34 protein-coding genes, 1 tRNA gene and 1 pseudogene (1 of these 36 only partly in view) are annotated in these 41,902 nt (G+C 47.6%); 20 read left to right on the top strand and 16 right to left on the bottom strand.

From position 1 onward, the window contains the following. From H6F88_RS31435 to H6F88_RS31405, 7 genes and pseudogenes are all read left to right on the top strand, one after another. A pseudogene (locus H6F88_RS31435) lies at window positions 1–144 on the top strand (photosystem II protein D2); the annotation flags it as partial. Window positions 145–681: 537 nt separating this feature from the next. Beyond that, the gene (locus H6F88_RS31430; protein WP_190646751.1) at window positions 682–963 is read left to right on the top strand and encodes a 4a-hydroxytetrahydrobiopterin dehydratase; all 282 of its coding nucleotides are present in this window, start codon (window positions 682–684) and stop codon (window positions 961–963) included. Window positions 964–1,029: 66 nt separating this feature from the next. Continuing rightward, complete coding sequence (locus H6F88_RS31425) at window positions 1,030–1,290, top strand: hypothetical protein (RefSeq protein WP_190646750.1); 261 nt, start codon at window positions 1,030–1,032, stop codon at window positions 1,288–1,290. A gap of 64 nt (window positions 1,291–1,354) precedes the next feature. Beyond that, on the top strand, window positions 1,355–3,034 hold the full coding sequence (locus tag H6F88_RS31420) for an iron uptake porin (RefSeq protein ID WP_199333878.1): 1,680 nt from the start codon (window positions 1,355–1,357) through the stop codon (window positions 3,032–3,034). A 285-nt stretch (window positions 3,035–3,319) separates the two neighbouring features. After that, the gene (locus tag H6F88_RS31415) at window positions 3,320–3,757 is read left to right on the top strand and encodes an Rrf2 family transcriptional regulator (protein ID WP_190646749.1); all 438 of its coding nucleotides are present in this window, start codon (window positions 3,320–3,322) and stop codon (window positions 3,755–3,757) included. Between the two features lie 68 nt (window positions 3,758–3,825). Continuing rightward, window positions 3,826–4,788 carry a cysteine synthase A gene (cysK, locus tag H6F88_RS31410; RefSeq protein WP_190646748.1) on the top strand — a complete coding sequence of 321 codons (963 nt, stop codon included), beginning with the start codon at window positions 3,826–3,828 and terminating at the stop codon, window positions 4,786–4,788. Window positions 4,789–4,915: 127 nt separating this feature from the next. Continuing rightward, entirely contained in the window at window positions 4,916–5,647 is a 732-nt protein-coding gene (locus H6F88_RS31405; RefSeq protein ID WP_190646747.1) for a J domain-containing protein, read from the top strand. A gap of 12 nt (window positions 5,648–5,659) precedes the next feature. Here H6F88_RS31405 and mnmE read toward each other — a convergent pair whose 3' ends face one another. Genes mnmE through H6F88_RS31390 form a run of 3 tightly spaced genes read right to left on the bottom strand, consistent with a single transcriptional unit; the run spans window position 5,660 to window position 8,522 of the window. Further along, window positions 5,660–7,042: a tRNA uridine-5-carboxymethylaminomethyl(34) synthesis GTPase MnmE gene (gene mnmE, locus H6F88_RS31400; RefSeq protein ID WP_190646764.1), complete on the bottom strand. Its 1,383-nt coding sequence runs from the start codon at window positions 7,040–7,042 to the stop codon at window positions 5,660–5,662. Between the two features lie 36 nt (window positions 7,043–7,078). Beyond that, window positions 7,079–7,741 (bottom strand): phosphoribosylglycinamide formyltransferase, encoded by a 663-nt coding sequence (gene purN / locus H6F88_RS31395; RefSeq protein WP_190646746.1) that lies wholly within the window; start codon window positions 7,739–7,741, stop codon window positions 7,079–7,081. Between the two features lie 46 nt (window positions 7,742–7,787). Beyond that, window positions 7,788–8,522 (bottom strand): hypothetical protein, encoded by a 735-nt coding sequence (locus H6F88_RS31390; RefSeq protein ID WP_242042526.1) that lies wholly within the window; start codon window positions 8,520–8,522, stop codon window positions 7,788–7,790. Window positions 8,523–8,835: 313 nt separating this feature from the next. Between H6F88_RS31390 and rnhA the strand changes: the two genes are divergently transcribed. Next, window positions 8,836–9,843, top strand: coding sequence for a ribonuclease HI (gene rnhA, locus H6F88_RS31385; RefSeq protein WP_190646745.1), 1,008 nt, complete (start codon window positions 8,836–8,838; stop codon window positions 9,841–9,843). 372 nt (window positions 9,844–10,215) lie between these two features. Continuing rightward, a complete protein-coding gene (gene dnaA / locus H6F88_RS31380; protein WP_190646744.1) occupies window positions 10,216–11,613 on the top strand; it encodes a chromosomal replication initiator protein DnaA in 1,398 nt (465 codons plus the stop codon). A 271-nt stretch (window positions 11,614–11,884) separates the two neighbouring features. On the opposite strand, the gene H6F88_RS31375 is transcribed toward dnaA, so the two are convergent. The 3 genes from H6F88_RS31375 to H6F88_RS31365 form a co-directional block, all read right to left on the bottom strand. Then, window positions 11,885–12,442: a hypothetical protein gene (locus H6F88_RS31375; protein ID WP_190646743.1), complete on the bottom strand. Its 558-nt coding sequence runs from the start codon at window positions 12,440–12,442 to the stop codon at window positions 11,885–11,887. 89 nt (window positions 12,443–12,531) lie between these two features. After that, window positions 12,532–13,452 carry a hypothetical protein gene (locus H6F88_RS31370; RefSeq protein ID WP_190646742.1) on the bottom strand — a complete coding sequence of 307 codons (921 nt, stop codon included), beginning with the start codon at window positions 13,450–13,452 and terminating at the stop codon, window positions 12,532–12,534. Window positions 13,453–13,585: 133 nt separating this feature from the next. Further along, on the bottom strand, window positions 13,586–14,968 hold the full coding sequence (locus tag H6F88_RS31365) for a hypothetical protein (RefSeq protein WP_190646741.1): 1,383 nt from the start codon (window positions 14,966–14,968) through the stop codon (window positions 13,586–13,588). Between the two features lie 231 nt (window positions 14,969–15,199). On the opposite strand from H6F88_RS31365, the gene H6F88_RS31360 reads away from it, so the two are divergent. Together H6F88_RS31360 and H6F88_RS31355 are read left to right on the top strand one after the other, a co-directional pair. Continuing rightward, the gene (locus H6F88_RS31360; protein ID WP_190646740.1) at window positions 15,200–15,817 is read left to right on the top strand and encodes a hypothetical protein; all 618 of its coding nucleotides are present in this window, start codon (window positions 15,200–15,202) and stop codon (window positions 15,815–15,817) included. Between the two features lie 171 nt (window positions 15,818–15,988). After that, window positions 15,989–18,547 carry a zinc metalloprotease HtpX gene (locus tag H6F88_RS31355; protein WP_190646739.1) on the top strand — a complete coding sequence of 853 codons (2,559 nt, stop codon included), beginning with the start codon at window positions 15,989–15,991 and terminating at the stop codon, window positions 18,545–18,547. Here the strand turns inward: H6F88_RS31355 and H6F88_RS31350 are convergent, their stop codons facing one another. Together H6F88_RS31350 and H6F88_RS31345 are read right to left on the bottom strand one after the other, a co-directional pair. After that, window positions 18,548–19,468: a DMT family transporter gene (locus H6F88_RS31350; protein WP_199333877.1), complete on the bottom strand. Its 921-nt coding sequence runs from the start codon at window positions 19,466–19,468 to the stop codon at window positions 18,548–18,550. It lies immediately after the preceding gene. Between the two features lie 16 nt (window positions 19,469–19,484). Continuing rightward, window positions 19,485–19,557, bottom strand: a tRNA-Gln gene (locus tag H6F88_RS31345). A 163-nt stretch (window positions 19,558–19,720) separates the two neighbouring features. Here H6F88_RS31345 and H6F88_RS31340 point away from each other — a divergent pair. Continuing rightward, on the top strand, window positions 19,721–20,368 hold the full coding sequence (locus tag H6F88_RS31340) for a hypothetical protein (RefSeq protein ID WP_190646737.1): 648 nt from the start codon (window positions 19,721–19,723) through the stop codon (window positions 20,366–20,368). A gap of 107 nt (window positions 20,369–20,475) precedes the next feature. On the opposite strand, the gene H6F88_RS31335 is transcribed toward H6F88_RS31340, so the two are convergent. Next, window positions 20,476–21,342, bottom strand: a complete 867-nt coding sequence (locus tag H6F88_RS31335; protein ID WP_190646736.1) for an aldose epimerase — start codon at window positions 21,340–21,342, stop codon at window positions 20,476–20,478. Window positions 21,343–21,434: 92 nt separating this feature from the next. After that, window positions 21,435–23,627, bottom strand: coding sequence for a CapA family protein (locus tag H6F88_RS31330; protein WP_190646735.1), 2,193 nt, complete (start codon window positions 23,625–23,627; stop codon window positions 21,435–21,437). Between the two features lie 505 nt (window positions 23,628–24,132). Between H6F88_RS31330 and H6F88_RS31325 the strand changes: the two genes are divergently transcribed. The 3 genes from H6F88_RS31325 to H6F88_RS31315 all read left to right on the top strand — a co-directional run bounded on the left by H6F88_RS31325 (window position 24,133) and on the right by H6F88_RS31315 (window position 27,032). Then, window positions 24,133–24,339: a hypothetical protein gene (locus H6F88_RS31325; RefSeq protein WP_190646734.1), complete on the top strand. Its 207-nt coding sequence runs from the start codon at window positions 24,133–24,135 to the stop codon at window positions 24,337–24,339. 341 nt (window positions 24,340–24,680) lie between these two features. Next, the gene (locus H6F88_RS31320) at window positions 24,681–26,036 is read left to right on the top strand and encodes a pentapeptide repeat-containing protein (RefSeq protein ID WP_190646733.1); all 1,356 of its coding nucleotides are present in this window, start codon (window positions 24,681–24,683) and stop codon (window positions 26,034–26,036) included. A gap of 12 nt (window positions 26,037–26,048) precedes the next feature. After that, the gene (locus H6F88_RS31315; RefSeq protein WP_190646732.1) at window positions 26,049–27,032 is read left to right on the top strand and encodes a glycosyltransferase family 2 protein; all 984 of its coding nucleotides are present in this window, start codon (window positions 26,049–26,051) and stop codon (window positions 27,030–27,032) included. Here H6F88_RS31315 and H6F88_RS31310 read toward each other — a convergent pair. The 4 genes from H6F88_RS31310 to H6F88_RS31295 form a co-directional block, all read right to left on the bottom strand. Next, window positions 27,016–28,287, bottom strand: coding sequence for a glycosyltransferase (locus H6F88_RS31310; protein WP_190646731.1), 1,272 nt, complete (start codon window positions 28,285–28,287; stop codon window positions 27,016–27,018). The genes H6F88_RS31315 and H6F88_RS31310 overlap by 17 nt on opposite strands. Window positions 28,288–28,307: 20 nt before the next feature. Continuing rightward, window positions 28,308–30,005: a glycosyltransferase family 39 protein gene (locus tag H6F88_RS31305; RefSeq protein ID WP_190646730.1), complete on the bottom strand. Its 1,698-nt coding sequence runs from the start codon at window positions 30,003–30,005 to the stop codon at window positions 28,308–28,310. Then, complete coding sequence (locus H6F88_RS31300) at window positions 30,006–31,670, bottom strand: hypothetical protein (protein WP_199333875.1); 1,665 nt, start codon at window positions 31,668–31,670, stop codon at window positions 30,006–30,008. A 315-nt stretch (window positions 31,671–31,985) separates the two neighbouring features. Further along, the gene (locus tag H6F88_RS31295; protein ID WP_190646729.1) at window positions 31,986–32,993 is read right to left on the bottom strand and encodes a Gfo/Idh/MocA family oxidoreductase; all 1,008 of its coding nucleotides are present in this window, start codon (window positions 32,991–32,993) and stop codon (window positions 31,986–31,988) included. A 525-nt stretch (window positions 32,994–33,518) separates the two neighbouring features. Here H6F88_RS31295 and H6F88_RS31290 point away from each other — a divergent pair. Then, complete coding sequence (locus H6F88_RS31290; protein WP_190646728.1) at window positions 33,519–33,818, top strand: ferredoxin; 300 nt, start codon at window positions 33,519–33,521, stop codon at window positions 33,816–33,818. Between the two features lie 268 nt (window positions 33,819–34,086). On the opposite strand, the gene H6F88_RS31285 is transcribed toward H6F88_RS31290, so the two are convergent. Continuing rightward, entirely contained in the window at window positions 34,087–35,955 is a 1,869-nt protein-coding gene (locus H6F88_RS31285) for a SpoIID/LytB domain-containing protein (RefSeq protein WP_347277768.1), read from the bottom strand. A 312-nt stretch (window positions 35,956–36,267) separates the two neighbouring features. Between H6F88_RS31285 and H6F88_RS31280 the strand changes: the two genes are divergently transcribed. From H6F88_RS31280 to H6F88_RS31265, 4 genes are all read left to right on the top strand, one after another. Further along, window positions 36,268–37,773 carry a GTP-binding protein gene (locus H6F88_RS31280; RefSeq protein WP_190646727.1) on the top strand — a complete coding sequence of 502 codons (1,506 nt, stop codon included), beginning with the start codon at window positions 36,268–36,270 and terminating at the stop codon, window positions 37,771–37,773. A 485-nt stretch (window positions 37,774–38,258) separates the two neighbouring features. Beyond that, a complete protein-coding gene (locus tag H6F88_RS31275) occupies window positions 38,259–38,396 on the top strand; it encodes a hypothetical protein (protein WP_190646726.1) in 138 nt (45 codons plus the stop codon). Window positions 38,397–38,691: 295 nt separating this feature from the next. Next, window positions 38,692–39,948, top strand: a complete 1,257-nt coding sequence (gene sigC, locus H6F88_RS31270; RefSeq protein WP_190646725.1) for an RNA polymerase sigma factor SigC — start codon at window positions 38,692–38,694, stop codon at window positions 39,946–39,948. 354 nt (window positions 39,949–40,302) lie between these two features. Next, the gene (locus H6F88_RS31265; protein ID WP_190646724.1) at window positions 40,303–40,758 is read left to right on the top strand and encodes a transcriptional repressor; all 456 of its coding nucleotides are present in this window, start codon (window positions 40,303–40,305) and stop codon (window positions 40,756–40,758) included. An 8-nt stretch (window positions 40,759–40,766) separates the two neighbouring features. Here the strand turns inward: H6F88_RS31265 and H6F88_RS31260 are convergent, their stop codons facing one another. Beyond that, window positions 40,767–41,902: the 3' portion of a peptidoglycan-binding protein gene (locus tag H6F88_RS31260; protein ID WP_190646723.1), read on the bottom strand. Its footprint extends 52 nt past the window's final position; only the last 1,136 of its 1,188 coding nucleotides appear in the window; its start codon lies beyond the right edge, outside the window; it ends in the stop codon at window positions 40,767–40,769.

Genomic DNA, 41,902 nt, shown 5'->3' with positions numbered 1-41,902 from the left:
GCAGAAGACCCTGAGTTTGAGACGTTCTACACCAAGAACATTCTGCTCAACGAGGGCATCCGCGCTTGGATGGCTCCTCAAGACCAGCCTCATGAACACTTCACTTTCCCTGAAGAAGTTCTGCCTCGCGGTAACGCGCTGTAGGTTTGTTTACTTGACCAAAACTTAGACAGTCTCTTCTTTTAAGAGTTCGGTCTTTCATCAACTAAAAAGCTCCTGTCTCCGGGCAGGAGCTTTTTTTTAGGAATTTCAGTTTTCAATCACCACACATTCGGGTGGATGTGTTACATTAGCATTCAGGTGGATAACACCCAGAGCGAAATGCTCTGCCTCTTGAAAATAAACCGTTTAGGGACAAGGAGGTGATGCCCATGCAAGATAGTAGTAAAACCATGGGTCATCAGGTTGGATATAGCTGGCTGTGCGCCGGGGCTGCTCTCTAGTAGTTAATCTTAGTTTCCCTTGGAGCTAAGTCCTCTAGGAGATGCTGGGTTGGCATAGAGTTCCTCCCGGCAGTCTAGTTTCAATCTGAAGACCCGCTACACCGCTCTCACCATAATGGCTTAGTAACTTTTAGTTATTTGCCTCCCGGTGAGAGCGGATAGTTTTTTAAAGGGCAAAATTTTATTGAATCTGATTTATTCAAAAACTCAGCAGAAATTAGAAATGGAGCTAGGAACTATGGCTCAATTGCTTAACGAAACTGAAATTCAGGAGCGCTTGGCTCAATTGTCGGGCTGGACACTAGAGGGCAAAGAAATTCAGCGAGTTCGTAAATTCAATGATTTTGTAGAAGCGATTGCCTTTGTCAATCGGCTTGTTGACCCCGCCGAGACTGCAGGCCACCACCCCGATCTAGCCATTTCCTACAACAAAGTGACCGTTTCCCTAACCAACCATGATGCAGGAGGGTTAACAGAGAAGGATTTTGCAATGGCGAAGACGATTGATGGTATTGAGTAGAGCCGCTGTTGAATAGATTTAGCTCTTTGTAGAAACCCTGTTGCTGAAGCTTCAATGGGAGCGAGCATGACAACTGCTCCTGGTAAATTTGGCGAAAAGCTGCTTACACTGGGATACTTCTACTTAGAAGATTGTGGCACTCCTTGCAGCCCTCAAATTTACCAATCCGAGTGTTCTCGGTGTGAATCCAACCAGCTACTGACCAAAAGCTTATCCCTCACACCAAATCAAATTGTGCCCGCTGCATTGTCAAATCTTGCTCTAGAGCAAGAACTTCTAAAGTCTTTGCAATATGTGCTGGAAAATGTAGAATTTTGCAAAACATAATGCTATCTTTTTGAGTGGGCTGTAATAGATTACAAAGTCCCTCTTGAACATAGGTGTGAGGATCATGATTAGCAAAATTTTGTGGAAATCATTGCTGGTTACGCCAGCTCTGCTAGGTACTGCTTTAGCTGTTTCGACTCCAGCGATCTCAGCTGAGACTGCAGCTCCCGAATCTGAAGCTCTAAGCGCAGAGGTTCTTGCTGTTGAGTCAGAAGCTTCTGTTGTTGAAGTAGCTGAGCTTGAGCCAGTTGTTGAACCAATTGCTGAAGTTGAAGCTCCGATTGAGCTATCTCAAGTTCCAGTTGAGCAACCTGTGCCTGCTGCTGCGCCTGCTAACACAACGACCTCTGTTGATTCCCTTGAGCAAATCATGGAATACAGCAACGAGGGCAACGTCAACAGCATCAACCAGGTTACGTCTATTTCTCAACTTTCAGACGTTCAACCCACCGACTGGGCATTCCAAGCTCTCCAGTCTCTAGTTGAGCGCTACGGTGTAATCGCGGGTTATCCCGATGGCACCTATCGCGGTAACCGTGCCATGACTCGTTACGAGTTTGCTGCCGGTCTAAACGCTGCTCTTGACCGCGTCAACGAATTAATTGCTGCTGGTTTGGCTGAAGCCGTAACTCGGGAAGACTTGGCTACTCTGCAACGCTTGCAGGAAGAGTTTGCAGCTGAGCTAGCGACCCTGCGTGGACGAGTTGATGCACTCGAAGCCCGTACCGCTGAGTTGGAAGCAAACCAATTCTCCACAACCACTAAGCTTCGTGGTGAGACCATCTTCGCTGTTGCTGGTGTGATTGACGAAGATGAAGCGTTTGACGATCAAATTACCTTCGGCTACCGGGCTCGCCTCAACTTTGATACCAGCTTCACGGGTGAAGACCGTTTGCGAACTCGCTTCCAAGTTCGCAACATTCAGAACTTTGATTCTGATCCGGTTGGCTTCTCGTTCAGTGGTGACTCCGAAGGCGATTTCGAGCTGGATGACCTGGCTTACACCTTCCCCTTGGGTGAGCGCGTTGAGATTGCGATCGCAGCTAATGGCTACGATGTAGATGACTTCGTTGCTAGCACCATCAGCCCACTGGACAGCAGTGGTCAGGGTTCTATCTCTGACTTTGGCTTCCCTCGTCAGTATGCTTTCAACGCAGGTGGCGGTGCAGGCGCAGGTGCCATCATCCAGTTGACCGACAACTTGTCCCTGGATGGAGGCTACGTAGCTGATGATGCCGCTAACCCTGATGCTGGTGCTGGACTGTTCAACGGTCCTTACAGCGCAATCGGTCAGTTGACATGGTTATCTGATGCTTTTGATGCAGCTGTCACCTACGTTCACTCTTACAGTCCTGACTTCGGTGCTGATAACGCAGCTGCTAACACTTACGGTGGTCAGGTTAACTTCAGGCTCATCCCTGGTGTCGAAATTGGTGGTGGTATTGCTTACACCGACATTGCTGGTGTTCCCGGCGATGCTGAGTCTTGGAGCTACCAAGGAACTCTTGCTTTCCCTGACCTGGGTGGAGAAGGCAACTTGCTTGGAATTTTAGCTGGCGTACCCACTTACACTGCTGTTCCTGGCACCGATATCGAAACCAGTTTCTTGGCTGAAGCTTTCTATCGTTATCGCTTGACCGACAACATCTCTATCACTCCTGGTGTGATCTGGATTGAAGATCCCTTTGGAGATGATAGTGACAGCACTATCATCGGTGCACTTAGAACTACCTTCACCTTCTAAATTTTGGGATGATTTAGTTCTATAAAGGGGGCGAGAGGCAATGCTTCTCGCCCCCTTATTTAATTCTTAAGTCTTGTCTTCGTAGTCCCCTCAGGGAGCACGAATTGTTAAAGTCTCAACTTTGAAGAGAAACGTTATTACAGTCATAAATTGCGCGGGCAATTGTTGTAAACCTGCAAAACCCCATTGGAGAACCGGGGTATACTGGAGATAGCTCTATGAGATAACCATCATGAGCTAACCATCATGAGCTAACAGTAATGATCCCCTTCCTAAAGATTGCCTGTGGAACTTTCGTGTAAAAGTGAATACGCTATCCTTGCACTACTGGAACTCGCAGCGCACTATGATAGCGGAGAGCCGCTGCAAATTCGGCAGATCGCGGCTGAGCAAAACATTCCTGACCGTTATTTAGAACAACTCCTTGCAACAATGAGACGTTCTGGTCTAGTGCGTAGTCAGCGTGGTGCCAGAGGTGGCTATATCCTTGCTAGAGAGCCTTGGAAAATTAGCTTGCTGGACATAGTTGAGTCAATTGAAGGTTTAGATTCTCAGCCTCCTGAACCCAAAGAGGGCACAAAATCAGTAGAGGGTATGGTGATTTGGGAGGTTTGGAAAGAGGCTTGTCTGGCCGCTGAGACAGTGCTCCAAAAGCACACCCTTCAAGACTTAGCTGAAAAGCGGGATTCCAGACAACAGCTCGACTTGATGTATTACATCTAAGTCGGGGACATCCTAAAAGCCATTAAGCATTTGAAGCCAGTATTCAAAATTTATCAATATCTAAAGCCATGCGTATTGCTCACGATGTTACTCGTTTGGTTGGTCGAACGCCGCTTGTACAGCTAAATCGAATTCCGCAAGCAGAGGGCTGTAAAGCACAGATTGTTGTCAAGTTAGAGGGAATGAACCCTTCTTCCTCAGTCAAAGACCGAATTGGGGTCAACATGATTGAGGTAGCTGAGCGAGAAGGGTTGATTACCCCTGGGAAGACAGTTTTGGTAGAGCCAACTTCTGGTAATACCGGAATTGCTCTAGCAATGGCAGCAGCGGCAAAGGGTTATCGGTTAATTTTAACGATGCCTGAAACGATGAGTTCGGAGCGGCGAGCGATGCTGCGAGCTTATGGGGCAGAGCTAGAGCTAACTCCTGGTATTGAGGGAATGGGTGGGTGTATTCAGCGGGCTCAGCAAATTGTGGATAGGCTACCTGATGCCTATATGCTGCAACAGTTTCGTAATCCTGCTAATCCCCAAATTCACCGTGAAACGACTGCTATGGAGATTTGGGAAGATACAGACGGACTGGTTGATTTTTTAATTGCAGGGATTGGTACAGGCGGTACCCTCACGGGTGTGGCAGAAGCGCTGAAACCCCGCAGACCTGGTTTTAAGGCGATCGCCGTAGAGCCTGCTAGCAGCCCAGTTCTCTCGGGTGGCAAACCTGGCCCTCACAAGATCCAAGGCATTGGTGCAGGGTTTGTGCCTGAAGTTTTGAGAGTCGATTTAATCGATGAAGTAATTACGATACCGGATGAGGAGGCGATCGCCTATGGTCGTCGGCTTGCCCGTGAAGAGGGGTTACTTTCAGGAATTTCTAGCGGTGCGGCTCTGGCTGCTGCGATTCAGATAGCTCGTCGTCCTGAGAATGAGGGACGGCTGATCGTGATGGTGCAGCCCAGCTTTGGCGAACGATATCTCAGCACACCCCTCTTTCAAGACCCAGAACTTACTGCTGCTATGGTCATGAACTAACGAAGACAAGCTAAATAGAACTTGGCTATGAGGGAGTGAAAGTAAAGCAAAACTCTACTTTCACTCCCTTAAAAATTGAGCTAATGACCGTCAGTTTTGCTGACGGTCAAATGTTTACAATGGGCTTATGGCGCATTCTAATCACTACGAAATCCTGGATATTGATCCAGCGGCGAGTCAAGCAGAAATTAAGCAAGCCTATCGTCGCCTGGCTAAGCAGTTTCACCCCGACAGTAACCGTGAGATTGTAAACAATGATCGAATTACACGGATTAATGCTGCATACGAAATTTTGGGCGATCCGCAGCGGCGGCAGTCCTATGACCGAGAGCTAAGCTTTTCGAGGCAGATGAGAAGTGCTGGTGCCTATGGCGGGACAAACTCCCCATCCTGGCACAATCGTCAACAGCGCACGGCTGCCGCGCAAAATCAGTATCGACAGCGGCAAACCGGACGAGACACAGACGAACAGCTTCAGCAGTGGCTCAACCAGGTTTATCAGCCCGTTAATCGAATGATTAGTCACATTCTGAACCCCTTGAAAGAGCAGATTGATGAGCTCTCGGCTGATCCCTTTGATGATGAACTGCTTGAAAACTTTCAGACCTATCTAGATGACTGTCGAGATTATCTGCAAAAAGCTCAGCGTTCTTTTCGCTCAATGCCAAACCCGTCGAATGTAGCAGGCGTGGCAGCTCATCTTTACTATTGTCTAAATCAGGTCGGAGATGGCATTGATGAACTAGAGCGTTTTACCTCTAGCTATGACGAACATTATCTGCATACAGGGCAAGAGCTGTTTCGGATTGCTAAAGGGTTGCGACGAGAGGCGCAAGCGGCATTAGGAGATCTGATGTAAGGTTAGTAGAAACTATTTGCCGATGCAGAAGCGGCTAAAGATGCGATCGAGGACAGATTCGGTGACTTCTTCACCTGTAATTTCACCCAGGGCTTGAATTGTGCTGCGAAGATCAATCGTCCAAAAGTCTAGGGGAAGTTGTTCAGCGATCGTTGTTTGTACTTGCTGAAGTGCGGCTTTTACTCTAGTGAGGGCAGCAGTTTGACGCTGGTTGATCGCTAGATCTAAGTTGCTTGCGGTTAGGTTTTTGGTTTTTACTGTTTCTAGAATTGCCTGTTCTAAAGCGTCAATGCCCTGGCTGTGAGCCGCTGCGGTTTTGACGACGGAAGCTACCTGGGGTAGTGGCGGCAAAGATACAGACGCTGCCAAATCAATCTTGTTGACTACGAGAATTAAGGGGCGATGCTGCACTTGCTCAAAGATCTCTTGGTCGGCTGCTGTCCACCCAGTTTGAGCGTCAATGGTCAACAGTACTAAATCAGCTGCTTGAGCCGCTTGGCGCGATCGCTCCACGCCAATCTTCTCTACCTGATCAGTCGCTTCTCGAATGCCTGCGGTGTCCAGTACCTGAACTGGAATTCCGCCCACTACAAGCTGAGATTCGACTACATCGCGGGTGGTCCCAGGAAGGTCAGTGACGATAGCGCGATCGCTCCGACTCCAGGCATTTAGCAAACTGGATTTGCCAACATTGGGACGACCCACGATCGCCACCTTTAACCCTGTTCGGAGTAATTCCCCCTGATCGGACGTTGCGAGAATTTGCTCCACTTCAGCCAAAACTTGAGTCAGTTGTGCCTTCACTTGAGATTCGTCTAGAGGCGGCAAATCTTCCTCAAAGTCAATCCGCGCCTCAACCTCAGCCAGAATCTCCAGACAAGTTGCTCGAAGTTGGCGAATCGGTTGCGCCAGCTTACCCTGAAGTCCAGCAAGGGCAGTTTGGGCTGCTTGGGGCGATCGCGCTCCCACTAAATCGGCAATGCTTTCAGCTTGAGTCAGGTCGAGCCGCCCATTCAGAAATGCCCGTAGGGTAAATTCTCCCGGCTCTGCCAGTCTCGCGCCCTGTTCCAAACACAGTTGCAGCACTCGCTGCACTGCCATAATGCCGCCATGACAGTGAAACTCTGCTACGTTTTCACGAGTGTAAGAGCGAGGAGCCAGCATCAACAGTAACAGCGCCTCATCAATCAGTTCCTCGGTTTGAGGATCGCGGATATAGCCGTAAAGAATACGATGGCTTTCCCAAGGTTGACGACCAGGAGTCTGGAATAGCAAACGGGCGATCGCCACTGCCTCTGCCCCAGAGAGACGCACAATGCCGACGCTACCCTGCTGGGGCACAATTGCGGTGGCGATCGCCGCGATCGTATTGCCTGGAACCCCGGTTGCAGTCATATTCAAAGCAGTCTCTCCACTAGAAATAAAAGTGCTTCACCGACGGAAATGCTCCATCTCATATTCAGCGGCAGCATGAGCGATTGCCCTTGGATAAATTCGGTGTTCCTGCACCTGAATACGCTGATGCAGCGTTTCAACGGTGTCGTGGGGAAAGACGGGTACGGCTGCCTGCATCACGATCGGGCCACTATCAACCTCTAACCACACGTGATGAACTGTGCAGCCTGCAATTTTAACGTCAGCCGCGATCGCCTGCTCGACTGCTCGCATTCCTGGAAAGCTGGGCAAGAGGCTAGGGTGAATATTGAGAATTCGTCCGGGAAAGGCGTTGATCAGCACGTCCGTTACTCGCCGCATCCATCCGGCCATAATTACCCAATTAACTTCATATTGCTGAAGAGTCTCGACAATCTTTGCGTCTAATATTTCTCGATCTGGAAAATCGCGATGATTCAGTAAAACAGACGGAGTTTGCCAGTACTTGGCTCTTTCGGCTGCTCTAGCATCAGGATTGTTGTAGATCAAGACTTGAATTTCAGCATTGAGCTTTTGCTTAGAAATAGCCTGGGCGATCGCCTCAAAGTTGCTACCGCTGCCAGAAGCCAACACACCCAATTTCAAGGGTGCAATGTACGAACTTGGAAATTGTAAAACGTCAGGAGAAACAAGACTAACTTCGGCTTCATGCGGTGTCATAACGCAGGACTATTGATATTCAGATGATATTCAGAAGTGTTTGGAATCATTGCTGACGAATGGCGATCGTGTATGAGGGGCGCTGTTTTGCTTCGCGCTGAGATTTGACCAGACGAAAATCGGCATCTATATATAAGTGTTCAAGCTGAGGAGAAGCGGTTGAAATTCGCTCAAACTTTTTAGCTGTACTTTTGTCTACTTTGCCAAACTGAGAGTTAGATTGTGCATGAGCTGAGGAGGGCGATCGCCTCACTTCAACTTTTGACGTAAACCAACTGTCTGCTCGTTCAATATTGAGAGGAATTGCTCTGGATCGAAAAGCTTGCTCAATCCCAACGTTTTGAATGATCCACTGTCCTTCCTGCACCTCAAACTTTTGAATAATCATAAAGTCATAAGCCAGCAAAATGTTAGACAACTTGCTGAGAATGGGAAACTTGTGCCCCGGTGCATAGCGAGCAATGTTGGCGTAATAGCCATCGTCATGAAAGATCTGATAGGACTGGGCAAAAATTCGCCCTGGAAAAATGTCTTGGTAAGGAATGGTAGACCAAACCGTTAGCCAAACTCCAGGCACCAAGGGCAACTGATCTTCAGCGTTGGGAAAGGGATTGCGTTGGCTCAATTCTGCAAACAGCGGCTCTAATTCTTGCTTATAAAAAAGCACCTTTTGATTTAACGGTTCTGAATCTCGACCCTCAACCGTTTTCAATAATCGCTCTTTCAAAGCCCCTGTAGATAGCTGGCTTAAATCAACCTTTTCCGTCATTTCACGAGTCATTGCTCATCCTCTAGCCGCGCGCTCTTTAAAGGTAATTCATATCGCGATCCTAAATGATTGGGGGATACTATCCAGCTTTTCCTTAGAGAACCGCTTTAAGGAAGCCCTAGCTTTCTTCTAACTGCAGGAGGATTGGTTTTTTTTACATAGCCGTCCAAGGATTTAGCACTTGGGCAAAGTTCTGTGGAGCTGTCTTGGAATCTGCTGCCAAACGCTAAACCCCTACTTCATCCCTTATTCCTGATCTCTCATTCCTCATCCTTTCCCCTCCGTCTGTGATAACCTGAATCACGCTCGACTCATTCCACTGCCCATGTCTTCTCGTACGATTCAGAGTATTTATACAGACGGAGCCTGTTCTGGCAATCCTGGCCCTGGTGGTTGGGCAACGGTAATTTACTTTACTGATGGTTCCATTCACGAATTGGGTGGAGCAGACGCAGCCACAACGAATAATCGCATGGAGATGCAGGGGGCGCTCGCCGCTCTAGAGTTTCTGCTCACCCTCGACCAGACTGAACCGATTCACCTTTACACCGATAGCGAATATGTCAAAAACGGCATCACCAAGTGGATCCAGGGCTGGAAAAAGAAAGGCTGGAAAACCTCAACCGGCAAACCTGTTCTCAATCAAGATTTGTGGGAACTGCTCGATGAACTAAATCTGCGGGTGAAAAAGCACCTGAATGCTCCGGTGGAATGGCGATATGTGCGGGGACACACAGGCAACGAAGGAAATGAACGCTGCGATCAGATTGCTCGTGCTTTTTCTCTGGGTAAAAAACCTGTGCTACGGCAGTTATCTTTTGAGCAACCGATTAGCACAGCACGAACTCCTGGAGATATTAAGCAAATTGTGAAGGGAGAAGGGCGATCGCCCCAAACGCTAACGTTAGAGCAAGAATTCTCACAGTCTGATGCTCACTCGGTAAAAAATTCATCAACTGATGCAATATTTGATGCAACCGCCACTAATGGGAACATTTCAGAGACGATACAATCCAGTTGCATCTCTGCTGACGCTGTTCCCTTTGACCCAGCTATGGTAGATTCTATTCCTCCAGCTACGTCTGATGTTCCCGACCTTCCCCGTGAAGTCAGGGTTGCCCAACTACGAAACTTGGTAGAGACTCTGCGAATGGCGGATGAAGTTGCCAGTCAAGGCTATTTGATCACCAGTTCAGAACTGGCTGACCTGATGGACGTTAACGCCAGCGCCGTCACCAGTCGGGGAGACAATTGGGTTTGGCGAAATTGGGTCGTTTCTAGGGTGCGCCGTGAAGGAAACCAGATTCTTTGGCAGCTAGAGCGAGTGGATTGAGAAGGATGAGGGATGAAGCTAATTCATCCTGTCTTGATGGGCTGAAGATGTAAATTTCTTTAAGTAGATAGCATCTACCGTGGGATGAGCAATGCTAAAACTTGCTCAGTAACCATCGCGCTCTTCTGACTGTATGAGCATCGATCTGTATAAGCATCGATTATTCTGCTTTCCCTGCTCCCTCACTATATTTAGATCTCACTCATTTTCATCTGGCGTTCAAACAGCATATCTAGTAGGCTAGTTAATCCAGAGCCATCCCAATATTCTTCATAGTGAGCAACATCTGTAACATCTGGTAAAACAACCAGGCGCAGCAGGGCATCGTGTCGATTAAATTAGTCGTCTGGCAGTTAGCGGTAGAGGTCTGTCGTGGAAATCGTCCCGGAAAATTTTTGGAGTCAAGTGCTAGAGCGGTTAGAACTACAGCTAAGCCGCCCTACCTTTGAAACCTGGATCAAGTCTGCTACCGTTGAACAACTCGACGAAAACTGCCTGGTCATTTGCACACCTAATCCCTTTGCCCGCAACTGGATTCAGAAGTACTACATCAAGACGATGAATGACGTCGTTCACGAGGTGTTGGGACATCCGGTCGAGATCCACATCAACGTCAGACCAGGAGGCGAGATGGAGGGGATGGAGGATGTAGATATGCTGTGGCCCCTACCTGTAGAGGTGCCTCCCGTTGAACAGTCTTCTTCCCAGGGAGCCAAGCAAACCGATTTGAATGTTAAATATGTTTTTTCCCGTTTTGTGGTTGGTTCCAACAACCGCATGGCTCATGCTGCCTCTTTAGCGGTCGCTGAATCCCCTGGCCGCGAGTTTAATCCGCTGTTTCTTTGCGGTGGGGTTGGTTTGGGTAAAACTCATCTGATGCAGGCGATCGGGCACTATCGCCTGGAGATTGACGATGAATCTCGAATTTTCTACGTCTCAACGGAGCAGTTTACCAATGACCTGATTGCTGCCATCCGTAAGGACAGTATGCAGAGCTTTCGAGAACACTATCGGGCAGTGGATGTGCTGCTGGTAGACGACATCCAGTTCATTGAAGGCAAGGAATACACCCAGGAAGAGTTTTTCCATACCTTCAACACGCTGCACGAGGCGGGTAAGCAGGTTGTGTTGGCATCCGATCGCCCTCCCAGCCAGATTCCTCGGCTTCAGGAACGGCTCTGTTCTCGCTTCTCAATGGGTTTAATCGCTGACATTCAGCCGCCCGACCTGGAGACGCGAATGGCGATTCTGCAAAAGAAAGCAGAATACGAAAACATGCGCCTGCCTCGCGAGGTGATTGAATACATCGCCTCCAGCTACACCTCTAACATCCGAGAATTAGAAGGGGCGCTAATTCGGGCAGTGGCGTATATTTCCATCTCCGGTTTGCCGATGACGGTAGAAAATATCGCTCCGGTGCTAAATCCGCCTGTTGATCAAATCGAAGCTTCTCCCGAAGCAGTAATTACGGCAATCTCCGAGACCTTCAAAGTTTCCATCGAAGACCTCAAAAGCACCTCTCGCCGCCGCGAAATCAGCGTCGCTAGACAAATCGGCATGTACCTGATGCGCCAGCACACCGACTTGAGCTTGCCTAAAGTTGGAGAAGTCTTTGGCGGCAAAGACCACACAACCGTAATGTATAGCTGCGAAAAAATCGCCCAACTCAAGGACAGCGACCCCGAAATGGCAAGGACGCTGAGACAGCTAAGCGATCGCATCAATTTATCTAGCCAAACTCCAAATTTGCCTCGGAAGAAGGGGAAGTAGAGGATAGGCTTTGATTAAAGGTTGGTTTCTTTAAAGCAAGAATCAACCTTTAATCCCCTACCTAACGTGAGTTCGGGTTAAGCTAAACGCTGCAAGGTTTGGTATAAAAGGCTTTAGGCAAAGGGTATTGCTGTAGGCTCTTCTCAATAAGGTTGTTTATTGAGAAAAATTGCATCTGTGGACCTTGCTGACAATAGCTTGATTCACTGCAACGAAATGAGGTACGAAAAATCAGGGGTTCTGACGATTTCTTATCCCGAACTCACGTTACCTACTGTGCCAACAACTGAAAAGACTCCAAAAAAGCCTCGGCTTCCTCGGAGTCTTCGATGTCGCTGCCGTCTGCTGCCTCAACCGCCATCACTTGATAGAGGCGCTGGTTCACGACAAAAACTCTGACTTTGCCAGTCAACCCGTCCGCATCCTCATATTCAATTTCTCTGCCGGTGTAACCGTTTAAAGAGATAGGGCGATCGCCCGTCAAATCAGCTTCCCCATCTTGCAGCAGTCCGCGCCTGATTCCATTCCAAAATCCGTCTGGATTTTCTTGCAATGCTGCATTTAACCTTTCCTGGTCTAGCTCTGCGTAACCTACGGCGTAAATTCTGCCGTCGTGCTCAACTGAGAACATATGCAGAAACTCTTGAACCAAGCGCTCTGTTGGTTGACCGGGCATCGAAACACTGAAACCTCCCGCAGAGGGCGAGAATACCTGCCAACTTGCTCGAGCAATATGAGCAGTTGGCTCAGCATGGACAGGCTGCACTGTGGCATGACCCAACAAAAGCACCATCACGGTAAACGAAGGCACCCAAAGTTTTAAGTTCATCAACGTTTGCTTGAGGGAACTCGAAGATTTTATCCCAAACGTTTACAAAAATTTGGTATTTCTCGTATCGCTCCTGCTAAAAGGTTGAACTATGATCCCCGGTTTTCTGTAACAGGGCAAAGCCCTCGTCCTTCAATCTGCTGCAATTCGATACAGTCGCTATACTCTCCAGTCGGTGTGCTGGCAGGCTCAAATACTAGTAGAGCTTCACTGCCCGATGCATCTCCATGCCGTACTAGCAGATAGCGATCCCAATACTGCAACCCTACTAAGCTGTTGAGGGGATAGGTTGAAAACTCGTTGGGCAAAGAGCGATCGCCAGGCACCTGGACTCGATAAAGCGCATACCCACCCGGCTGTGGATCGATGACAAAAATTGCAGTTTGCTGGGTTTCGGCGCATTCTGTCAGCAGCACACCGACGGCAATATTGCCTGTTTCAGGGTCGATGGCTGGCTCTCCCACTACACGCTGACCGTTAAACTCTCGCTGGTCTACAATTTCTGGTCCAGAACAATCTAATGCCTCTAAAACGTTGACATTCCAGCTAGTAATGTCAATCTCTTGCGTACTTCCCAACCACCGACCACGCAATTGCCTGCCTTCATCTAAAACTTCGATTTGTGATGAAGGGTTGGGCTCTCCCGGATCTGGAGCATTGGGAGCCAGTCCTGTTTGAATGTCAAAACAGTTAAATCCCAGACTTTGGCTATAGTCGGCATTAAATGACCCCAGGGCAACTGTAAACTGATACTGGCTAAAGTTGCGAAACGGCCAGCGTGAAGTAGCATCGCAAGTTGCTTGATTACAAACACAAGCAAATACCGGCACGTCGGGATGCTTCTGTTTCCATTCTTGAATAATTAGCGCTAAATCAACGTTTTCACCCCTAGCGTAGCGGGCTGTTGGTGCAAGTTGTGCCTGAGCAGTAGCCCCAACGAATCCACACAATCCGACACCTAAACATAAAGATAGCCACTGAGCAGAAATATGAGTTCGTCGCAGGTTCATAATCATGACCTCGCTAAACTTTTTCCTGATTCTCGCAGCGTACTGCTCTGAGTCCTTTGGCTGAACTGGAGGTATCAATTTTTAACTTTGGCGGAGCGTGAAGTGGGGGCGATCGCTGCTTAACTGTATTCTCTCAAGGCGATCGCGTCAATTGACCTAGCGCAATTTTACGGCTTTCAAATAGTTCTAAAACGCCGTTTGTTACTGTTCTAACCACATCCGGATCGCAGCTTGAGAGGAATTCTTCAGATGAAATATCGTCCCTAAAGAAAGCTTTAGCTTGCTCTACCATCTTTCGCAGTTCTGCAAAGCCAACAGACTTTACTACAAAAGTGGCGATCGGTGAATTTTTTACATCATAGGAAGAGTTGAGGCTGCGCCCAACTTCTAATAGCTCCAATACTTCATTTTCCAAAACCGTTGCAGGTGGTACATGAGCTGAAATGGTGGGAATAAAGTGTTCTAGCTGGGCAGCGGAGTGAGCGGTAGAGGGCAATTCTCCCATCATTGTAGAGATTGGAATATCTCGCCCAATTCTGAAAGAAAGCGCTTCAATAATGCCAATTGAAACGAGCTTAGCTCCTAAATAAAGGCGAGCAACTTCAAGATTTTTGCGAGTGCGATCGACCAATGCTTGATAGGTCTGATCGTCTGGTTCTCCCTTAAATTGTTGAAATACCAGTTCAGGCTTGAGGAAGCTCATAAAGCCTTCCATCTTCTGGATGGAGGTGCGATAGCCCTGCACTGTGTAGGAACTGGCACTTTTGAGGTGATGATTGGTTTCGGGCAGCAGGTTCCAGGTATTGTCTAAAAAATGAGCTGAACTGGTAAAAGCAAAGTTTTCAACATCTCGATTGGAAACGCGGACAGCTTGCTTAACAATGGACTGTGTTTTTTCATCCGTCCAACCAAACCCAAAATCTTGGCTAATGTCCATCAAGCGCTGATATAGAACATCACTAGCGCTCAAGCCTGAAGCAGACCTGGGACGAAAAGGAATGGTTGCTTCGATGCAGGTCAAGATTTGAGCAATGATGTCAAGCGGCAACAGGTTTTCTAAAGACTTAGCAGCGATAACAGCGCTCAAAAATTCATTTTGTCCGCCCATTGGCAAAATCTGACCAGGCACAAAGCCGAAGACAGCGGCAACCAGGTCAAAAAGGCGATCGCTCACCAACTCATCTTGATCGCAGATGATCAGCTTACCCCAATCCTCTTTAACAAAAGGGGAGATGTAGCTGCTGATGTTGACACTGACCCCCTGATCAACTTGGACATAAACCAGGTCGTGAAATAAAGCTGCCAAAACTTCGATTGCTTCCCCAGTTGCGCCAACCGTTCCACCCACTTCAAAGATGTGTTCGGGAGTGTGAAAAAAGCGCCAGGGACCCGTCATTGTTTGAATGATCAAATCGGCTGTTCGATGCAGACGATGCATCTGCAAATCGCCATGCAACTGCTCAATTGCCCAGACCAAACTATCCAAGCATCGTTTCTTATCTTGATCGAGCTGCATACAGTTGCTCCGATTTCCCTGAGTGCCCTGTAATGAAAATACTAATTCTTTGCTGCAATCTCTGCACGACATCTGTAACGTAACGTTGTTTGTGTGATTTAAATCATCCCTAGAGCCGTTCTCAATCACCCGTTTTTGAGTTCAAGATCACGATTCAAGCTTGGTTTCAATCACCAGGTAGACCCTTGAAAAGCGAGATAGTCTTGACATTCAGATGCTTCCCCTACCACCATGTCAGACCTATCTCTCTCGAATGCTGCTTCCACAAAGTTTTGCCGCTCCTTTTGGCGCTATTTAGAGAAGCCACTGACTGGCTTATTGTTAACACTTGCCTTGAGCCCGATGGCAAAGGGATTCCCCATTGTAAAGGCGCATGGGGCTGAAGTGCCAGAAGTAGCCGATCGGTCTACATTAGATGTGACAAATATACTCAGTCGGTCTACTGATTTAGCCCAATTTGAGGCTACAAATCAGCAAACTTTGCCAGATGGAACTTATGTATTTGGGCAATCTCCAGAAGCTGATCAGGTTGGTTCAACTTACTTAGTGTTTGAAGCAAACGACGAGCAAATTGTTGGAGCGTTTTATATGCCAACTTCTTCGTTTGACTGTTTTTATGGTGAGCCAGAGGTTGAGCATTTAGAACTGACGGTGGTGAATAGTGAAGATCAGTCTGAATATGCCCATACGGTAGAGTTGCAGCGAGACACCAGTGTTGCAACGGTTGGCAACTCGGCGATCGCCTCTCTCCACTTGACGGGCTACCACCAAATCGACACGGTCAGCCCCAACGATCATAGAATCTTGGCAGCTTGCAAGGTTGCCCAACAGCAATTAGGACGAAACTAGAGTGTGGAGGGGATGCCTGTGAAGGAACACTTTCCCGTTTAGTGAAAGCAGCCATCTACTTGAAATATTTAATTCTTGTTCTGTAAGATCCCTGGGCAGAAGAAAATGGGCAATATACAAGGTGGTGGGTGACACCCCTTAGCCGTTTCACATCTACCCTGGTGGAGCAACATGGAAGATTTTTCTGACTCCGCTCAGTTGGGCGCGACTCCTTCTAATTTTGATGACCCTGATCAGCCCTTGAATTCATCTTTGGATGAGGGGCTGAGGGCTTTGAAGCAAAAGAATTATGCAGCAGCGATCGCTTCCTTGAAGCCAGCGCTGCAAGCCACTCGCCCATTAACGGTGCTAAAGGCGCAAATGGCACTCGTGAAGGCTTATCAGGAAATTGGGCAAATCGAACAGGCGATCGCGCTTTGCCAAACCCTTTCAACCAGCGCCAATCAGCGCACCCGTTCGTGGGCAGCCCAAACCCTGTCAGATCTCGCCCAACGTTATCCCCAGGCAGGCTCAGCCCTACGTGAAGCCGCTCACTCGCGCCGCGCATCCGTCACCCCACAAGAGCCAGCTTCACGCTCGGTAAACTCTAAACTAGACCAGACGGGGTTCGTTCCGCTGGAAAATTCGTCTGAAAGTTCTGATGCAAGTTTGGCAGAAGCGGATGCGACAGGTTTCGTTCCGCTTAATTCGTCTTCAGCAAATGTTTCGCGCCCATCAATTCCTCGAGCTGAAAATCGTACAGTGATCCAGCCTGTCGATGAGGAGGAGATGGATGAAACTGGGACTGGCGAAACTAGTTTAGCGAATCCATTTGTTTTTCCTGCGGATGTAGAAGACTCAGGTGTAACTTCTAGACCTGAATTACCAACCCAAATTCAGTCGCATACTCAAATTCAGTTGGGCGATCGCCCGCTTCAACCTACTGATCCCCAAAGCGATTCAACTCCTGCTTACTTTCCAAGGTGGCGACAGGCAGGCAGAGCACAACGGTGGACACCACTGGGCACAGTTAAGCAATGGCAACTGTGGTTAGCCCAAATTGGTACGACGATCGCCCTATTTTGGATCATTCGAGCCGTTCTAGAAGTGGCGCATCTAGCGTCCAATGCCGTTTTTTCTACGCTGCGTCTATATCAATTCGTTGTCTATGGCTTTGACCCCACCTGGTGGATTATTTACCCACTCATCGCTTTATTTTGTGGCTCTCCCTGGATACTAGACTTTTTGCTGCGGCGATTTTATGGGCTAAAGTCGCTGAATCTTTCTCGGTTAGAGAACTACAGCCCGGAATCAGCCAGAGTGTTAAAGCGAATTTGTGGACAGCGACGCTGGACAGTGCCAGCGCTGGGCATCTTGCCAACCACCGCACCTCTGGCTCTAACCTATGGCTGTCTGCCGCGCAAAGCCCGCATTGTGGTCAGTCAAGGGTTATTAGAACAGCTTGCCGATGACGAAATTGCAGCAATTTGTGCGGGTGAACTGGCGCACATAGCGCACTGGGACTTCGCCATTTTGTCACTAGTGGCGCTGGTGACTCAGCTTCCTTATCTGCTCTATCGGCAGGCGGCTCAGTGGGGCGATCGCCAGCAGAACCCTTTCCTGCGCGGTAGTCTGGCGGTCGTTGCGGCTGTTGGCTACTGGCTGTATCGAGCTTTTCGCTGGGCAGGGCTGTGGCTATCGCGATTGCGGGTTTACTACAGCGATCGCACTGCGGTCGAGATCACCGGAAATCCCAATGGTTTAACCAGAGCGCTGCTCAAAATTGCCATTAGCACAACCGACGAAATCCGTCGCCAGAGGCAAACTAGCAACCTGATAGAAAGTTTTGAATTGCTCGCGCCTGTAGGCTATCAAACTGCTTTAAGTCTGGGCAGCATCTATGCTCACGTACCGCTAGAGCCGGTATTGGAATGGGATCGCAGCAATCCCTACCGTAATTGGTTAGCAATTAGTAATGTTCATCCGCCACTGGGCGATCGCCTTCAGCTTCTAACTTTTTATGCTCGTCATTGGCGACTGGAGACAGAGCTTGACCTGAATAGCAAGCCCACCTACGTCTCGTCTCGCTGGTCGCAACGATTTGGGCTTCAGGTGGCTCCTTTTTTGGGTGTACCCTTAGGAATCCTGGTTGCGCTGGCGCTGTGGCTGATCGGTGGTATCGCAGATACGATGCAGATTGTCAGTTTGGATTGGCTTTGGGGCGATCGCAGTATCCTTCTAGCGCTAATCCCGATTGGCTTTAGCGTCGGTACCTTCCTGCGAATCAACTCCTTCTTTCCCGATATCAAGCCCTCCAACCTGAAGGTTGAACCATCACTGCCAGATTTGCTTAAAAATCCTGCGTCTTTGCCCATTGACAGTCTACCTGTGCAGCTTCACGGCAAGTTGTTAGGTCGTCAGGGAATTGGCAATTGGTTGGGGCAAGACCTGATCTTGGACACCCAGACAGGGCTGATCAAAATTCATCACTGCTCTCAGTTGGGGCAACTGGGTAACCTGCTGCCGCAGTCTCCTCGACCCAACGAGCTAGTCAATCGCTCTGTCACAATTACAGGTTGGTTTCGTCGAGGTGCAACTCCCTGGATTGATTTAGAACTGCTCCAGTCCCAACGAGATCTTGCTGCTGGCAGTATTCGTAAAGTTCAAAGTGCCCATCCAATCTGGTCCACCCTTCTAGGCTTTTTGGCTGCAGTGTGCGGAGCCTACCTCATTATTCGAGGTGGCTTCTAATTATTTGGTGTTTTTTGCAGTTGGGGTGGTTCCTAGCGCTGCGATCGCCACTCCAACTAAAATCACGACTGCCCCAAAAACCACCTGCATTCCTGGATTTTCCTGAAAGAACAGGAGTGCCAAAACCCCAGAACCGACGGGTTCTGCCAAAATTGTCAGCGTCACTAAAGTTGGGGAAATCCAGCGCACCGCCCAGTTAAAGCTGGTATGACCAATCAGCTGAGGAAACACCGCCATCAGCACAATCCAGAGGTAGACCTGACTGGGATATCCCACATAGCCAACCCCAAAGAACAATGGCAGAGGCAACAAGACCAGCGCAGCCGTTGTGTAAGTCAAGACGATATGGCTGCTAATTCCCAAGCCTCGCCGCTGAGCTTCTCGACCCAACAAGAAATACAGGCTGACTGCCACAGATCCTGCTACTGCCAGCAAATTGCCCAACAGCGGATTGCTGATGGGGCTACCGCCAGAACTGCCCAGTCCGATTAATAGACTGCCGATTAGGGCGATCGCAATTCCCAGTCCAGTTTTTAACGATGGCTTCTCACCAAACCATAACCAAGATAGAATCGCGACCCAGACGGGATTGGTCGTCACCAGTGCCGTAGAAGCCGCAACAGAGGTGTAAGACAAAGAAGTAACCCAGCTGGCAAAATGCACTGCCAAGCAACAACCTGCTGCCACCGAATAACTCAGCGCACTGCGTTGAAACTGGGTAGTCCAAAAACTTCTCCAGGCTGGAATCAAAAACAGCGCCGCCAGGGTTAAGCGCGAAGCCGCTAGCACCAAGCTAAAGCCGACACTGTTAACCTCAACCACCTCTAGTGCAAACCGAATAAATATTGCAGCGGTTGAGGCGGAAAGCACACCCGCCATAAGGATCAGACCAACTTTCCATTGAGAAGGCTGGTCTGACATAGGGTTCTTCATAAAACTGGGGCGCTAGGATTCGAACCTAGGGAATGGCGGGACCAAAACCCGCTGCCTTACCACTTGGCTACGCCCCAACAGCGAAACCTTGTTAATCTTATCAGTTTACTCCCTGAATGTGTCAAGCAAATCCAAAAAGATTGTTTCCATAAAATTCTGACTAAGTTTCAGTAATGCTTCGGTACTCATTTAACCTGTCAATGTAGATATATAGAGGTGTTTCAGTAAATACAGACTCAGATGAAATATTCCCCCTTGTTTTCCGCTTTGTTGATTGTCTCGGCAGTAGTTGTTTCTGCTTGTGGTTCCTTATCCACCAATTCATCAAATGAGGCTCAATCGCCTGCGTCTCCACCGGCTGATTCTCCTGAGGTTGTCGTCGTTTCTCCAGGTGGTAGCTCCTCGTCTGAAACCTCAGAAGAGTCCTCTCCCTCTGCTGAGGTTCCTGCCGCATCGGGTGCAACGAGTTACCAGGAGCCAAACGACCTTTTCCAAATTTCTTTTCCAGAAGGCTACACCCACCAGGAAACTGGTAGTGGCATTGCCTTTGTCTCTGCTGACAAGGGCTTTGGTGGTTCAGTCGACTTTGGGGCTGCTCAAGGCGGGGAATTGAGTACAGAGGACCTGGAGAAAGCTCTTAAAGAAGAATACGAAAATCGACTTGAGGATGTGGCGTGGCAGGGTTCTCAAATTCAGCCCGACGGCAGTATTCGAGTCGATTGGGTGGGTCGCGATACCGATGGGAATGATCTGGACGCAATTAGCTTTGTTGAACAGCGTGGCGACACGATCTTCATTCTCAACTTGTACGGCATTAACAAGGCTTATGCCGACTACAATGCTGATGCTGAAACGATTGTTGGCAGCTATCGAGTCCGCCAGCAGTAATGCAACGCGTGATCGAAATCCTAAAAACTTTGATTTTTGGGAGATGGGCATTGTGTCTACAAAATAGATACAATGCCCGTTTGATAGACAGGTTTAGAGGTCAACGTTTAGAAGTCAGCGGTCAATTGCACAACGGTTTCTAAAGTTTCACCTGATGCTAGATGAGTCAGGCGATCGCCCGTATTTAAAGCGTTGCGAGGAGCACTCCAAGGCTCCAGACAGTAAAAATCTTTGCCTTTGACCGTCCAGAACACGAGCGTCGAGTAAATGGGAGCATAATCTAGCTTCAGTCGGGTTCGTTGACCCAGATCAGCAACTGCCGCAGATTGACCAGAAAGCTGCCAAAACGATGCATCAATTTCATCCAGGTCAAAATCAAATTGCCCAGAGAAAGATTGGACAGATTTGTCTCGCTGGTTTTGAAATTGGTTGGAAGGAATCTCAAACTGAAGCTGAGTTTTATCAAAAACTTGAAAGTAGGGATGTAGCCCAGTTGAGAAAGGCATTGCTTCAGCGGAATGGTTGGCGTAGCGTTGGCGAATTTCCAGGCTATTGCCCTGTAATCGATAGGTAAAAATGAGCTGGAAGTCAAATGGGTAAACGGCGCGAGTCTGGTCATTGCTGTTTAGCACCAGCGTTAGACTAGCCCCATCTTGGGTGACTCGGTCCGTTACTTCCCAGGGTAGATCGCGAGCAAAACCATGCTGCTTCAATGTGTAGGACTGCCCCTGGTAGGTATAGGTATTGTCCGGCAGGTTCCCGCAAATGGGGAAGAGGATAGGAATGCCGCCTCGCACGGTTAATTCGGGGTTGGCAAACCGCTCTGCATCAAGGTAAAGCATCTCCTTACCGCGAATTTGCCAACTGGTGATGATGCCGCCTCGCTCTGGGACAACCTCAAGACGAGATTGTCCAATCTGGTCGGAGAGGATGTAAGTCTTATATTGCTTTTGCTCAAGGTCGATCGCAAACACAGGCTTCTCCCAATTCCACATGGTGGACTATAGCAATCAAGGTGACTATAGCAATCAAGTGTTACTGGTGGGCACGAAGCAACAGAACCTTGCTAAAATGCTGGCTTAGTATTCGGCTCCGATGAAGGTAGAGAAACCTGGGGTTTCAAAACTGTGAGTTGATCCGATGATGCTGGAGGGCGATCGCTCTCACTAGCCACATCCTCAGTCTCGCCCTCAGCAATTTGTTCCTCAATCTGAATTGGCTCAGCTTCAACCACCATCGAGGAGCCTTGATCGGCTTGCTCTGGTTGAATTGGCTCAGCTTGAGTCAGTTCTACGGGCGAAGGTAAGGTAATATCCGCCTCAGAAGGAGCCGTTTGTTGTAGTTCTGGTTGAACTGCATTTATTTGAGCAGCATCGTCCGTGTCAGTCTCTGGGAGTTGAGCATCGGGCCAAGCATGAAAGGGTTCAGAGCTATCATCTGGGATGTCTGATTCAGGCGACGGATAAGTCGTGAACGGTTCTGATGGTTCTACAGGTATCACGTCTGGCTGCACTCTGTCTGACTGCGTTTCATCGGTAGAAGCGTCTGGATAGGTGATGAAAGAGTCAGAAGGCTGAGACGGCTCAGAATCAGGAATGGAGGGCTGATCGGGTTCAGGGACAGAAATTTCTGCCGGAATTTCTGGAGGAAGAATTTCTGGAGGCGCATCTTGCGATCGCTTGTCTAACACCACTGGCGACTGGATTGGCTGAGCAAACGGGCTAGAAGCCTGCTGCATGTACTGCATAATCTGATCAGCTTTTTCGCCCTCAACAATTTCTGGCTTGGCTTGCCGCACTTCTACAGGCAAAAACTCTAGTCGCATCTGGTTTTCTCGCAGAGAAACTTTCAAAACTGCTGTATCGTAGTTTTCTGCTGAAATGTCCTCAGTCGTATCGTCATTCTGAGTAAAGATGAAGTTGCCGAGAGAATAGGCGATTGCCCGTCCCTTATAGATTTCGGCTCCTTGCAGCACATTCGGATGATATCCCACCACTAGATCAGCACCCTGATCAATTGCCAAATGCGCCAAGTCAACTTGCCAATCGGCTGGATAGGCTTCTAAATCTTTGCTCCAGTGGTAGTTCACTACAACCCAATCCACCTGTTCGCGGATTGCTTGAATATCTGCGGACACTCGGCGATCAGGATTAGCATTGACTCCAGCCGCTCTATCTCTAGCTGCATTTAAATCTGAATCAGAATAGCCTAAGTAAGCAATGCGTTGCCCTTTCACATCTAGAATCTCAGGACGGCTTGCTTCACGGCGATTGCGTCCGGCTCCAACCGAGTGAATGCCAAACTGTTCTAAAGTTTCTAGCGTTTCCTCAAGCCCATCTGCTCCTTCTTCCATTACCTGCTCACTAGCCAAACTGACCAAATCGATCTGGCTATCGATTAGAGATTGAAGCTGTTCTGGAGCTGTTTCATCATCTAAAGAATCTGGCTGAATCTGTAACAAGGGTGCATCCAGGTGAGCCGTAGCAACGTCAGCTCGACTAGACTGATTTCCTCCAGTTGAGCTAACCTGCAGTGTAGAAGTAGCTCCAACGGTTCCCAAGGCAGCATCATCTCCAAAAGTTAATGTGACCGTTGGGTCATCGGGATTGAGGACAGGCTGCTGAAATACCGTTACCTCGTCCTGGTCCGTTTGAACGGTGTTACTCCGCTGGTCCATTGATTGAGACGTACTAACCTCAGTTGCTTCGGGTGCCCCAGACTGAGAAGCCAAAGCTCCAGCGTGCTGAATTAGCACCTCAAACCCACAGCCTACTAAAAATGCTGCAGCCGCAGACCCACCAATCAGCAGGGAGCGAGATCGAAGCTGTTGGCTGACCGAATGACCTAATGGAGCAGCTTGCTGTGGCTTAAGGGAAGCAGAACTGCGGACAGCGGTTAGCAGTGGCGGAGACGGGTTTGAGGTACGACTGGCAGGGGTATTGATGCGAACAGATTGCTTCCAAACAATTTTTGAGGTGCCTGCCTGCTGAGCTACAACTTGCACCCCTTTGATCTGGCTAGAGTTCAATTTACAAAGGCGGTGACAAATAAACCGAATCAGGCGATCGCGCTCAGGCAATCGCTCAAATTCCACTATTACTCTCAAATAACCAGGTTTAGTAGCACCGACCCTCGCATGAAGTCCTTGAGGGACAAGGCAAGCGTTAAGCCATTGAGCGATCGCCCATAAATCTCCAACCCGTGCCAAGTTGGCTGTAAACAGCGGATACAAACTGCCACCATTAACCTGATTAGCCATTGGGTTTATTCCTCACCATCACACCGAATATTAAACTACTTGAGAATTAAATTTCATTCCCTAAACTAACTGGCAGATTGGCATCCCAAGAGATTTTTTCTATATCTACTAAAATCCTGCTCTATTTTGGGCTAATCCACAATCCAAATAGCAGGACTATACGTAATTAGAGCAGCACACAGAGATTTTGTCATACATCAGTTTTTCTATTTCTCCCAGATCCTTTCAACGAATTACCTTTGAGAGTCGTAAATTCCTAATAAGAACACTACAGAAACTTGATGGGAGCTTGATAATTTTCCACCTTTCACCCTGCAGAATTAGGTGAAGGGTTTACCCCCAATCACCATTCAGGGATTTCAAATCAGGCTCATTTGTAAGTGACCGATATCACAGCTTAAGACTTTCTGAGATCACAAGTCCCAAGCGATCTCAATCAGTCATTTAGCTGCGTCAATCATTGATATTAGTAGTTACAGTTCACTGATAAGGATGCCCCGGCTCTATGATCGGTAGACTTGTTCAATCGGCTTTTCAAACAGGTTGCCTTAGCGTTGAATCTGAAGGCTTAATCCGTCAGGTTTTAGCAATGAGGGGCTATCAGTCAACAGACCTGGCAGCTTTGGAACGGCTCTATGATGCCGTTCACACGGGTCAAATTCAACGAGAGGCCCACGGAAGAGTAAATCTGCTAAGCGCTCTACCCAGTTAGTAGCTAGTAGGATGGCTGAGAAGTTGTGTAATTGTAGGATGGGCAAACTGTAGGACGGGCAAGATGCCTGTTAGGGTTGGAGTTCCACGCTACGAACGTTGCAAAATTTATTATTTGCTTTGCTTGAGCTAAGAACTAAGCGACTCACAATCCTGAGTTGCTTCTCCCAGTAACGTTTAGTTCTACAATCTTTAAATCAGAAAGCTCTAGACTCTGGGAGACAACAGGCGATGCTGCCTCTCAAGGTCTGGGGTTTTTTAGTCTTTATGACCTAATCTTGATGCGTCAGCATATCCTAATAAGGCATGGGTTTGCCTAAGCTTGCTGACCATTAAGACAATATGACGCGAGACTCCAATCTATCCAAGTCTGATTCATCTCCTGCTGATGAGACTGAATACTCACAAACGATGCCATCAGATAGCCCTAACGGAGCAGGCAGGGAGATGGTTCCGCAGTCAATCACTGATGCAAATTATCAAACTGACGCAAATTATCAATTGGATGTAGCTGACAGGACGGTTGCTGACCGTCAAGATAACGGGCGTGCAACCGATCACCCTACAAAGCAAGGCTTGGCTGCGCGTGAGCAGCGGAGCCAACCGCCTTACTGGTTGATTGTTTTGCTGGCGATCGCCATCATGACTACTGGTTTAATCATTGGCAACTTTTGGCTAGGAGTAGCTGGAACAGCAGTTGCTTTTCTAACATCCTTAAGGATTGTTTGGGCTCCCATAAAAGCTGCTCTAGCAGAATTGATCTCTGCGCAGCAGTGGCAATTGACCATCGCGATCTTAGGGCTAGTATCTGCTTTATTAGGGGGACTGATACTCAGCGGTGCGCTGGAGCAGTTGCAGATCTGGTGGAGTTTGGTTAACTGGGAAGCAACTGGGGCGCTGGGTGAGGTGCTTGGCGCTCTAGGGCAGATTTTGATCGCAATCCTGGCAGTCTATGTAGCCTGGCGACAATATGTCATTTCTAAAGATCTGACGATTCAGCAGAATCTGATTACCCAACAGCAAACTATCGACACGTACTTTCAGGGCATTTCTGATTTGGTGTTAGATGAGGAGGGGTTGCTGGAAGACTGGCCCCAAGAGCGAGCGATCGCCGAAGGCAGAACTGCCGCCATTCTGAGTAGCGTTGATGCAGGGGGTAAAGCTAAGGTTGTGCGGTTTCTCTCTCGCTCCAGGCTATTGACTCCATTAATGCGCGATCGCCGTCTCGGGCGAGCCATGTTAGATGGGGTTGGTGGCTACCAAGAAGACCGTAATTTTGGCATTCGTGTTATCGACCTGGGTGTGATGTTGGCTGCCGCTGATCTTTCTGGGACGGACTTACGATGGACAGACCTGAGTGATTCCAACTTAATTCGAGCCAACTTAGGACGCTGTGATTTGGTGAAAACTAATTTATCTCGAACTATCCTAGTCGATGCAAATTTGGCTGGAGCTGACCTGATGGGAACTCGCTTATTCTATGGGTCAGTATCAACTGCAACACCTCGCAGCCGCACAGAAATTCCCGATTACACAACTGGAACTTGCACCGGAGCAGTAATTGAAAATGCAGACTTTACCGGGGTACAGCGCATGTCAGAAGAACAGCGGCAATATTGCTGTGCTTGGGGTGGTTCTAGAACTCGATCAACAATTCCTGGTGGTTGTGATGGAATTGCCAATAAGCTTGGACGTTAAAGTTCACTAACCATGTATACCCGTGCAGGTGATGTAGAAATTTCTGTAGTAGTTCCTTTACACAATGAGGAACCCAATATTGACTACTTATTCAAGCAGCTAACGAAGGTACTAGAAGGGTTGCATCTTAGTTATGAAATTATTTGTGTGGATGATGGTAGTACAGATAAAACGTTGCAATGTTTAACGGAGCAACGGACTCATAACGCTGCAATCAAAATTTTGAGTTTATCTCGTAACTTCGGCAAAGAAATTGCTCTATCCGCAGGAATCGATTACGCGACAGGCAATGCCATCATTCCAATCGATGCAGATTTGCAAGATCCGCCTGAACTGATCGGAGAGCTAATCGCAAAATGGCGTGAAGGATATGACGTTGTTCATGCAACTCGGCGATCGCGCCAGGGAGAAACCTGGTTCAAGCGGTTTACGGCCAGTGCCTTTTACCGAGTCATTGGACGTATGAGTACTGTCCCAATTCCTCGCGATACTGGCGATTTTCGATTACTCGACCGTCGTGTCGTAGAAGTGCTAAAACAGATGCCCGAACGAACTCGCTTTATGAAAGGGATGTTTGCCTGGGTTGGATTTAAAAATACCGCTGTTCTATATGATCGGGCTGAACGGTATAGAGGACGCACCAAGTGGAACTATTGGCGACTGTGGAACTTTGCAGTTGACGGCATTACATCCTTTAGCTCAGTCCCGCTCAAGGTTTGGAGCTATCTTGGACTTGTCCTATCTATACTCGCATTTCTCTACGCTTCGTTTCTGATTATTCGCACTCTGATTCTAGGGGTTGATGTGCCAGGCTATGCCTCGCTCATGGTCGTTATCTTGTTCCTGGGGGGCGTGCAGTTGATCACCCTGGGCATCATCGGCGAGTATCTAGGGCGTGTTTATGAGGAAGTTAAAAGACGTCCTCTGTATCTGGTGCGAGACGCTTATGGCTTTGAGGGCGATCGCCAGCCTGAAGCTACTACTTCACCTCAGTAACGCGCCAGCTTAGCTTTAAATTCAGCCAAAAATTCCAAACGGTGACAATGGCGATCGCAATCAGGTTTGCAAGGTAGGGATTCACTCCAAGTAGATAAACCAGAACATCAAAGGTTAAGAGGTTGAGAACCAATCCAGCCAAGCAAATAAAATTGAATTTCAAGAACCGCTTGAATCGCTTTTGTATTCCCTTTTGACTACTCGTTAAATCACCAAATGTCCAAGCGTCATTCCACAGAAAATTATTGAAGATTGCAATCTCCGCGGCAATACTTTTACCCAAGTTTAACGGCAGTCCAAGAGTTGTTGGATCACTCAGCAGATACAGCAAAGTCATATCCACAAACACACCGCTGAAGCCTACCAGACCAAAGCGAACTAATCGACCAAGAGGGATCTCAAATCGCTGTTGGATACGTCCCAATCGTCCACCAGCAATTCGCAATCGGGTCAGGTGGTGAAGGTATTCGATGTACTGTTTGGAAGTAACCTTACTTTCTCCTTGCTGCCTTTCTTGAAAGACATAGCCGACTTCAGCAATCTGCCCAATGTCTCCCCGTCCCAATACCTCAAGCAAAATTTTGTAGCCGAGTGGGTAGAGGGTGCGATCGCTAATTGCACTACGACGCACCATAAAATAACCACTCATCGGATCAGTGACCCGTCCTACTACTCCAGGCAACAGAATTAATCCCAGCGTTTGAGCGCCACGAGATAGAAATCGTCTGGCAAGACTCCATTCGCTAACGCCTCCTCCTTCAACATGACGGCTGGCAACAGCTAAATCGGCTCCTTGCTCAACTGCATTGAGCAGCTTTAGCAGAACCTCTGGTGGATGCTGTAAATCTGCATCAATCACCCCTAATATTTCTCCTCTTGCAGCTTGCCATCCTCGAATGACAGCACTAGAGAGCCCTCGTTCGAGTTGACGACGCATCACTCGAAGCTGAGGATATTGTGACATTAGTCCTTGAGCTATCTCCCAAGTTCTATCTGGACTATTGTCATCGACAACGAGCAGTTCATATTCACCAGGAATTGCCTGATCAAGTAAGCCACTCAGCAAACAAATAATGTCTTGAATGTTTGTGCCTTCGTTATAAGTCGGAATGATCAAGGAAAATTTGATGGAGTGCTGCGACTTTAAAGTACCTTGATTATGAACGTGGGCGTTTTGGGCAACAGTAGGGTAATCAAAAACTTGTAAAGGACCAGAAGGCACCTCTAACAAAGCTAGGGGATGTTGAGCTGTCATTTTAAAAATTCTCCAATAAATTACGTAGCAGGCGATTGGGTGTAAAGACTGAGCGTGAACCGATCCAAATCCATCGTTCCTGACAGAGCTTCAGTGCTCGTCAGTTTGTACTGAGCTTGTAAAACTTGTTGAACAGCCTGATCAAACTGTTGCTTTTCGGCGTCAGTTTTAGGTTCACTCCAAACAGCTCGCTCAGGGTTGAGCCATAGGATGCGCTCGTAGGCTAACGCTGTATCCGTTAGAGTTTTATCCAAAGTTGCAGCAAGCTGTTCGGGCTTCTCAGCCAACAAACTCACAGGCGCATCAGGGGTAACATAGTAAGCCAAGCGCAAGACGTGCCCCCAAGCTTTAGAGCTCATTACGATTAAAGTTGGGGTCTCAATGTTCTGCTGAATGAGTTGATTAACCGTGTGGAACATGTGGCGATCGCGGAGGTTAAAATCACCTACACCAACGCAAACATAAGTGGCGAGTAGGGCTGCAATCAAAGGTTTTTGCCAGTGGTCCATTGCTCGTTCCAACCCTGCTGCTATTAAGAGGAGACAACCCGGCAAAACGAAGATGATACTTCTGCCATAGCCCCAACCTAATGTAAATTTCCCAGTGAAAACATCTACACTTAGAGCTAGCGCTAATGGCAAAACTCCTAATATCAGTGCGGTTCCAAGTGTTTGATACTCACCCTGTCGCCAAAGCCAAATGCAACAGGTTAATAATATGGCAACAACAATGAAGCCAATTAAAACGGCAACTTCATGGGAGATACTTGTGGACAAACCACCTGATAGTAATTGAATGCCAACTGCCTCAAGGGCATCGCGGAAGTGTTTGAATAATGCTTCGATAAACCCAATTGACTCAGCAAACCGATCGAGATCAGCATTTCGTGCCTGTTGCCGAACTCCCCAAAATGCCCAAGGAATAGTAAGCGACACAGCGATTCCCAAGGCTATTCCGTATTGAAACCAGCGCTGCCGATCAAGATAGAGTACCAAAACACCCAGCGCTATTACCCAATACGCAAAGAAGTAAAAAGTTAGTAGCCCAGCTGTAACTGACCCAATCAGTAAACAGTTCCAAAGCAACTGCTGTCGGCGGGTTACGTTAGCTTCAACAGTATTTTGGCGAATCAACCGGACAAGCGCCCACCCACTCAAAACAATCCAGAGAACCAGTGGTCCATACATACGGACGTTGAGTGAGTGAAAAAGGTAAAAGGAGTTAGTTGCAAGTAATGCAGCGAAAATTAGACCACCTCGATGACCTAATACGTCTCGCCCTAACCCATAAGCGCTGAAAATTGCGAGGCAGCTTAGCAAAACTCCTAAGCTTCTAACTTGAGCTACAGCATTACCAAAAAGCCGCAACCAAAGATGCTGGCTCAGAAAGAAAAGTGGTGGATGAGGTTCGCCGCCAGCAATACCCCTTAAAATTTGCTTGAGGGTTTCTACGATGTCCCCTAGTCCAGTCTCAACTGGTAGTTTGAGTAAGGAGGTGTAGCTTGACAGAAGAACAGGAACCTCTCCAGGGGTTTCATAGGCTGTTTTTTGCCCACTAAACAACAACAGAGATAGAACTTCGTCATACCAAAACTCATGGCTGCTCAAGTTCAGTATTCGCAGCGTAACTGCCAGAGCGATCGCAAAAAACAATAAAACTTCTAGAGGTGAAAGTAATTCAAACCTATTTAGTTTGATCCCCTTCAATATAGTGATCATTTAAAGCTCCGTAGGTTCTGTAGAGGTGAGAATTGACCCTTCGTAAGCAGGATATTTACCCGAACCACCAAGACCGTCTGATGTTAATGGTGAAAACTCAACTTTAAAGAATTGATTTGATGAAGAAAACTCCAGCTTTTGCGTAGGGTTTTCAGGTACAGGACAAGGACGATGGTGATAGCAGATGTAAAGAAATTTTTGATATCCTTGCTCAATCAGCGATTCACTCAACTGCCTTACATCTTCAGCATCATCAACTAGAAAAAACCTCTTATCACTTAGAGCAGGTGCGATCGCCTGGGCTACGTACTGGTGTGAGATCGCGATGATCTCATTAGAGTTTTCTTTGACTGCTGTTAGAGCCAAGGCAACAGTCTGATAGTCCTGCACCAACTTAGCTGTCGCAACGAACGTGTTGAGGTGAATACTGATAGCAATTAATACGCAAACCAATCCGATAGAAAGGTATCGCTGAAACCGTCCCATTACTCTCATAATGTATTTAAGTTGGACGGCTAAGAGAAGTGAAAGTAGAGGCATAAGGATTAGCAAAAACCGAGGGCCCCATTGCTTACCCCCAGCTCCAGATGGAACAATCAGTGGAACAGCGAAAATGAACAGTGCCACTATGAAATAGATCGCCCAAATCTTCGGTGCTAATCGCAGCTTACTGCGTAGCAGAGACGGAAAGATAAACAAACAAGGAAAGAGCGAAACTGGAAAATATTCGAATAAAGAAGAAATAAGTTGTTTGAAGTTATCACGTGCGGCTAACAGCCGTTCTGTCAGTGAAAATTCTTCTACAATCTGAATTGAATGAATACCAAGAGGATGACCATAAACGATTTTGTTAATGCAGAAAAAGATAAGAACAGTTAAGAGCAAGCTAGCAATGAAGAGAATTTCTTTCCCAGCGGCAGGACTGAATTTCTTAAGCCACTTAAGCTTTGCAACAAGGGAGAGTAGAGTTAGTGCCCCAACCAAACATAGAAATTCTGGCCTAAACCACACTGATAAACCGATGAGGACTCCACCTAAAACAGCACTTCTTCTACTTAAGTGGACTGAATTTGGGAAGAGTACAACCGTTAAACCATAAAAGGCAAGAACCACAGCAAGAGTATGCTCCCAGTACATCGCACTATAAATAGATAATGGGGAAGCAAAGATGAGAATGGCTAGGGCGATCGCAATGGCACCGCTGTTAAGCTCTAGCCGTTTGCACACCGCGTAAAACCTAAACCACAGAACCCAAGTTGATACAATAGGAATGACATACAAGCCTCTATAGCCCAACAGTGCATAGAAGGGCGCAGTGACTAGAGGAAAGGTAAACGGGAAAGTAATGTAGTAAAGCCCCAAACGGTTGTAGACAAAGGGGGGGAGAAACGGATATAGTCCGTTGTGCCATAAATCTCTTACCCAATCAGCAGCAGACAGGTCTAAATCAAATTGCAAATCTCCGGAAGCAAACTGTTGTGCTAAGAGTGCCTTGAGTCCACCATCTCCACTAAAAAAGACTCCATCTTGAATGTGGAACTGAAGGAACAAAGTAAACAGGACTCCCGTCACGATAAATATGAGCGGTAGTTTAGAAGCCTGAGAACGTCCTGAAAGCTGGAGGAGCTTCTGTAAAGGTCTGCGCTCTAGCGTCGTCGTTTTCATAGTGTATCAGTGCCAGGATTTACTTATTTCTTGGCAGGATTACTGATTCCACTTTTATACTTGATGCTTAGATATCCACTTAAGGGATACCTTTTTGTTGTTGATATCTTTATAGTCCGCTGCTAAATTATGATGCGTTGATGAAGATATGGACTTTTTTGTCCTCTTGTCAAGCGTGTTTCCTCTATAAAGAGCCTGTCTTCTCACAAACCCGTAAGTATCCCATGTTACAGAGCCTGAGATGGGGAATCTTTTGAGGGTTTTTAAGAGGTGAATTAAGCTTTTGATTCAGAGCAAAGGTTATAAGCTCGCTGGTTAGGACAAGTAAATAATTTGTCCCGTCTTAGCAGAACGTTGAGCAGCATCAGCTACTTTAAGGGCATATAGGCTGGCAGCTGAAGTAACGTAAAGGGATGAACCTAATATGAGGTGATCTAGGACAGCAGCCGTATCTTTTGCAAATAGGCCTCTCCGGCTTCCAACCTCTAGGGGAGATGTTGTATCTAATCGAACTAACGTTCCTTGGTCGCCATCCAATAGAAGGGCACCCTTCTCACCATGAATTTCTAGACTGCGTTCTGATTTCCACAGGGCTTCGCCTTTTCCGTAGGTTAAATCAGACATAGTTCCATTTGTAAATTGCAGTTGTGCTGTACAGAGGCAGGTGGTGTAGCGATCGGGGGAATCTGTATCGTCCCAGAAGCGGGCACTACAGCTAACGGAGTTAACTTGACCAAATAAGTCAATCAGGCGATGAATGCGAGAGAGGGCTCCAATTAGTGGAAAACCAAACAACTCTGGTTGGTAAGTCCATTTTTGAGGAGCCGGACGTTGCTGATTGAGATTAGCGTAACGGATGTAGAACACTGAGCCAATTTGGGGAAGAGCATTCAAGGCTGCTTGGTGGATTCCACTCAGCAGTTCAATATGCTCGACGTGCAGTAGTTTACTTTTTGCCTGTGCAAGCTCAATTAATTCTGTTGCCTCAACGTAGTCTAGTGAGAGCGGATATTCTACAACGACATGTTTGTCAGCATGGAGCGCTGCACGAGCGATCGCTCCATGATCTCGATTGACCGTAGAAATGATGATCAAATCCAAATCTTCTCGCTGTACTAGCTCCATCCATGAATTTGATACTTCAGCGCTATAGGTTTGACTAAATGCTGCTGCTTTTTCTGGAGTGTGTCCTGCAACCGTGACTAATTGCGATCGCGAATCAGCCTGCAAAGCTTCCGCTCTAACTTTAGCGGCGTAGCCTGTTCCTACTATCCCAACTTTGATCGGCAGTGACACGAATGATTCAAACGATGCAGTTGTCATATAAGAAATATCCAGTCATGGCAGCAATAGATTTAAGGCAAGTGGGTCAAATGACCTGACGGTTTTTAGAATTTTAGAACTATATTGAAACCTGTATTGATGGTTAATAAGGTAAGGGTTTTCATCTCGCCCCATCAATTTCAACCAAATAACTGTTACTTGTTACACCTATAACCACTTTTAATTCATTAATCCTCTAAAGGTCAGTAGAACATATGGTTAATGCCCTAGCAATCTCTTGACAGAGCGAGTTCCCACCAGGAGAGAGTTGCTATTGAAAAGCAGCATTAGTTGTAGACGGCAACAACACAATCAACGTTCAAGTATAAGTAATTTAGGCTTAATTTCATAACTTTCATTACTAATCCCATTCAGCCCATCTATCAATTAGGCGTTACAGATCTTAGATTTTTTCGTAGTATCAGAGAAGAGTTACCGTAATGTAAGCCTTTACCCAAGTTAGGGTCGCATATCTTACAAGAAGTCAACTCGTACTGCCGTTTTAAACATTGAGAGGATTGTTGCATGGCGACTTTTAAGGTCACGTTGGTTAACGAGGCCGAAGGGCTGAACACCACCATCGAAGTACCCGATGACGAGTACATTCTAGATGCTGCCGAAGAGCAGGGGCTTGACTTACCTTATTCTTGCCGCGCAGGAGCCTGCTCTACCTGTGCTGGCAAAATCAAAGAGGGCACAATCGATCAGTCAGATCAGTCCTTCCTGGATGATGACCAAATTGAGGCTGGCTATGTGTTGACTTGTGTAGCTTACCCAACCTCTGACTGCACCATCCTGACTCACCAAGAAGAAGAGCTGTACTAATTGGTGAAGCTGCTTCAGAGAGACAGGGAGCTTTGCGATCAACTAAACGCTCTCTGCTTCTGACTGGTTCACTCCAAGCACAAACGCTAGACAAGATGTCACCACTTTATGGCAGGGGTACGAACGATCTTCCCCTGCTTGCTTTTGGTTGAGCAGCTTTGAACAGCAGAAAAAGATTTTGAGCGGAGGTGCACTAATGTTACGCCTCCGCTCAAAATCTTTTTCTTTTATGATCGGGTCGCAGTCGTTTGAGCTAATCTAGCTAAATCTATTGGACTGGCTCTACCAGTTCTACATTTGCCTCAGATGAATTCTCCAGCGCTGCTGGATCGCGCCAAAACGTAATGGCGTCGCTTAGGGGTTGGAGCTGAGTACCGGGGTAATAAAAGCTAAGAATTTGGGCACTAGACCAGCCTAGATCCCCTAAGTTATAGGCACCTGTCTGGCTCATCCCAACTCCATGACCCAGTCCACCGCCTGTAAAGATGTACCCTTTCAGAATTCTGGATTCAGCAGGCTGTGAATTTTGCTCTCCTTCGCTTTGTCCTGCTGTAGAATTTTGCACTGTCCCAGCTGGCGTTGCGGATGCTTCATAAACGGGGTCAATGTAAAACAGCGTGCTGTTGGGTGCGTAAAAGGCTCGCAAGATTTCGTCTTTCTCTAACTCAACCGTTCCTCGATCAGTTTGAACTGCCATTCGCTGTACCCGACCTGCTGGCGATCGCTCAACAACCTGAACTTGCTGTACCGTTGTAAAGTTTGCCAGAGGATGCTGAATTCCGGTTAGATATTCCTTCAGGTCAGCCGTGATTTGCGTTAATGGACTTTCTACACGCCAGCGGAATACATCCCAGCCATTCTCATTAAAGCCCTCAGTGCGACCGATAAAGGTTCGAAGATTGGCTTCATCTGCCAGACTGTAGCGCGATAAATCCCAGATGTTTTGTACAGAATCTACGACTGCGCGTAAGTAGGGGCGATCGGGTCCATTCCAGACATCGCTGAAAGGGGCTGTAATGCCACCTGTCGTTGAGGAATACAAAGCATCGACCAATTCATTCTGGTAGGTCAATACTTGAGAACGAGTAGCGGCGATCGCCCGGTCGGTCTCAGGGTGGGCACCTGACAGCCCACGGTAAACCTGACACTGTGTATCAGCGCATAGCTCATAGTTATCGATCGCAAATCGGCGCACGTTTCGCAGTGCGTAGGTGCGAGCCAAAATTGCCTGGGCCTCAATTGTGGTTGGCGGCGCACCAACCCCAATCTCGTGGGGTACCACTCCCCGCAAGTAAGTTTCAACGGGCACCTCATTCACTAATGTATAGGTGCCATAGGCATTAGGCTGGAGCTGTAGATTGCCTCCATAAAGTCGGCGTTCGCTATCACTGCGATTGGGGGTTACCTGTACCCGACGATTCCCTGTTGTAATCTGCACTTCGTCCCGCTGATAGCGATAGCCGTTGGCAACAAATGACGCTTTAGGTATCTGTTGCTGTACCTGGGTATCTAAAAAAGCACTTCTAGACCCATTGGCTTGAAGATTTTGAAACAGCAGACGGCGCAGCAGCGGACTACGATAAACATCACGCTTGGCCCACACCTGCCACTGTCGAGGCTGAGCAATTTCAACTTCCACGCCGCGCGATCGCCATTGGTTAGCGCTATCTTCTGCACTCTCAAAGCTGCGATGGGTACTCAGCACCACTCGCTCATTGACCTGCGGCTCAGCTAGCGGCTCCATCGTGATTTCTAGCTTGACGGTGCTGGCAGTGACGGTTTGGGTTTGACCTCCCGTCTCAAATTGCATAGTGAGGCGATCGCCCGTCAATGGCTGTAAAGTAATTTCGTCCCCAGATTCAGAGCCAAATCGCTGCACGATCCCAATATCCAAGGTGGGATCAGCGCTGTCTTGAGAAGAGTTTTGAGCTTGAGGAGCGTTTTGAGCTTGGGAAGAATCTGGAATTTGAGAAGTTTGATCAGAACTCGTTTGAGCTGACACAGGCAAGGATGTTAGCCCCACCAGACAAGCTGTAGTTGTTACACCCGCCCAGACAGTAAACCATCGAACAGGAGCAATAGCTGGGATACGAATTGAAAAGCATCTGGAACTGCCAGATTGAAGTCGTCTACTCACAGGGCTGTCCCTCGAAATTACACGGCATGAAGTGGATTAGCTCGACCAGTGAGCCAAGACTACCAGCAGCTAAGCAATGTTTCACAAGCTGTTATGTGGCTTTGTAACCTTCGACTGATGACTATTTTAGAGGTGCTGCTTATTATTGACGACTTTGCGGTTCGTAGTGAACCCCTTCCTCAAAAAACTTCAGGTTTTGTTTAATTCGTATTCTCTAACAGGGAATGACCTGACAGGGAATTAGAATGAGAGGGATCTTGAGCCTAGTCAACCAAGCGTCACATCTGACTGTTATCTCATCCAAAGCCCTTCATGTCCTGGTCGCGCATCCTGGTATTGCTAGTTGGCATCGTCCTAATTCTAGGGCTACTGCTTTGGTTTCTGGATTCACTCTCCCGGCTATATTTCCGCATCGCGTTCAGTTCGCCTTTGCTGGGCAATCTGTTTCTGCTGCTGCTGATTGTGCTTCTTGTTGCCCTGATTGCAACACTTATCTATTACAGCATTCTGTTTCAGCGTCCCGGACAGCGCACCGAACGTCCGCTTCCCCAAGCGCCAGAGCAAAAGACAGAAGCCGCTGAGGAAAGCTTGAGGGCAATTCGGCAACAGGTTGCCCAAATTCAAGACGAAGTAGCTCGACAAGCCCTAGTCGATCGCGCCCTTGAAATCGAAGAAAGTCTCTCTCGACGGGAATTGCAGGTCGTCGTGTTTGGCACTGGCTCTGCTGGAAAAACCTCTATCGTGAATGCAGTGCTCGGTCGGATTGTCGGTCAAGTAGGTGCACCAATGGGCACCACAGCGGCCGGGGAAACCTATCGCTTTCAGCTTAAGGGGCTAGAGCGAGAAATTTTTATCACTGACACTCCTGGCATTTTGGAAGCGGGCGTGGTGGGCACTGAACGCGAAAGACTAGCCCGTCAACTTGCCACTGAAGCCGATTTACTGCTGTTTGTACTGGATAACGACCTCCGCAAGTCCGAGTATGAACCGCTGGGGACACTGGCTGAGATTGGCAAGCGATCTCTCATCGTCTTCAACAAAATTGACCTCTACACCGAAGCTGACCGAGAAGAAATCCTGGCTCGTCTCCGCCAGCGAGTTCACAGATTTATTGACCCCAGTGATGTTGTAGCAGTTGCCGCTCGTCCCCAACCCGTTCCTTTAGAAAGCGGGGAACTCTTCCAGCCAACCCCAGAAATTTTGCCGCTCCTTCGACGCATGGCAGCCATTTTGCGAGCAGAAGGAGAAGACCTAATTGCAGACAACATCTTATTGCAATCTCAGCGTTTAGGTGAAAAAGCCCGTCAACTGATTGATGCTCAGCGACTTCAGCAAGCAGAAAAAATTGTTGATCGCTTTCAATGGATTGGAGCAGGCGTAATCTCCGTGACTCCCCTGCCTGTAGTCGATCTATTGGCGACTGCTGCTATCAACGCTCAAATGGTAGTGGAAATTGGGAAAGTCTACGGCTGTGAGATCAATCTTGACCGGGGGCGTGAGTTAGCTATCTCCCTGGCTAAAACCCTAGCTGGTTTGGGAATTGTCAGAGGCGCAATTGAACTGTTCTCGATCACGCTGCAAACTAACGTTGCTACATTCTTAGTGGGTAGAGCCATTCAAGGAGTCACAGCCGCCTACTTGACGCGAATTGCTGGAAAAAGTTTTATCGAATATTTTCGCAACAACCAAGACTGGGGAGATGGAGGCATGACTGAGGTCGTGCAGCAGCAATTTCAACTGAACCGCCGCGATGAATTTATTAAAGGTTTTGTTCAAGAGGCGATCGCTCGCGTAGTCAAACCTCTAGCTGAACCCTAGCCCCTATTAAATTTAGTAGAAACTTCGTCTTCTTAAAAACTTCGTACCCTAAATTTCTATTTAAAGTCAGTTTTCTTTCTATTCTCAAGCATACTGGCTGATGCAAACCTTATCTAAGCAGCTATAACTTCACGACTCTTCAAATCAGACTTGAGTAGTACCTGATTAAAGGTTTAACACACCTCTTCCCAGTGCTATTTTTTCACAAAACCATAGGGAATTAGTAACCTGAATGTAAGTAGCCTAAGTTTTTTCCTAGAAATTCAAAGAAGAATAGTTACTCCTTAGAGTATATAGGGAGAAATACTGAGGGATTGACTAATTTTTCACGAAACCTTTAAAGCCTTTGGTCCAAACAATAAAGTTATTGTGAGTCGGGGAGATAACTCTTCAGTCGAACTAAACTGTAATACAAGCAGGGGCAAGCATCATTTCAATCATTGACAGGCTATTGTGAATTCTTTGAATGTTTGTGAATTCTTTGAATGACCAATAACGGAAAGATTGAAAGCTATTTAAGAGAAAGCACCAGCATTCTTGATCCCAAGATTGACCAAAGCCTAATTTCTGCTGATCCAAAAGATCCGGAGCGCAGTCAGGAATTAGCGTTATGGGTGATGTAGATTACTTTATCCCTCGACCCAAATCACTCGTCGGCAATGGGTCAATCCTTATACTGGCAGCCGAGCCAATGACTTGTAAGGTTCAATCTAATGGTTTGACTATGCCCTTCGGGATCTGTCTTCTGCTTTAGAAGCACACAAACGATGGTCATTGATTTGGTTTGACTATGCAAGTTCAACTTAACTAACCCGCCAAGGAACTCTCAGCATTGTTACTTAGTCCTGGATCGCGGGAATAATGCACTAAGCAGCAGTAAAAGAGTCCTTTTCAACTTGAGCAACTGAGACTATCACCATGCCAGCAAAACCTTTTTACGCTGATGCAGACTATAATGAGCCAGCCAATTCCCTTAGCTTTCAGCCAGATGGCAATGATAGTGATATTGACGCTGAGCAGATAGCGAATGACCTGGTCAGCCTGGAGATGGAATATACAGAAAATAACAACCTTAGCAAAGGGGCTGGACGACGCACCACTGATTTAGTGCGCCTTTATCTTCAAGAAATTGGTAGAGTTCGCCTCTTAGGACGAGACGAAGAAGTCTCAGAAGCCCAAAGAGTTCAACGCTACATGAAGCTGCTAGAATTCTGCACTGCTGCCGCTGCTGAAGGTGATAGTCCTATCCAACAGTATGTTCGGTTGATTGAAGCTCACGACCGTCTAGCTTCTAACTTGGGGCATCGTCCCTCATTAGAGCGTTGGGCAGCCGAGGGTGGCGTTTCGGTGGCAGACCTTAAACCAACACTGGCTGCAGGTAAGCGGCGCTGGGCAGAGCTAGCCAACTTAACGGTTGAAGAATTAGACCAAATCGAGACAGAAGGAACCGGAGCTAAAGATCACATGATCAAGGCTAACCTTCGTCTTGTGGTTTCGGTCGCCAAAAAATACCAAAATCGTGGATTAGAACTGCTGGATTTGATTCAGGAAGGAACCCTGGGCTTAGAGCGAGCAGTAGAAAAGTTTGACCCCACTAAAGGCTATCGCTTTAGCACCTATGCCTACTGGTGGATTCGTCAAGGAATTACACGGGCGATCGCCACCCAAAGTCGCACCATTCGCCTACCTGTTCACATTACTGAAAAACTCAACAAGATCAAAAAAGCTCAACGCAAAATTTCTCAGGAGAAAGGGCGTACTCCCACAATTGAGGACATTGCAGCTGAGCTAGATATGACTCCACCTCAAGTTCGCGAGGTGTTGCTACGAGTGCCTCGCGCCGTCTCCTTAGAAACTAAGGTGGGTAAAGAGCGAGATACGGAACTTGGCGACTTGCTAGAGACCGATGGCATCTCTCCAGAAGAAATGCTGATGCGGGAAGCCCTCCATCGCGATTTGCAGCAGCTGCTAACTGACCTGACCAGCCGCGAACGGGACGTAATTCGGATGCGATTTGGCTTGGGAGATGGACATCCTTACTCTCTTGCAGAAATTGGTCGGGCACTAGATCTATCTAGAGAAAGAGTTCGCCAAATTGAGGCTAAAGCACTGCAAAAACTACGCCAACCCAAACGTCGTAACCGAGTTAGAGATTACCTCGAATCTCTAACATAGAAGTACATTTAAGTACATCTAAATTAAGTCTAAAAGTTTGAATGGAAGTGTAGCTTTACTACACTTCCATTCAAACTTTTAGACTTAATGTCATTTCTATGTAAAGCATTAAAAAGACTTGGTATTGAATAGTCCTCATTCCCAACCTCTCAATAAATCTTTAAGTAGCAGTACTGAGATAACAACTTTAAGAAGTAGAGACGTTTTCGGGTCACTCAAAGCCAATACTTGTTCAAAGTTACCCCTTCCAAAAGCGATTTAATTAGCTATTATTCTCAATAAGCTCTTTTTCTTGAAAATAACGAATTGATTGTGTATCATTCTCATTAGAGAGGCTTTATTGAGAAGGTCAATATGGCATTGTATACAGCAACCTCACTCAAGTCAGAACTAAACGACCGAGGCTGGCGTTTAACGCCTCAACGTGAAACCATCCTGCAAGTATTTCAAAATCTTCCAAAAGCAAAACACCTGAGTGCAGAGGAGCTTTATCATCTGCTGCAAGGTGAGGGTGAGAATATTAGCTTGTCAACGATTTATCGGACACTCAAGTTAATGGCTCGCATGGGCATTTTAAGGGAGCTTGAACTGGCTGAAGGACATAAACACTATGAGCTCAATCAGCCCTACCCACATCACCACCATCATCTGATTTGTGTCAGATGTAACAAGACAATTGAGTTTAAGAACGATTCAATTTTAAAGACGGGAACTAAAACTGCTCAGAAGGAGGGGTATCACTTACTCGATTGTCAATTGACAATCCATGCAGTTTGCCCAGCTTGCCAGCGTGCCTTGCTACCGATTTGAGCCTAGAATCAGCGAAACCGCCCATTGAGAATATCATCAGCGCTAAGTCCGTATTCACGCTGAGCGGCGGAGACGGCTTGTCTGGTTCCAGCGCCCAATTCTCCATCTAATGGTCCAGAGTAAAATCCTCGGCGTTGCAACCGTCTTTGTAATTCCAACACGCTAAATCGTCCCGATGGTTGTCCCGCTGTATTGGACACCTGAGTAGCTGTAGATCGCCGAGCCGTTGACTCACTTGGACTTGCATTTCTAACTGTTGAAAGGGTAAGAGGTCCAGCAATGCCATCAGCGACTAGCCCATTTCGCTCCTGAAACTGGGTAACTGCGGACTGTGTTCCTTCACCAAAACTGCCGTCAATTGTCCCTCGATAGTAGCCGAGGTTACTCAGTCGCTGCTGCAAATCAGTTACATCAGGTCCCACATCACCCAATTGTAAGATTCCGTCGTTAGCGCTAGCAGTAGGACTAAAGGTTTGTACTGGAGTCGCGGTTTGGGCAGGTATTGTAGGGGTAAAGGCTCCGTAAAGCGCATTTGCTGTTTCAGTCCCAAAGACACCATCTGCATTCAGTCCGTTTGCTTGCTGGAACTGAATTACAGCTGCTTCGGTGGCTGGTCCAAAGTTTCCAGTTGGTGAGCCCTGAAAATATCCCAGTTCTGCTAGCCGAGTTTGAAGCTGGGTCACGGACTCCCCACTACTACCCGTCTGTAGTACACCATCTACAGTAGATGGTGTAGATAATGTGCTCGCTGCAACGCCAAGAGCCGATTGTGTTGCGGGTCCAACAACACCATCAGCAACGAGCCCATTATCCTGCTGAAACTGAGTTGCGGCACTTTCGGTGCTTGGACCAAAAATACCGCTAGGAGTACCCTGAAAGTAACCCAACTCCGCTAACCGGACTTGAAGCTGGGTAACTGCATCACCGCTGTCGCCCAGTTGCAAAGTTGTGCCAAAACTTTGACTTAGTAGAATGGGGCTCTCTGGAAGAATTTCTGCTGGAGGTGTCGAAGTAAAAGTGCGATCGCCTTCAGGCTCAGGTTGAACAGCTCGAACTGGGCTGATGCTGCTAATAGCCAAGACACTGGTAAGACATAGCAGACGAAGCAGAAAACCGTCAGCGCGCTGGCAATTGAGGAATCCCA

The sequence above is a fragment of the Oculatella sp. FACHB-28 genome (assembly GCF_014696015.1).
Taxonomy (GTDB): Bacteria; Cyanobacteriota; Cyanobacteriia; order Elainellales; family Elainellaceae; genus JAAUTN01.
This window is presented reverse-complemented; position numbering and strand designations above follow the sequence as displayed.

Excerpts from the sequence above, each read along its gene's own strand:
- H6F88_RS31295 (WP_190646729.1), bottom strand. The coding sequence starts at position 32,993 with ATGACAACTGCATCGTTTGAATCATTCGTGTCACTGCCGATCAAAGTT.
- H6F88_RS31365 (WP_190646741.1), bottom strand. The coding sequence starts at position 14,968 with ATGCAGCTCGATCAAGATAAGAAACGATGCTTGGATAGTTTGGTCTGG.
- cysK (WP_190646748.1), top strand. The coding sequence starts at position 3,826 with ATGCGTATTGCTCACGATGTTACTCGTTTGGTTGGTCGAACGCCGCTT.
- H6F88_RS31390 (WP_242042526.1), bottom strand. The coding sequence starts at position 8,522 with ATGACTCGTGAAATGACGGAAAAGGTTGATTTAAGCCAGCTATCTACA.
- H6F88_RS31350 (WP_199333877.1), bottom strand. The coding sequence starts at position 19,468 with ATGTCAGACCAGCCTTCTCAATGGAAAGTTGGTCTGATCCTTATGGCG.
- H6F88_RS31370 (WP_190646742.1), bottom strand. The coding sequence starts at position 13,452 with ATGAACCTGCGACGAACTCATATTTCTGCTCAGTGGCTATCTTTATGT.
- purN (WP_190646746.1), bottom strand. The coding sequence starts at position 7,741 with ATGACACCGCATGAAGCCGAAGTTAGTCTTGTTTCTCCTGACGTTTTA.
- H6F88_RS31265 (WP_190646724.1), top strand. The coding sequence starts at position 40,303 with ATGGCATTGTATACAGCAACCTCACTCAAGTCAGAACTAAACGACCGA.
- H6F88_RS31320 (WP_190646733.1), top strand. The coding sequence starts at position 24,681 with ATGACGCGAGACTCCAATCTATCCAAGTCTGATTCATCTCCTGCTGAT.
- H6F88_RS31330 (WP_190646735.1), bottom strand. The coding sequence starts at position 23,627 with ATGGCTAATCAGGTTAATGGTGGCAGTTTGTATCCGCTGTTTACAGCC.
- mnmE (WP_190646764.1), bottom strand. The coding sequence starts at position 7,042 with ATGACTGCAACCGGGGTTCCAGGCAATACGATCGCGGCGATCGCCACC.
- H6F88_RS31355 (WP_190646739.1), top strand. The coding sequence starts at position 15,989 with ATGGAAGATTTTTCTGACTCCGCTCAGTTGGGCGCGACTCCTTCTAAT.
- H6F88_RS31425 (WP_190646750.1), top strand. The coding sequence starts at position 1,030 with ATGACAACTGCTCCTGGTAAATTTGGCGAAAAGCTGCTTACACTGGGA.
- H6F88_RS31275 (WP_190646726.1), top strand. The coding sequence starts at position 38,259 with ATGACCAATAACGGAAAGATTGAAAGCTATTTAAGAGAAAGCACCAGC.
- rnhA (WP_190646745.1), top strand. The coding sequence starts at position 8,836 with ATGTCTTCTCGTACGATTCAGAGTATTTATACAGACGGAGCCTGTTCT.
- H6F88_RS31405 (WP_190646747.1), top strand. The coding sequence starts at position 4,916 with ATGGCGCATTCTAATCACTACGAAATCCTGGATATTGATCCAGCGGCG.
- H6F88_RS31430 (WP_190646751.1), top strand. The coding sequence starts at position 682 with ATGGCTCAATTGCTTAACGAAACTGAAATTCAGGAGCGCTTGGCTCAA.
- H6F88_RS31280 (WP_190646727.1), top strand. The coding sequence starts at position 36,268 with ATGTCCTGGTCGCGCATCCTGGTATTGCTAGTTGGCATCGTCCTAATT.
- H6F88_RS31420 (WP_199333878.1), top strand. The coding sequence starts at position 1,355 with ATGATTAGCAAAATTTTGTGGAAATCATTGCTGGTTACGCCAGCTCTG.
- H6F88_RS31305 (WP_190646730.1), bottom strand. The coding sequence starts at position 30,005 with ATGATCACTATATTGAAGGGGATCAAACTAAATAGGTTTGAATTACTT.
- sigC (WP_190646725.1), top strand. The coding sequence starts at position 38,692 with ATGCCAGCAAAACCTTTTTACGCTGATGCAGACTATAATGAGCCAGCC.
- H6F88_RS31375 (WP_190646743.1), bottom strand. The coding sequence starts at position 12,442 with ATGAACTTAAAACTTTGGGTGCCTTCGTTTACCGTGATGGTGCTTTTG.
- H6F88_RS31315 (WP_190646732.1), top strand. The coding sequence starts at position 26,049 with ATGTATACCCGTGCAGGTGATGTAGAAATTTCTGTAGTAGTTCCTTTA.
- H6F88_RS31325 (WP_190646734.1), top strand. The coding sequence starts at position 24,133 with ATGATCGGTAGACTTGTTCAATCGGCTTTTCAAACAGGTTGCCTTAGC.
- H6F88_RS31340 (WP_190646737.1), top strand. The coding sequence starts at position 19,721 with ATGAAATATTCCCCCTTGTTTTCCGCTTTGTTGATTGTCTCGGCAGTA.
- H6F88_RS31300 (WP_199333875.1), bottom strand. The coding sequence starts at position 31,670 with ATGAAAACGACGACGCTAGAGCGCAGACCTTTACAGAAGCTCCTCCAG.
- H6F88_RS31310 (WP_190646731.1), bottom strand. The coding sequence starts at position 28,287 with ATGACAGCTCAACATCCCCTAGCTTTGTTAGAGGTGCCTTCTGGTCCT.
- H6F88_RS31360 (WP_190646740.1), top strand. The coding sequence starts at position 15,200 with ATGTCAGACCTATCTCTCTCGAATGCTGCTTCCACAAAGTTTTGCCGC.
- H6F88_RS31290 (WP_190646728.1), top strand. The coding sequence starts at position 33,519 with ATGGCGACTTTTAAGGTCACGTTGGTTAACGAGGCCGAAGGGCTGAAC.